Below are 57,671 nucleotides of genomic sequence, written 5' to 3'. Positions count from 1 at the left end.
TCAAAAAATTAGTAGAACCTTTTATTCTCCGGCGCCTGAAAACCGATAAGTCGATTATTCAGGATCTCCCCGACAAAGTTGAGCAAAAGCTATACTGCAATCTCACCCGCGAGCAAGCTTCGCTTTATGAAGCGATTGTCAAAGAGGTAGAACAAGAAATTGACGAGACGGAAGGGATGAAGCGCAAGGGGATGATTTTGGCGACACTGCTGAAGCTGAAGCAAATTTGTAACCATCCGCGCCAGTTTTTGCAAGATGAAAGTGAGTTTACACCAGAGCGATCGCACAAACTGGAACGGCTGATCGAGATGATTGAGGAAGTCAAAGCAGAAGGCGAAAGTTTATTGGTATTTACGCAGTTTACAGAACTGGGAAGCGCGTTGGAAAAATATATTAAACAAACGCTACATTACAACACTTACTACATCCACGGGGGAACCAGTCGCGAAAAACGGGAACGGATGATTTCAGAGTTTCAAGATCCAGAGTCTGAACCTTCGGTATTTATTCTATCACTGAAGGCGGGCGGCGTGGGAATTACGCTGACAAAAGCCAATCACGTGTTCCATTTCGATCGCTGGTGGAATCCGGCGGTGGAAGATCAGGCGACGGATCGGGCGTTTCGGATCGGACAGCAAAAAAATGTGTTTGTGCATAAGTTTGTGGCAATTGGCACTTTGGAAGAGAAGATTGACCAAATGATTGAGGACAAAAAGAAATTGGCAGGTTCAATTATTGGTGCTGATGAATCGTGGTTAACTGAGTTGGATAATGAGGCATTTAAGAAATTAATTAGGCTTAATAAAAATGCGGTTCTAGATTAGGAGAAATCAAAGATGTCACAATTTACTCGGACTTGGTGGGGCAATAAATTTATCGATGCGTTAGAAAGATTTACAGATTCTGGGCGACTTGGGCGGGGACGTTCCTATGCACGAAACGGCAAGGTAAAAAGCTTTGGCATGAATGATGGGTTAGTGATGGCACAGGTGAGAGGCTCGGTTAATCCTTATTTTGGGGTTTATAAGGAGCCTCTGTACACAACTCAAATTGAGTTTGAGCCAATTAGTCAGGAAAAGTGGCAAATGGCGATCGCCCAAATGGCATCAAAAGCGAGCTTCATTTCCCGGCTGCTGCTCAACGAAATGCCCGACAATATTGAAAAGGCTTTTGCACCCCTCGGATTGCACCTTTTACCCAGCAGCCGCGAGGACTTTAAGACTACTTGCTCTTGCCCAGACTATAGCAATCCCTGCAAACATATTGCCGGAGTTTATTATTTGGTGGCGGCTGAATTGGACAAAGATCCATTTTTACTGTTTGAATTACGGGGGCTTTCTAAGGAAGTGCTGCACCGCGAATTGGCAAAAACGCCTTTGGGAATGGCGCTTTCTGCCGAGTTAACAGCGGATGCAGCGGCCCCTGTGGCGGTGGATTCCTATTACACGCAGGCGATCGCCAGTGAGGCGCAAACGGTCAGCCTGAAAGAGTTTTGGCATGGTGCGAAGCGATTGCCGCAGACGATTGAGGTGGCAGCGCCAAGTGGGGTAAGTGCGATCGTGGTGAAGAAACAAGGAGATTTTCCACAGTTTTGGCACAAGGATGGTTCGTTTATTGAGGCGATGGAAGAACTGTATTTGCGGGTGAAGAAGAATAAGTAGTTGGGTGGACAATTTTGCTGCCATACTCGATCGAGCTCTTGCAAAAACTTTAACTTGAAGACTTCATAGATTTGGTACAATAATCGTGCTCATCATATCAGCTTTACCAGCAACTAAAATCATAAGCTCGTTATTTGACGATTTTAGACTATAATTAAGTTAGTGCGACTGTTAAAAAAGTAGACTTTTTAGTTACAGCAAACTTTGGCAATTTCAAATTAGAATCTAAAATTGACTGATGTTACCAAGAGAAGAACTGTTAAAAGGCATTGAAAACCGCGAATGTGTGGCGCGGGCGATCGACCAAGCGGAACAAGCAATTAAAACTTGGGAAATTACTCTGACTGATTTTCTGTCGCCTCCAGAATTGGCGGACACTCTGACGGTATTTAAGCGCTTAACAGACGTGGAATTAGTGGCTTGGGGCGGCTACCCGCAAGCTGAAAGACAAAGAATTGCGATCGCGCGATCGGATATCCCGATCGACTCTGCTAGCGTTAACGTTGCTGCGGTGGAGATTGCTGGCAATTTCTTGTTCGATACAGCTTCTCACCGCGACTTTTTGGGGGCGATGTTGGGTACGGGAATTGTCCGCGAGAAAACGGGCGATGTGATTGTTTTGGGAGAACGCGGCGCGCAGGCCATTGTCATGCCGGAGATGGTAGAGTATTTGGAGATGAGTTTGCAGCAAGTGCGATCGGTTCCTGTACAAACGCGGCGCATTGAGTTAAGCGAACTCAAAATTAGAGAACCCAAAAAGAAAGAAATGACAACCGTTGAAGCATCCATGAGATTGGATGCTGTCGCCTCGGCTGGGTTCGCAATGTCTCGCAGCAAAATGGCCGATTTAATTGATAGTGGCGACGTGCGAGTTAACTGGAAAGACGTTACTCAAGCTAGTTATAATGTCAAGTCGGGAGATTTAATTGCTGTTACGGGCAAGGGAAGATTGGAAATTGGGGAAGTTGCTGTTACTAAAAAGGAACGCTATCGAGTCCAGTTAACTCGATATTTGTAATTCTCGGAATTAGTAATGGGGAAGTGAGAATTAGGAATTAGAAATTATCTTCCTTGTTCCTTTTTGCCGATAGTGGTTAAATGGGTTAAATCTCGTACACAATCTGTTGCCGAACTTCCCGATAAACCACATCGTTAAATCCGTTAAATCCCGTAGACTGCTTCCTTGCCGAACTTCCTTGGTAATACCGTTTCTGGTTGCACCGGAATTATATAGAGGATACCGCAAGCACCTCAGTCCCTACCCGGATTAATTTTAGGGACAGAGGTGCTTGCGGTGTCAAAAGCTGTGGATAATATTAATTCCGATGCAACCAGATTTGATATAATTAGCCTTTATCTCGAAACACCTTTTCTACCGACTTCACCAAAAGTTCTCGCGGCATCAATCGAGGCGTATTGGCGATGATTTGATTGGGAATTCCCCCTGTGACAACATTAGACTCATTTTTGTCTAAAGCTTTGAGAGCATCTCGCACTACTTCCGCTGCGGGAACGAGTTTTTGCCCGCTACTGGATGCCATTGATTTAGGAAATTCAGCTACTGCGAAAAAGTCCGATTCGGTCGGCCCTGGACAAAGGCACAAAACGCGAATTCCTAAATCTTTGTTTTCCGCCCAAAGTGCCTCGCTGAAACTTAAAACAAAAGCTTTAGTCGCTGCATACATCGACAAGTACGGCATCGGTTGAAAAGCTGCTATGGAGGCAACATTGATGATACTTCCTGCTTTTCGCTGCCGCATTCCCTGCAAAAATAAGTGCGATAGTTCCACTAATGCTACAATATTTAGTTGCACCATTGTTAGTTGTTTTGCAAGCGGGCGATCGGCAAAAGCACCGTAATCGCCAAAACCCGCATTATTTACCAACAAATCAACCGTCCAACCTTTTTTAACAACCGCGTCAAATACAGCAGTTCCAGCGGCCGGTGCGGTCAAATCTTGAACGATAATTTCGACTAAAATATTGAATTCCTGTTGCAGTGTAGCAGCTAGCTGTTGCAATTTGTCTTCGGATCGAGCTACCAAGATTAGATTGTGCTGGCGTTTCGCTAATTCGGCGGCAAAGGCTGCACCAATTCCGCCAGAAGCACCGGTGATTAAAGCAGTCGGCATGAAATTAATTCGGATATTTGATGTGGGCTTTATATATTTTAACAATTATTTACACGGGAACCTGTAAAATAATTAAAAGGGAATAGGTGAGTTTTATGGCGCGTCTTACCGATCGAGCTTTTGAAATTTTGCGGGCCGAAGTTGACAAGTGCGCGGCGGCGGATAGTCTAGCCGGTGATGTCTACCGACGGATGGTAATCAAGCGGTTAGAGAAATTACGCTTGCAAAACGGCACTTTCGCCTCAAAAGAAGAAATCCGCGATACCTTGAAAGACGAATTTCCCAACTTCAGCGAACAAGCTCTCAAAGCTGCCGTCAAAGCCAACCGCCCGCCCGGATTGTTCGGTAAAATCATCTTTGCTGGCAGTTTGCTGGGAAGTGCTGCGGGGATAATTTGGCTGCTAAATCTGCCATTTCCGATGATTCGCTGGCCAGTGGCGAAAACAATGCCGATATTGTTGCTGCCGAGTTTTATGAGTATGGATCACAATTACCGGCAGGCGATCGCCCTTGTGGAACAATCCGATCAACTGGTGAATAAAGCCACTGCTGTCGCAGATTTTGACTTGGGCGAAATTAAAGCAAAAGAGGCGCAAAAACACCTCGACGCCTTACCAGTCTGGTTCCTCGGCTATTACCCAAAGAGGTACTGCTCTTTTTTCCGCTGCAGTTGGCAGTTTACACTCGATGAATTTGAAGCCGCCCGCAAAAATGTGGGGCGGATGGAGGCTCAGATTTTCCAGCAAAAAAATGCTTTTACTCAGTTAAATCAAGTCGAACAAACTCTCAAGGCGGCGAAACAGGAGTATCAGCAAGCCAAAACCGCTGCGGATAGACAAAAAGCGACGGTAAATTGGCAAAGTGCGATCGATCAACTCAATCAAATTCCCGCCGAAACCCTCGCAGGAGAAACGGCTAAAAAAACACTCAAAGCAGCAGAAAGAGACTTTCAAGCAATGGGCGGCGTCGCCACCGGTTCTTTGCAGGCTGACAACTTAATTGAAGCTGCTAAAGAATTTGCTCTCTCCGCCGCCCTCGCCTCCCAAAAACCTCCCCATCCCGCCGCACAGTGGGAGCAAATAGCAGAATTGTGGCAAGAAGGAATTAACCGACTAAAATTGATTTCTGTCGATAACCCTGGTTATCTCGACGCTCAAACTAAACTTGCTGAATATCAAAAAAATTTAGGAATTACCCAGATTAGACTGGAAGCAGAAAAAGATTCTGCAAAAGCCTTGCAAGAAGCTAAAAGCTTGTTGGCCAACTTGCAAAAAGATGTGAATTCTCAAAATCCCGGTTACTCCCTCAGCCAGTTGCAACAAATTATCAATCAATTAGAATCTGTCAAACCCGGAACCACTGTTTATCCCGAATCCCAAAAATGGCTGCAATCTGCTCGCAAGAAACAGCAAGAATGGCAAAAAAATTAGTCAGTTTTCAGTTGTCAGTCAACGGTCAACGGTCAACCGTCAACTAACAAATTACCAAGTCGGGTCAACATACAGATTAATTGTCACTTGCTTTTTCCCGTAAGGGATGCCGGAAATACAAGCACAAATCGTATCTCCGCCATCGATTTCTACTTCGCAAGCGTGACAAGAACCCATGAGACAGCCAGTAGGAATAGAAACCCCTGCACGTTTGGCTACATCTAATAAAAGCTCTCCCGGTTCAGCTTCAACTGTCACGTTATCAGGTAAAAAACAAACTTTTGTCATTGAATTTGAACCTCAAATCTAACAAACAATAATCAACAGTCAACAGTCCACAGTCCACAGTCAACTAATTAACCTAAAATATGCCTTATATCTAAGTGCTTTTCCACGGTATCTGCTAGAGAGTCTAACAGAGCTTCTCGGTGTTCTCGGTAATTAGGAATACCTGTAGGCAATGCGCGGAGTCCCCGCTGCTGCCGCAAGTGATTTAACCAAGCTCGCCGCCAAGCTCCGTTGTCAAAGATGCCGTGCAAGTATGTACCCCAAATTGATTGAGAAGTATTGACAATGCCTAAACTAGCATCGTCAAATAGCGGTTGAGTCAAATCTGACTCTAGGATTTGCGTTTTTCCTTGATGAATTTCGTAACCGAAAACTGGCAAACCCGGTTGAGGATAGTTAGATGTTACGATTCGTTGGCGCGCAATTTTGTTCGGTGCCATCGCAGTTTTCAAAGGCAGCAATCCCAATCCTGGGAATTCTCCCTTTTCTCCCTCAATGCCTTCTTTATCGGTGATACTTTGTCCCAGCATCTGAAAGCCACCGCAAACTCCCATGACTGTACCGCCAGCTATTAAATAATTTTGAATAGCTTTTGCCATACCTGTTTGGCGCAGCACCTGCAAATCGGCAATTGTAGTTTTAGAGCCTGGTAAAATCACGGCGTCTGGATGGCCTAACTGGTCTTTTGGGCTGACATATTTGACTGTGACGCTAGTTTCCGACTCTAGGGGGTCAAAGTCGGTAAAATTGGAAATTCGGGGCAGGCGGATGACCGAAATATTGATGTCGGTTTGAGAATTGGGGGAACGCCGATCGAGCAAATCGAGAGAATCTTCTGAGGGAAACACTTCGTCTATCCAAGGAATGACCCCAACTACCGGGATTCCCGTCCTTTCTTCTAGCCAAGTCAGGCCCGGATCTAAGATCGATTTTTGTCCTCGGAACTTATTAATAATAAATCCTTTAATTAAAGCTCGTTCGTCGGGATCGAGCAATTCCAAAGTACCGATGATGTGAGCAAAAGCACCGCCCCGATCGATATCAACTACTAGCAAAGTTCGAGCTTTTAAATATTTAGCTACCCGCATATTTGTTAAATCGCGGTGTTTGAGATTAATCTCAGCAGGGCTACCGGCTCCCTCACACACAATCATGTCAAATTCTTGGCAGAGAAATTCTAAAGATTCCCGAATAGCTTGCCAGCCGAGATCGAAATACTGCTCGTAATATTGAGATGCTCGTACATTAGCGATCGCCCGGCCCTTGACAATCAATTGAGAAGTCATGTCTCCTTGTGGCTTGAGCAAAATCGGATTCATTTCTACCCAAGGTGCGACGCCCGCAGCCCAAGCTTGCACTGCTTGAGCGTAACCAATTTCTCCACCGGCGGCTGTGACATAGGAATTCAGCGCCATATTCTGACCTTTAAACGGAGTTACCCGCCAGCCTCGCCGAGCAAAGATTCGACACAAAGCTGCCACGAGTAAAGATTTCCCTGCGTGAGATGTTGTTCCCACGACCATAATTGCTTTCATAATATTAAGAGAGAAGGAAGTTCGGCAACGAAGCAGTGTAAGGGATTTAATATTTATTCCGGTTACACCGTCCGTGATTGTTGATTGTTGAGTGTTAACTGTTGACGGGCGAGTCTAAAAACTAAATGGTTGAGTGTTAAATGTTGACTCGATTTTATTATTCCGATGCAACCGGAACCGATATAACGGATTTAACGCATTTAACCGATGGATTTTGAAGACTGAAGTCAAGCGTGAAGGAAGGGGGCAGAAGAAAGAAGTAAGAAGTAAAAAGTAAAAAGTAAGAAGGCAGAAGGCAGAATCAAAAAAAATTCTGGTTTCTACCTTTTACTTTCTGCCTCAAGATGACGGCTTATCTTCGCCGGACACCTTCTCCGACTTGGATTCAGCGGCAGGTTTAGCAGTTTCGACTAGATTCGGATCGGGGGGATTCGGGGGACTCAATTCAGTTTGTTCTGCCTCAGAAGAGAGTTCTTCACCTGTTGATTCGATCGAGATCGTTGATACTGAAACCGTTTCCACCTGCACGCTCAACCCAGGTTCTCCCGGTACTTCTATCTCTACAGGCGCTGCAATTTCCACCACAGTCATTTCTATCGATGCTGCAGGGGCTTCTGCTTCCGGTACGCCTGCTGCTGCTTCCGGTTCACCAACCGCAGCCAGCGGTGTCTGGGTTTCCTGAGATACAGCAGGGGCTTCTGCTTCTAGTACGCCTGCTGCTGCTTCCGCTTCACCAACCGCAGCCAGCGGTGTCTCGATTTCAGCGGACGATCGATCTTCGATCGGAGTTTCCCCTATTTTGTCAAAACTCGCGGTGTCTGCCCCCATCAACTCGGCCATTGCTTCAACATCAGTGGGAAACGGCACTCCCAGGCTTGTTTCAACAGCAGTGTTGCTACTTTCGGCTGCCACTTCTGCAGCCGCCTGGGCTAATTCAGATTCGAGAATTTGGTCGATACCCGGTGCAGGAGTTGCCGTTATTTTAGATTCAGGTGCGATCGATTCTGGAGTAGCTGAAGGTTTTGGCGTCTGGGGAGTTGCATCAGACTTGTTTTTACCCGCACCGAGTCCTAACATACCGCCGAGACTATTTTTGAAATTGCCGAACAGACTTCCGAAACCGCCGGATTTTTTAGCTGGTTTAGGAGGAGTAGGAGGAGTTGGGGCCGCCGCCGCTGCCGCTGCAGCCTGCGACTCTTTAACGGCTGTCCTCCATTCTGTTTCCTCGTCAAAATCATCTGCTTCTGGCTGCTGTGGAGGTTCTGGCTGAGCCTCTGCTGGCTCCACACTTGGTGCAACGGCTATTTCTGAAATTTCTAGAGGTAGAGGTGGAGGAGTGAAACTGCTGGCTGCTGATTCTGTTAGGGGTTGTGAAGTCTCAGCAGCAAGAGTTTCGACTGAAAACACTGGTATTTCGGCAATTGCAGGTGGTTTCGAGTCGGGGATTTTCAATTCAGGGGCGATCGCACTTTCAGCCGTCGCAGCGATCGAACTTTCAGCAATACTTTCAGCTATGGGGGGACTCGCCGGCTGTTCCTCTAGCTTTACCTCGCCCTTATCCAGAGTGGGTGCTGGAACCACATCAGTTTTCGGTTTGGGCGATCGAACAAACTTAGGTTTTTTCGCTACGGGTTCTTTTTTCTTGGCAAACAAGCCAGCAAACGGCACGCCTGCAGCAGCCAAATTTGCCGACTGAGGAATCGGCGTTTGCTCAGCAACGGGCGTCACCTGCCGGCGCAAAGTCAAAGTTTCCCAGGCAAACCAGCCCAACATCGCCACGCCCGCCATTTGACCAAGCAGGAGAGCACCAGTAATTCGTCCCGCACAAGCCCATAAAATTAACGCATAAAAAAGCCCTACCCCGCTCCAGGTAAAATCACTTTTGCGGTGCACTTCTGGAAAAAAGAAGGCCGCCATGTAAATACTGAAGCTGCCTAGACCGACCGCCAACGCCAGAATGTATGCAAGCATATTGTCGGTACCTCCGCTGTGTCAAATAACTTCTACGCGCTAATTCTACCTTTGAGAGAGACTCAACGGCTTCTTTCTCTAGGACAATTCTTGATTTGTAGGGAAGTTTGCCAACGAACCAGTGTAAGGAATTTAACACTTTCAAGGGATGTTGACGCCAGAAGTGCGAGGAAAGATTTCCCACTCTCCCCCAGCTCCCTACTGCCCATCACCCCCCATCCCCACACCCCCCATCCCCATCACCCCCTCCTCAGCGGTGATAGATGTCACTTAAACTATGCCAGTGCGATCGCACCAAGCCACTGAGGATGTTTATATGTTGTAGGTGTAAGAGGAATTATGCCCTAGGGCATATGTATTGGAGGCAATGCCATGTTAGAAAAACTATTATTAGCGGCCGGCTTAACCTTATCGCTTCACATATTTCCCGGACTAAGCACTTCCGCGCCGTTACCGAAAAATTTGGTATTGGGATCGAGCGATCGCCCGGCTCAAACCCAGAAACTTCCCATCGTTGCAGTACCTGCTGCACTCAAGCCGAACGTCCAATCGTAATGATAGGTGCAAGATACCTGCAAGTGCGATCGGACTTAGGCAGAGCCTTTCTAATATTTTTTTCGACCTGTTCTCTTTTTTATGTGACTGTTCACAACTCATCAGTTTGTAGTCAGGGCTTTAGTCCTCATTAATATCACCTAATAAAGACTAAAGCCCTGACTACAAACCCTAGGCAAATAATTAGTAGCAGATAGAACATTAATTCCCATAACATACTAAACAAATCTCAACATTAGGTTGTGTCATAGACACATTTAAACCTTAAAAAACTTGGGAAACCTTGAGTAAAGACTCAAAATAGATATATGATGTCAGATTGAGCTTAAAGCTAATAAGCACATTGACTATTAAATCAAGGAAAGTGAAAATGGGACTTAGCGATATTCTCTTGAATGAAAACCACAGAGAAACTTTTGTTGATGACTGTGTAAAGTTGATAGACCAACAAGTTGCTGCAGCGTCAGGATTGGGTGGTATGGCTCTTAAAGCTGCCTACTCTACTGTCAAGGGGATACGGGCTGACTATTGCGCCCAAGTCGTCGATCAACTTCTGCCAGAAATCTCGATCGCACTCGATCCGATGTGGACTGAAGCCGTAAACAATGGCAACCCAGTCGAATATTTTGCTCAAAGAAAAGGTGAAGTAGCAGACGAATTGCTCCAGATAAGTGACAAAAGGGTCGAGAAAAGCACAAGAGGGATGGTTAAAGGCGCCTATGCCAAACTCCGCCCCTCAGCTAAGACTTACGTAGAAAAGGGAGTACCGGATTTAGCCCAAATTATTAATAAACATAGTGCGGCCTGATAAGTGAGCAACGGCTAAAAAACAGGATACCCAGATACCCGGCTTCTTCCAGAAATCGGGTATCTACAATCAGACTTATTCGTAAGTTTGTAGCTAAGAGGGAGAGTCCTAATTTTATGCTTATCCATTGCCAATTACCCACTGATTTGCAGCCAATATTTTCAACATCGCCTGTCCGGTAATTCCCAACCCCAAAAACATTACAAACATCGCACTAATCGCCGGCAGAAATTTGACTGCTGTTATCTGTTTTGGCAGTTTATTAAAACTACGTTTGGCATAAACTAAAATCAATCCGATCGCACTCAGCACCAAAGCCAATCCCAAACTAAAGGCTACCACCAGCGTCATTCCCAAACCAACATTGCCCAAAGCCGACGCGCTCAACAGCATCACCAAAGCGGAAGGACAAGGCAACAAACCGCCGGAAATTCCCAATGCTAATAAGCTTTTCCAAGTAATAGCAGAACCGTCAGCACCGGGAGGCAAATGCGAATGAATCCGGCCGTCTCCGTGATGGTGGTAGTGGTGAGATATATCGGGTTTTACAGGCTTAAATTCTCGCTCCCAACTTCCTCTACTCAAAAGATTTACTGGTTCTTCACATTCGGCAGTAAAGACTTTAGTCCTTAGCAACCAGTTTTTATTATTAAAAATTTTACTTTTGATTTTTTTGACAATTTCATTCCTCACTACCAACCTTGTTTTGATTTTTGATAATAGTAAGTTAAGCCCGATGAAGGCTACTAATAAACCTGAGATTAAACTCAGCCAAAGATCTAATTTTTCTGGATCAATTAAGTTAGAAGCAAACAAAGTAATTCCGCCCACCGCAAACACGCCGGCCGTGTGAGTAATTGTAGTCGTCGCTGCTAGAAATAAAGCGTGTATCGGAGTAGCCCGCGAACCCACTAAATAAGCGCCGACTATAGTTTTTCCGTGTCCGGGCGACATCGCGTGCACGCATCCCCAAGCAAATGCTCCCGCTACTGCGAGCAGCAAACTCCAACCCGAATCCCAGATAGATTCCTTTCCTGCTAACAAAAACTCCCGGTTTTGTGGCGTAAATACAAAGCTTTTTACAGCACCGGCTTGTACAATCGTAGCTTGGCAGCTAGCTGTCGGAACTTCGGGCAAAAACAGATTGTAATTAATACGCAATTTCTCTGGTTGGGAGATGGAAACAGAGTCAGGTAAACGGGGGGTTTTATCTTGAGAAGGTGCGGGCCAGATGTAGTTTAAGATTAAGGTGCTGTGGGTATTCGGCTGCTGGATTAAGCTGGCGGTTTTAGCTGCTATTTCTAGCGGTTTTACTGCTACGGTGCCTTGAATGTTGCTACTGTTGGTGAGGCGGATTTGTTGGCTGAAAAACTTTTCTAGCTGTGTTTTGTGGCTGCGAACTTCAGCAGGTTGTAGCTGGCTGTCTCGATTGTCGTCGGCGAAGTTTGTTAAGCCGGTTGGGAATGTTAATGTTATTTCGGTTTGCAAATCGTTGACTACTATTTCTGCTACGGATAAGTCTGACCAGTGCGAGTAAACTGGTCTGGTTGAGGTTGTTAGTGAGAATGAAAGTGTTAGAAAAAATAGGATGAATAATTTTGATATTCGGTTAAGTTTGTACGGCATAAAGACCTGTTTAGTTAGTATTTTTTGGATGAATTATTTGTTTTTGTTGTGCATTTTCCGGCGCGCTTACCCGCAAGCCCGCCGGGGATTGAAATCCCCGTCTCATAGCGAAAGTCGGTTGAAACCGACTAAAAGATTTTCTACTTTTTATTCAAATCTTTTAGTTCTATGCAAGAGGACTTAAGCTTTTAGCCAGGAGTTTCAACCCCTGGCGGATTGACGGAATAGCGAACTTGGCAGGATGGCTGCTATTAGTTAATCTCAAAATTCATAACTTCCCAAGCCCAATGCTTGGCGGGATCGATCGTCAAAACTCGGGTCAATTTCCTTGGACTTTTGAAAATAAGCGCGAGATTCGGTATCCTTTCCTAAAGTCCGGGCGATCGCACCAGCCCGGTAAAACATCCCCGCATCCCGAATCCCCGATCGTATTATTTCGGCCATCACTCGATCGGCCTTTTGCCATTCCCCAGCACTCGAAAGCGCCCAAGCCAAAGTATCCAGCGTCACCGCATCCCGCCGAATTTTCACCTCCTCCTGCATTAACGCCAACGCTTCCGCAACATCCTGCGATCGACCTTTTTCCAGCAGCAAAGTTGCCAAATCCCTGCGGTGGCCAAAACCGGTAGATCCAGAAACCTGTTCCTGTCGCAGCCCAGCTTCTGCTTTGTCCCGAAGTCGCCGGGATTCGATCGCATCTCCCTCGAACTCTTTAACTCTCGCCATACCGCGATCGACAATGCGATCGAACACAGTCGCAACCCCACCAGAATACGCAGAAACCTTGCTGTAATAGCCTTCCGCCTCGCGATAATTGCCCTGCCGCGTCTCCAAATCCGCCAAATAAATCAGCGCCAGCGGGTATCGCGGCACCAACCGCAGCGCCTCCAAAAACAGCGCTTTCGCCTGCACAAACTGCCCGCGACGCGCGTAAAATCGACCCAAGAGCGATCGGGCCCGCGCCGAACCAGCAACCTCTCCCGGTTCCTCCGCCGCCATTGCTTGGCGGTAATCCTGCAAAACCTCAGCATCTCGGCCCTGAGACTCTCTCACTAAAGCTCTTAAAGTGAGAGAACCCAAGTTAGGAATCCGGTTAACTAAGGCTTCTGCGGCTGCATTTGCCTCGCTCACTTTACCCGTGGCTAAGTGAGATGTAACTGAAAGGGCGATCGCATCTTCATTGTCAGAACCCACCTGTTTAGCAAAGCGCAAAGCAGTAGCAAAATCATGTCTGGCCTCGGCAATTCGAGCTAAAACTAACAGCGCACCTTTGTTGTCAAAAGGCAAATCGGCGATCGACCTTTGAGCCGCTTGTTCTGCCAATAAAAACCAACCTCCCTCCCCAGTAGCGCGAGCCATTTTCAAATAAGATCCCGCCAGCGCCGCCCGGTTCAAACCGCTGCGGGAATCAACAGCCAATCGCTGCTGGTAAAAAGCAATCTCTTGCTCAATTGCTTCCTTTTGATTGGGATTATTTCTCAAACTTTCCGAGAAATGATAGCGGTAATTAGTATCTAGATTTTTGGGGTTTTTGTTAGGAAAATTATCGGAAATAAAACGCAAATTAGGAGATAAATTTACTACTACTATTCCAACTAAAGGAACCACTATCAGCAGCCACCACCCGAAAACATCCGATTTTATTCCTTGTCCTATTTTTGTTTTCATACATCCGCGTTAATCAGCGTTCATCTGCGGTTAAAAAAAGCATCTCCGATCAGTCATTAGCCACTAAGCAATGACTAATGACTAAGGATTAATGACTAATTAGGCAAAGCCAAATAAGGAAAAGTCGGTTCTAAAGGTTTGTGTCCCTGAGCCGGATTTCCCGGAGTTCCGTTATATGAAACGTTATCGCCAACCGGAGAACCCACCAAAGCTCCCAGAGTGATATCAATAACGTCGTCCATCAGCATACGACCTCCGATCAAACTTCCTTGAGCATTTGTAGCGCTAGCGTAGCCGCTGGTTTTTGTGGTATCGATCCGCATGACATCGGGTAAGAAAGCTCCAGCGATCGCATTTGGATCGACGTTATCCTTGCCGTCCAAAAGATCCACAGCATTCAGGGTAGCAACAGCTTCCTGCCGCACCGGAGCAGCAGCAGCGCTCAAATCCGATCTCGGAGGAATATTATTGAATGCTTCCAGATAAGCGGGAGTAACTATCAAACCCTCATTAATTGCAGGTCTCGCCAAACGCTCGAATTGTTTGAAACCGCCAGCTCCATCGCGAATCGAAACTGTTGACCAAACATCAAAAACATTCGCCCCAGTTCCTGCTTGCAAAAACGCTTTCGGAACGCGCACGGCAATTGTATTGACGTTGTAACCTTTAGTAAAGTCGATAGCTTGGTTGGGTTGCTTGAAACCTACTTTCGGCCCCGTTCCTAAAGCCCCAGCGCGGACTCGGAAAAATTGTTCCACATCAAAGAAAAACGGGTCTTCCCGCAAACCGGCAAATACAGTCAAGTTAGAACCGCCCACAGGTACTGTATTCAAAACAGCATTAGAATTCAGCGGAGTTGTGGCAATTAACCCGCCGTTAACTGTAGTCTTAGTAGTTGTCTCCGAGCCACCGCGAACAACCGTTACAGCTACCGCTTGCATACCTTGATTGTTAGGCGGGCTGAAGGCAAACCGCAAGATAATATCAGAGCGTCCAGTAGGTGTAGAATTCACGTCACCTACCTGGGTGATGTGAAATTGGTAGAGGGCTGTAGTGCTGAAATAATATTGATAACGGGCAACAGACCTGGGATTTGAATTCATGGTAAATACTACATCCCCGTCCGCAGCACCGGAGTTTTGGTCTTTTTCGCGATATACGTACAGGTCAGTTAAATTTACAGCGCGACCTTTGATATCTACTTCGCCGTCGTCGTGGTCGGAAGCGACAATTATCCCTGGAGTTAATAGAGCAATTAGAGCTACTTCAATAGCTAGTATGGTTCGGCGAATTTTTTTTGTGAGCTTCACAATTAGCACCTTTATTTCAATGAATTTTTTGCACAAATCAATGGCAAATACCCCGCAGTCGCGGGTTTTACTTTTGTAGCAACAGGTTGAAATCTGTCAACCTGTGGCGTTTTTGCGCTGTTGCTGAGCCTTCTCCTATTGGTGGTATACGAAGGTTTGGCAATTTTGGATCTGTGCTGCCAGACTAATTTATGTAAAAAAGTGTGTTATTGAGGATTTACTCGTTCCCGGACTCTGCTTGGGAATGCCCGATCCGAGACAGAGCCTCATTCGATCTAGTGGAACCAGAGCATCGCTTATATGGGTTCCCAGGCTCTGCTTGGCAGCGAGCATTCCCAAGCTTAGGAACGATTAAATGGCCCTGGTTTGACTGTTCAGGCTGAGCGCATTTCTTCTTTCTGCATCAAGCGGATTGTTAAGTCTCAAAAAAATTACTAATCAGGTGGTAAAATTCAAGATAACTTGGGATTTTAAAAATTCAAAGCACGACAAAATTAGCCTGAAAAGGCATACTCCAGGTTGTACCTCAGACTTCAAACTTACAATTATGTTCTGTAGTGATATACGCCGAAATTTTAATTTTGGATCTGTGCCGTCAAAACAAAAATTTTGGGTACACTGAAATGACAGGCCAGAAGTCAGGCGATGAATCGCTGCTTTTAGTGCAGATTGCCCAGAAAGACCAAACGGCATTAGCTAAACTTTACGATCGCTACGGTCGCCCAAGTTACGCTCTCGCTTACAAAATTCTGGGTTCGGTAGAAGAAGCTGAAGAAGTTGTACTCGATGTTTTTTCCCAAATTTGGCAAAAAGCAGCAACTTACGATCCTTCTCGCAGTCGAGCAGATACCTGGTTGTTCATGCTTACGCGCAGTCGTTCCCTCGATCGCCTGCGAGCGATGCAGCGAACAGTTCGGGCTGCTGAAGCTTGTCTGGAAGATGCGAAAATACCCATCTCTAGCGTTGCAGAACCGATGGAAGATGCAATGTTTAAAGAACGCAGCGAACAAGTCAAAGCAGCCTTAGAAAAACTGCCAAAAGAACAGCAAGAGGCGATCGAACTCGCCTACTACCAAGGGCTGACTTGCACGGCGATCGCAGCTAAAACTGGTATCCCGACAGGTACAATCAAAACCAGAATTCGATTGGGTATTTCCAAATTGCGTCAAGCTTTGAGCGAACAATTTTTTTAGACTGTCAAAAAACTTAAATTTTGTTTTTTAACAATCTAAAATTCTACCATTTCCCATCATCTATCTTGAGTGCGAGGGCAGCCGACCAATCTCAAATTTAAAATCAACTTAGGCTGAATTACAATTAATGGCGGAAAACAGATGGAAATGATGCCAGACGAGGAGTATAAAATCCTTGCAGCCCTTCAAGCTCTCGATACCCTCGACGAGTCAGAACGCGGCGCATTTGCAGAGAAATTGAAAGAGTCCGCAGAACTGACAAGTGAATTAGCAGCTTTTGAAGCGGCAATTGCCGCGATCGCCTACACAGCCCTCCCAGTTCCCGTCCCACCCGACCTCAAAAACCGCCTGTTCCAGCGCATAGCCGAACAGCAGCCAACCCCGACAGAATCAGTCAATTTAAAGCCCATTGTGACCTGCCCAACGGAAAACAATGCTCCCTCTTTAATCGTGCGATCGCACGAGGTCAAATGGCAATCTTATAAAGTTCCGGGAGTTTCGTTCGGCAAGCTTTACATTGACAAAAAAAAGCGCGAACTTACCTGCTTGATGCGACTAGAACCTGGAGTAACATTTCCCCTGCACCGACACGCTGCCTCGGAGGAAGTGCTTGTATTAGAAGGAGACTTAATTGTAGAAGGGGAAATTTGCCATCAAGGCGACTACATTCGATCGGTTCCCGGTTCCACACATTCGCCCCTCACACGAGGGGGATGTTTGCTGTTAATGAAAACTTCCCTAGACAACGAAATGTTCGTCTGATATTATGTCGGTTGATTTCCCTGCAATGATTTCTTTTCGCTTAGTCGGGGCTGGTTTATGTATGCCGATTTTTAGTAGAAATTATAGAGGGTTGCTGAAACTAGCCTTTCCAAGTATTTCGGTTAATTTACCGGACACGCTCTAACTCAATAACGCCATATTGCTCCGCATTATGCGGTTAAAAATTCCCAATATATCACGTAATTCCCATGCTAAAACACTCCTGTTTAACTGCTGTTCTGTCCGCCGTTATTATACAATTTGTACCCAGCAACCAAAGCGCGATCGCCCAAGAACGCGAAGGATGTTTTCTTGTTAATTCAGCGGGCGAAGTAATTAACTTAAATTTGTTGTGTTCGCCTCAAGAATCCGACATTAAGCTGACAGGAAACGATGGGAAATTTCTCGAAGACTACAAACGCTTAGCAAAAAGCTACTCTCCCGAAGCAACGGACAATTTACTGCAAGCAATCCAAAGGGCGCCCGGTCAAAAAATTGCGGCCGCTAAAAGAATGTGTGCGGAAGCAAAATCTGGAGTTTCTCTGCCGGAAGTTAAATTAAAAGCGATCGGGCAAGCTGCCAGTATCGACAATCCAAGTCTCAAAGAAAGTTTTCTCGCCGATGCCGATATTATTACCACCCTTGCCGCCAATCATTATTGCCCGGAATTAGCCAGTAAGTAATATCATGAAATCTGTAGGGACATGGTAAGGCATATTAGTGTCAACTTAAGCTTTTAGTCCGCCATTCCTCCCGTTCACCCGGCATTCCGCCAGGGAATGAATTCCCTGTCTCATAGCTAAAGTCCTCTGAAGAGGACTAATAAGAATAAGTTTAAAAGTATTTTTCTCAGTCCTATGCAAGAGGACTTTCGCTTTGAGGTAGGGGTTTCAAGCGCTGCGAGACTGAGGGTTTAACGTGTTTGTTGACACGCCTTGGGTAAGGCTGCATCTCAGTTTGGATTTTACAGGAGTGCAAGGACGATCGCACTCCTAAAAAACCCTTTTTACAAAACTGAGATTCTCCCACGGTAATACGGCGTCTTCACTTGCAGCTACAATATGAATTGTCCTCTTGTCGCGCAACGATTAATGAAATTACCGGACATGAGATGAAACATTTAAAATCAAGTTCCGCCGACTTGCGGGATTTATTCAAAGATAGCATTACAGTTAAATACCTCGCGGAACCGTTGAAATCTGTCCCAGCTTGCGATGATGCAGCCAAATTGCGATCGTGGATGGAAGCCCGCGATTTTGACGTGATCGGGATCGAAGAAAACGGCACGGTTTGCGGCTATGTAGAACGATCGCACTTAGGTAAAGGCAGGTGCAGCGACTACCAGCAAATTTTTCACCCCTCACAATTAATCGCCGCCGCCACTCCTTTGATGGAATTGCTGCCGCTGTTGCGAGAAAAACCGAGATTATTTGTATTGGAAAGCAACAGGATCAACGGGATTGTTACCTGTGGCGATTTGCAAAAAGCACCGGTTCGGATGCTGCTGTTTGGATTAGTGACGCTTTTGGAAATGAATTTATTGCGGATCGTGCGGATTTATTTTCCCCAAGATTCTTGGCAGAAATTGCTGAAAGCCGATCGCATCTTAGCAGCAAAACACCTTTGGGAATTGGGGCGATCGCGAAATGAAGCAATTGACTTAATCGATTACCTGCAATTCTGCGACAAGCGAGATTTAATCCTGACTTCTGCTGAAATAGTCGATCGGCTGGGGCTCAAATCCAAACGCTATGGGGAGCGTTTTTTAAAGTCAGCAGAAGCATTGAGAAACAAATTAGCTCACGCTCAAGATTTAATTAACGGCTCTTCTTGGCCGGAAGTGATTTTTTTGGCTCAGGAAATAGAAGCGCTTTTGCAGCGTTGCGAAGAAATTGAAATGGCCACACCTCATGAAGCAGAGAGCATTTAATCTTAGTCTCTTAGAGAGAGATTTTGTTTGTTGAGTCCCCATTTTAATTGCCTATTTTGATACAGGAAGGTGCGCCGAAGCGCACCCTACATTTAGTTTTTAATTTTTAGTTTCCTGTTAGTATACTGAGGAACCCAACCTTGAGCAGTGGTGTAATACTGCAAGGCTTTCAAGTACAGAGACGGAGTGAGATAAAACCAATGTTCGGTATTGGCAGGAACTTTAATGTATTCTTCAGCTTGCAGCATTAATTGTACCTGAAAGCCGTTAGAATACACAAACCCAAAAACGCATTCCCCAGCTAAAATGTGAAGAACTTCTGCATCTGTGTGGGTATGAGTGCGATCGCTTTGAGTCATCAGCGCGTAAATCTGCTGCGAACCTGGATGCAGCACTTTTAAGTCGCACCACCGATATCCGCTGGCGCGCTTGAACTGTTCAAACTCGCTATTAAAGGCTGCGAGAATCTGCTGTTTTTCTGTAACATTGAGAATGTCTTGAACGAGCAGTTCTTGAAACGCCGGATTTTCGTTTGTGGGCAGGGAATCGATCTCAATATTTAAAACTGCCAGTTGACTCGCGATCGCCCGGATATCCGTATATGTTCTACCGTCTTCTAGTTGCAGAACAGCCATATTACCACCTAATGTGTTGAGCTTTGAGGGAAATTTAGTTTCCATTTTTAAGCTGCTGTTTTAAGCTTTCGTCAAAAACTAAACTCCTGCTTATTTCCAATAATAGCCGATCGCTAAAATCCTATATCTACCTTCACAATCATCAAAGAATTACCAAACATGAGATGATTTGTTGAGTTATTTAAGTTTTATTTCTAATTCTCAGAGTCTGGCTGGGAATGCAGATCCATAGGATGTGGCTATTTTTTAGGGTTCGATGTTTAAACGGGCGATCGGTAAAACAGCGCCTACAGCATGAAAAGACAGAAACACAGGCTCAATCTATAAAATTCCGGTCAGATTAGCTTACAATACAAGACTAAACCTCAAAATTACGGCGCAGCCTAATTGCTGCTACTTTTATGTCTCTACCTATAGTTGCTATTATTGGACGCCCCAATGTAGGCAAATCGACGATCGTCAACCGTTTAGCCAACACCCAAGACGCGATCGTCCACGACGAACCAGGAATCACGCGCGATCGCACTTACAGACCAGCATACTGGGGCGATCGAGAATATCAAGTCGTAGACACCGGCGGGCTAGTATTCGACGACGAAACAGAATTTCTGCCTTTAATTCGCGAACAAGCAATGGCGGCCCTCGCAGAAGCCAGCGCAGCCATTTTCGTAGTAGACGGAAAAACCGGACTCACCGGTGGCGACGAAGCGATCGCATCTTGGCTGCGACTGCAAAAAGTCCCCGTCATTCTCGCCGTCAACAAGTGCGAATCGGAAAATACAGGACTCACCCAAGCAGCAGACTTTTGGCAATTGGGACTAGGAGAACCTTACCCAATTTCAGGCATTCACGGCAACGGCACCGGCGAATTGCTTGACAAATTAATTACTTACCTTCCCACAGAAGTATTACCAGAAGTTGAGGAAATTAAAGTAGCCATTATCGGTCGTCCCAACGTCGGCAAATCGAGTTTGTTAAACGCATTTCTCGGAGAAAATCGCGCCATAGTCAGCCCGATTTCCGGCACAACCCGCGACGCGATCGACACCTTAGTAGAACGGAACGGTAAAACCTACCGCCTGATCGACACAGCAGGAATCCGCAAAAAGAAAAACGTCGAATACGGCGCAGAATTTTTCGGGATCAACCGCGCTTTCAAAGCCATCCGCCGCGCCAACGTCATACTGTTAGTAATTGACGCAATTGACGGCGTTACGGATCAAGACCAAAAATTAGCCGATCGCATCAGCCAAGAAGGTCGCGCTTGCATCATAGTCGTCAACAAATGGGATGCCGTAGAAAAAGACTCCGACACCATCTACGAGTACGAAAGAGAAGTAAGAACCAGACTTTATTTCCTCGACTGGGCAGAAATGATTTTTGTTAGCGCCATGACTGGACAGCGAGTTGAAAAAATCATTGAATTAGTAGACAAAGCCTCCGACGAACACAAGCGCCGCGTCACTACCGCCGTGATTAACGAAGTCATAGAAGAAGCCACAAGCTGGCACTCAGCCCCAGTTACCCGCCAAGGAAAACAAGGCAAAATCTATTACGGTACTCAAGTGCGATCGCAGCCACCGACAATCGCCCTATTTGTCAACGATCCCAAACGCTTCACCGAAAATTACCGCCGCTACATGGAAAGCCAATTCCGCAAACACCTAGGCTTTACCGGTACACCAATGCGACTACTTTGGAGAGGCAAAAAAGTTCGTGCCACAGAAATGAGTACAACAAACAGAGCACTGCGCGTCAAGTAATTTTAGATTTTAGATTTTAGATTGAAGAAAAAAGGCGGTTATATGATATAATCGCTTGCCAATTACAGCAAATTTTTTAATCTAAAATCTAAATATCCGATGAACGAACAAGAGTTTAAACAAAGAACGAAGCAGCTAGCATTAAGAGTGATTAAGTTAGTAAGTTCACTGCCCAAAAATACCGTTTCTGAGGTAATTGGCAAGCAGTTAATTCGTTGAGGAACTTCTGTCGGGGCTAACTATCGAGCAGCTTGTCGCGCTAGGTCAACAGCAGACTTAATTGCCAAACTCAGAATAGTGGAAGAAGAAGCAGATGAATGTCTTTACTGGATGGAGCTGATAGTTGAAGCTAAATTAGTAGAGGTCGCTAGTTTTAGGAGTATCATGTCAGAAACAAATGAAATTTTAGCGATGACAGTTGCCTCCATCAAAACTTTAATTGCTAAAAACCCAACAGCAAATCGCAAATAAAAAAATCTCAAATTTCCACAAAAATTGCCAAGTTAAAATCAAAGAATCCCAACCCTCAATCAAAGAATCATAAATTAAACAATCAAACAATCCCCAATCAAACAATCAAACAATCAAACAATCCCCAATCTAAAATCTAAAATCTAAAATCTAAAATATCAAGATGGATTTACTTCGATCGCTCCCTATTGGACTTTATCTAGAACAACCCGTAACCTGGCTTCACCGGCTAGACTCCCGCGTAAAACTAGCCTGGTTGATGACATTTCTGATTGCGCCAATACTCGCCAATCCCATCTGGCGCTTGATGCTAGTAGGAATGTTAATCGTACTGACACTAACTGCAGCAATTCCCTTGCGGGTGTGGAAACAGCAAATGGGAATGCTGCTGCTATTCTGCATTTTAGTATTTTGCCTCAGCGCGATCGCCCCCGACGGACTCCCCTCAGAGCACCAGCCCCGCATCCCCGCCGACGAATTAACCTTTTCCCAACAGCCCGCAACTCTTCCACCCCCGCCCCAACCAAAACCCTGGTACAAACCTTTTAATTTAGGCTCAAACTCTCCAATCCCCACTTCCAAAGCCCAAAGCCCAAATCAACTCCCCCAACCCACAAACTACCGTTACGTTTTATTCAAACAAGGTCCGATTAAAATCACCCGCAAATCCCTAGATTTAGCTATCAACGTCAGCACCCTATTTTTTACAGTAATTTACAGCACCAACCTCTACCTTCTCACCACAGCCAGCGAAGAAATCACCGCCGCGATTGAAAACTTAATGCAGCCTCTGCGCCGCTTGAACTGGCCTGTTACCGAAATAGCCTTAACATTAACTTTATCTTTGCGATTCATTCCCCTAGTATTGGAAGAAATACAAAATTTAGTGCGATCGGTCAGCACTAGAGCCATAAACTGGAAAAAACTAGGATTTCGCCGCGCCGCTCAAGTTTGGTTGATGATAGCCGAGCGGCTGTTAGAAAACTTGCTCCTGCGAGCTGAACAAATAGCCAGCGCCATGAAAGTTCGTGGCTTCACCAGTCCCGATCGACACCGTGTAGAATGGCACCAGTTGCAATTGAAAATCCGAGACTGGATCGCCCTCGGCTGCTTGCTCCTCCTCTGGAGCGCGCGCTTGGTTTGGGGTTGGGACAGTTAAGATTTTAGATTTTAGATTGATTGATTGATTAGATTTGAGATTGAAGAATTGGGAAGGACTGATTCGAGCGGGGTTTGGAGTACGGGCCTAAATTTGAGTAAGTTTTGTCTGGTGCGCGACAGTCCTGCTAAAGTAATGGAGAAAAATATTTAGAGAACCAAGACCTTGAACATCTATCTTGGGACAGATATCGTATATGTTCCGCGCATACAAGCCGCATTAGACCGGTTTGGCGATCGCTTCCTCGAAAAAGTTTACACGCCCGCCGAACAAAGGGATTGTAGGTCACTAAATTCTCAACACAGCAGCATTAAAGGTAAAATGAATCGAGTTTCCTGCAACCAACTAGCAGGGCGCTGGGCAGCAAAAGAAGCCGTTGTCAAAGCTCTAGGGACGGGATGGCGGGGAATACGGTATGCAGATGTGGAAATTCGGCGCTCCGAAAACGGTGCTCCCAACGTGCAACTCCACGGAACCGCAGCAGCACAAGCCTCTGTTTGGGGAAATTGCCAGTGGCAATTGAGCCTCAGCCATGACGGAGACTATTGCACGGCTACGGCTATCGCTCTTTGTATCCCGCCGTCAAACAACGCCGTCGGGCGATCGAGCGAAACTAAAATCTAAAATCTAAATCTTTAATCTAAAATTGATCGATTGTGAGCGTGAATGACTACCGAAACTTACCTGAATCATCCAAACTTTGGCCTCCTCTTCAGGGTATCCCAGGTTGAAGACAGCCAAGAATTATTTACCACCCTATACGCCCAGCGCCTGTTTTTTTTGGTGACAAACGGCCCAGGCGGGCTGAGATTTGAACCAATCAGCCGCTCCGACGCTCGCCTCATGGTCGAAATTCGCCTGCGAACCCTGCGTCGCAGCGGTCAATATCAGGAGTACGACCAATTGCAAACCATTCACCAGCGAACATTTCAATAAAGAAAATCAGTAACTTGGTAATAGGTAACTGTCTTAATTTTCCTTCCCTCCAGTTCCCAGCATTGAGTACCCATGACCATTGCCTCTCGAATTCACAGCATTCGCCAACACTTGCCCGAATCAGTGCGGTTAATTGCCGTTACCAAACAGGTACCGACTGATGCTATCCGCGAAGCATACGACGCCGGTATCCGGGATTTTGGCGAGAGTAAGGTTCAAGAGGCTGCCGAAAAACAAAGCCAACTGCAAGATTTACCTGATATCAACTGGCACTTGATCGGCCACTTGCAAGCCAACAAAGCCGCCAAAGCCCTAGAGCACTTCCAGTGGATTCATTCTCTAGACAATTTAAAAATTGCTCAGCGACTTTCGCGCTTGGCGGGCCAACAGTCGAGCTCTCCCCAAGTCTGCCTGCAAGTCAAAATGTTGCCCGACCCGGACAAATACGGCTGGAGCGTTCCAGAACTGCTTGCCGACCTTCCAGAACTCAACAAATGTCAGCATATCAAAATTCAAGGTTTGATGACAATTCCTCCGCTGGGATTAGATGACTCGCAAATCCTAGAATTATTTAACAGCACCCGCGAACTTGCACAGAAAATCCAGCAGCAAAACTTGCCCTGCATTCAAATGCAGCAGCTCTCGATGGGGATGTCGGGAGATTATCATTTGGCAATTCAAGCAGGTGCTACTATGGTACGGCTAGGACAAACCTTATTTGGCTCTAGGAGGGGATAAGTAATTGAAATCTTCTGATAAAGACAATTTGGGTTAAATATAGAATAGTCAGCCACCCGCGACTAACGCGCAACGCGAGTATAGTCGGGGCAGCAAAGTCGTGAAGGAGCGTGAATCATGAATATTTTTTCTAAACTGCGAGATTTTGTAGGCATCAACAATGAGCCTGAGTACGATGACGTGTACGACGAAACGGAAGGGGAGCGCTATCAGAACTTCTACCAAGCGCCTGAACCCAACGCCGCTGCCGTAGCAGCAGCCGAAGAAGAACGTCGTCAAAATCGTAGAATGCGAGAGCGGTCAGTAGTAGGATCGACAGGTATGGATGTCGTTGCACCAACCGGCGGAGTAGGGTCAGTAATGAATAACGTGATAGGAATGCCTGGAGCTATGAACGGGATTTCGGAAGTAGTAGTAATGGAGCCGCGCACTTTTGAAGAGATGCCGGCAGCAATTCGAGCTCTTAAGGAACGGAAGTCTGTGGTTTTGAACCTGACGGTGATGGACCCAGACCAAGCGCAAAGAGCTGTGGACTTTGTGGCGGGCGGTACTTATGCCCTTGACGGTCATCAAGAGCGAATTGGCGAAAGTATTTTCTTGTTTACGCCTAGCTGCGTGCAGGTGAGAACTCAGTCTGGTGTGGTTCACGAAGTGCCTCCTGCTCAAGGACGGCCTCGTGCTGCTGCTCCTGCACCGACAGTCTGGCCGGCCGAACAAGCTCCCATCGCTCAGTAGTTAGTAGTTAGTAGTCAGTTGACAGTGGTGAGCAGTCAGTAGTCAGTAGTCAGTAGTTAGTAATCAGTAGTCAATAGTTAACAACTAATAACTGTGGAATAAACACTGCGGATTAATAACATTAGCTAACAACTAAGTAACCAATGACAACTGACAACTGACAACTGACAACTGATAACTCAAAAGTGACAAGTGACTAATGACTAACATAAAATTTGGTACGATCGGCGGCGGGGTAATGGGAGAAGCTCTTTTATCCCGCTTAATTGCACAAAAAGTTTATTTGCCTTCAGAAATATTGGTGAGCGAGCCAGGGGTAAAGCGCCGCGAGTTTTTGACTAACAAATACGGGATTGGAACAACAGCCAGCAATCTAGAAGTTGCTGCAGCTACAGAAGTGCTGTTTTTGGCGATTAAACCGCAAGTTTTTGATACGGTAGCTTTGGAATTGGCCGTGGCAGGCGATCGCAAACAGGGAAATAATGGAGAAACGGCTAATTCCCAGCCAGAAGCACTGGTAGTGTCGATTTTGGCAGGAGTGCCACTGAGCAAGCTAGAACCAGCTTTTCCCGGGCGGGGAGTGCTGCGGGTGATGCCGAATACTCCGGCGACGGTGGGGGCGGGAATGAGCGCGATCGCTCCGGGAAAACTCGTGCAACCGGCTGATTTAGAATTAGTAAAGCGCATCTTTCAGGCCGTAGGAGAAGTGGTAGAAGTACCTGAGAGTATGCTCGATGCGGTGACTGGGCTTTCGGGTTCCGGGCCTGGTTATGTAGCAATTTTGATAGAGGCCTTGACAGATGGGGGGGTTTGTGCTGGTTTGCCACGGGCGATCGCCTCTCAATTAGCTTTGCAAACAGTATTCGGTACAGCGAAACTGTTGCAAGAAACAGGAATGCACCCTGCAGAATTGAAAGATCGAGTTACGAGTCCCGGTGGCACAACTATTGCCGGAATTGCTAAATTAGAGAGTAACGGCTTTCGTTCGGCACTGATCGAAGCAGTGAAAGCAGCTTCTTTGCGTTCTCAAGAATTAGGGAAATAAGTCAGGAATGACGCACAGAAACAATCAAAAATGAGTTCAATCGCATTTTAAACCTGCCGCTTTTGCTGTCGGATACTTGACGGGAACAAAAGCTACACCGAATTGTTCTTTTCGACACTTGACAATATGCACCAATTCGCTGGGGGGATTTTTGCGATCGCCATTCTTTCCAAACTGAATAGTTCCTGTTCCTCCTTCCACAATAAAATTCGCAAGAGAAAGCGTTTTTTGCATTCCTTCGCGGCTGGGCTGCTGCTGCATTTCCATTGCCTTAATCAGTGCAATAGTTGCATCGTAAGCTAAGGCGGTATCGGTATTTACCGTTCCTCCCCACAACTTTTTAGCTTGTTGAGGAAATTTTTTATTAACACTGCTTAAGGGATGCCAGGGGACAGACACGATTAGTTTTTCAAAAGATTTTAACTGGGATACGGCTTCCAAAGTTCTCCACTTGTAGAGTACCCAAATTCCGGCTATCCAATTGCGATCGCGGTTGGCTTTAACCATTGCGATAGCGTTATTTAATGAATTAGTAATTTGACCGTCTGGAGATAACACGATCGCAGTTTCCCCTGTGCGCTGGATTTGATTTAAAGCTGTTTGGGCGTTGAATTCATTTTTGGATAAATCAAAGTCGCGAATTCTGACTATTTTTGCTTTTTTGTCATCTTGAAACTGCCGTTTGAAAGCTTGTGTAAAATAAGAACCAGACGAACTGCCTGGATTGTATAAAACTGTCGCTTGATATTTGCCTACCGATCGCAGATACTTTGCTAAACTTTGAGCAGCAAACCGACTCGAATAGGATGTGCGAAAGAAAATTTTTCGATCCTTTTCTGTCAGTTCTTCCGTTGTGCTTCCCGGAGAAATCAAAACCAGGTTATTTTGGTCATAAATATCTACTGCTGATAGGGTAATTTCGCTGGCATAGTGACCTACCACTCCTAAAATATCCGGCTGTTTAACCAGTGCATTTGCTGTTTTAATGGCCTCTGTTTTGAGATTCGCATCGTCAGCAATGATGACTCTCAGGCCTTTTTCGTTAATAGCTTTGGCGTCGAGAAAGCTTTGACCGGGAAAGCTGTTATTCCTCTCATTAGCAGCGCTTAATCCTAAATTAACTTGTGTTTGGGCTTGGGCCACGCCGCGCAAAATTTCTTTTGCCGAATCTGCATTAATTATAGAACCATCCTGAGTTCTCAGGATGGGAACCGCAACAGCAATTGTGTAATAATCAGCATTTTTAGCCTTCAGCAAAGCATTGTTCATGTAAATTAAAGTTTCGGGATCGATGCTGTCTTCTTCGTTCCAGGATTTTTTGAATAAATCAAAAGCAGATTGATAATTAGATTGGGCAAATTCCTCAACTCCCTTTTGCTTTAACCGAGGTGAAGAAGTTTTTACTAGGATTTCTTCGCCGCAACTCACAGCATCTCCTTGGATTAAAGGACAAGTTTTAGGTGTAATTGTGCGTAAAAAAATAGGGGCTGCCAGTCCCGCTGTCATTCCCGCAACTGCCAATGGCAACAAGCCAAAGATCGATCGAGAAAACAGCCTGCGTTTCGGTGGTGGTGAATGCAGTCCTGTTAGCGCTCGCAAATCCTGTAACACTTCAGCAGCGGATTGATAGCGATCGTTAAAGTGGTAGCGCACCATCTTATTTAAAACTTTTTTTAGCTTGTCGCTAATTTGTACCATCGGGCGATCGTCAGTGGAGTAATGCCAGACGAGTTCGCCAGTTTTTTGATGGTTGAAAAAATCTGCAATATCTAAACCTGCGATCGCTTGAATCCCGATGATTCCCACAGCATAGATATCGCTGTTAAATCTTGGCTGATTTTTCCACTGTTCCGCCGGCATATAACCCTCAGTACCGATGACGCGAGTTTGAGTTATTTGACCGCCCTGAATCGCCAAATTGCTAATACCTTTGACTGCCCCAAAGTCAATCACGGCAATTTTGCCGGAGCGGTTGCACCGGATTAAGTTTGACGGTTTAATATCGCGGTGAATAATATGTTTTTTGTGGACGCAATCTAAAACTTCTAAAATATCCTGCAATAAATCAATAACTTCTGATTCCCTAAACTGCCTGCCTGAACCGATCTCGTTGTTCAGCGGATTTCCTGCAATATATTCTTGAATTAAGTAAAATCTTCCCTGTTCTTGAAAGTGCTCGATTAACCTGGGAATGCGCGAGCACTGTTCCAGAGATATCAGGGATTCAGCTTCTGTTTCAAATTGCACCTGTGCCCTGTGCAAAACATCGGGATCTTTCGATGGAGGAGGCCCAATTTCCTTGACGACGCACAGGGGATTTTCGGGGTAGCCTAAAGCGTCGTTAGCCGTATAGGTTCTGGCAAATCCTCCCTCACCTAATTGACCGATAATTTGGTAGCGATCGCGCAGAATATCCCCTGGATTCAGACACATAAATTGTTTTATTTTCTCGACTCGCTGCACCCCTTGGTGTTGATTTTACCACAAATATGACTTTTATGAACTCAAAGTTATGACTTTTATGAACTCAAAGCTATGAATTTATGAATTGACTTTGAGAACTGCTTATTTAATCATCTTGACATCTGAGATTTTACGCGGAAATTTTTTATGGCTTTAAAACCCGATCCGTCAGAACAGCTGCGATTAATTGGCGACAATACATCCGAAGTCGTTACTTTGTCGATCGCAGATGCAACTAATTTTCCTTTGGGAGGTTGGATGCTAGGAGGTGACGATCTAGTCACCGGCTCAACAGCTAATGATTTGATATCGGGCAATGAAGGGGAAGATATTATCAGCGGGGAGTTGGGCAACGATTCTTTATTTGGAGGAAAAGGAATAGATCTACTTGAAGGAAATGAGGGAAATGACTCTCTCAGCGGCGGTCAAGATGCAGATTTGCTTACGGGTGATGCGGGAAACGATATTCTCTTGGGCGGTAGAGGCAATGATTTCTTAGCCAGCGGTAACGGAAATGACACTCTGGTGGGAGGTTTGGGTCGCGACTTTTTAGCCGCCTTGAATGAAAATAATTCAATCAAAATCGGGGGCAGCAACTTGTACGTCCTCCAAGCAGAACCCGGAGTTACAGATGTCAATAATGCCGATGCTATTGCCGGTTTCAGAGTAGGTGGCGATCGAATTGGATTGGCAGGCGGTTTGACTGCTAGCGATGTAGACTTGCAATACGTGACAAACGTGACACTCTTATTGGGGTTTGATGCACCAGAAAGTTTCAATCAAGTTTTCGCGCCCGGTGTATTCGATCCTCAACCGATACAGAGTCAAGGCACTCTAATTAAAGTTAGGAATTCCGGCGACATAGTAGGCTTTGTGGCAAATGTAAGTGTGGCTGAGATTCAAGGGAGTATTATCTCTGCTCGGGGATTCTAAGCTGTATAATGCGCTGCAATGCCTCCTGCAAAAGCTTAAATCGAAGATTGGACAGAGAAATGGTCGTCTGCAACCAGCGGTATAACAATACTAATTATCGATCGCTAGCTGCTGTTTCCAATTTTTCTCCAATCCTCGGTTCCGTACCATTCAACAGACGCTGAATATTGCTCCGGTGCCGCACAATTACAAATACGCCGCCAGCCAGTCCAAACAATACATAAGCCAGCGGCTGATGTAAAACAAACATCAATCCAGCCACGCTAATTGCCCCGATAATCGAACTTAAAGAAACAATTCGCGATACCGCAAATACTATCCCGAAAATTCCGAAAGTTCCCAAACCAACTGGCCAGTACAAACCCAGCAAAACTCCCAAACTCGTCGCCACCGATTTACCGCCGGTAAACCCCAGCCAGATTGATTTGCTGTGGCCCAAAACGGCAGAGAAACCCGCCAAAGTTGCCATCCAAGGGAGGACAGTTGCAGTATTTTCTAAACCGGCTGCGGTTGCTAGCTGGCTGGTAAAAGTGAGAGAGTAAATATAGCGGATTAGGACGATCGCACTTACCCCCTTCAACACATCAACCAGCAACACCCCCAACCCCGGCCACTTCCCCAAAGTCCTCAGTACGTTAGTCGCACCCGTCGAACCCGAACCAACCTGTCGAATATCAATTCCCAGCATCCATTTCCCCAAGGCGTACCCCGTCGGAATCGAACCCAGCAGATAAGCTGCTATTAGCAGTGCGCCATTTAAAATTATCCAGCTAGTCATTTTTTACTTTGAGATTTTGTGTACTTTTAAAATTTGCCACCTTTCCCCTAGCATAATTGCTAATTGCTAATTACTAATTAGCAAGCAATTAGCAATTAGCAATTAGCCAATCAAAAATCCTTAGCAGCCATTAAAGTTTGCGGATCGGCAGCAAATGCCAGCCATAACGGAAATTGCAGGATTGACAAACTAATTAAATCCTCAGTTTCATCAATGACAATTAGTGGCAATTTGCCATCTTTCACCAGTCGATCGGCTTTTTGAGCCAAAGCCTCCGCAGACTCAAACATAATAATCCCCCGTTCTGGGCCAAAATCGCTGCGAGTAATGCCCAAACAGTCCTGCAGACCCCGCCGCCACTCTCCCAAACGTTCGGGACTGTTGGCGAGTACCAAAGTCCGCACCCGTCCGCCGTATACACTTCTGAGTACAGAAATAATAGTCGAAGTAATCAAGATATTTTGCAAGCGCGAACCCATAGTCCGCAAAGCACCCCTTCCTCCTTGGGTGAAAAACCAGTTAGAAACTCGTTCCGCGTGGATGGGTTCAAAAGTGCGGCGAAGTTGCCAAGGCGGGCCGTAGTAGTCCGGGAGAGTGCGGTATTGATCGAGGGTGCGGCGAATTTGTTTGGCTTGTTCTTGAAATCCCTGTTCGGCAAATTTGGGATTTACTGGTGCTGAGGATTGAGACTCCTCAGCAGGAATTTGCTTGGGTGTCTCTTGCACTGGTGGCGTCAAATCTAAGAGTTCGGCGGTGGCGGCCAAATCCTGCAAACTGCCTACTAGATAATCTTTAAAACCCTGGACTCGAATGGCCAAATCTTGGGAAACGCCGGCAAAAGTTGTGCGCATTTCCTTTTGAATTCGATCGCGCCGGCGTTCGAGTTTTTCTACTTCGATTTGTAGCGCTTGTTTGCGCTGATCTAATTGAATCAAGCCGTCTTGTACCAAACGCCCGATCGATGCTTGAGCCTGGCCCAACGCTTCTATAGCATTGGCTTTGTCGGCTTCCAAGGCTGCAATTTTTTCAGTCAAATTTTGTTCTTGCTGCTGCAATTCTTTCACTCTCTCTGCCAACTGTTCGGTAACATTTTCTGATAAGCGCGTTACCGTGTCTGCGGTTGCTGCTGGCGGGGAGTCGCTGGGAGGATCGATTTGAGCGATCAGATTTTCTGATTCGCGATCGTCGGTGTTGGGTGGAATTTGGGCGAGTGCGCCTGCTTCGTCCACGAATTGGGCGATTTCGGCATCTTCCTCGCCCAGCGGCAGGTCTGTTTCGCCCGGGAGTTGGGCGGCGGACTCCTGAAGCTCGATCGACAAATCCAGTGAATGAGATGGAAGTTGGTACTCCGTCTCATTCACGGGTAAATCGACTTCGCCGTCACCGCTTGGGGCGGCTGGTTGTGATTGCGGTTCTTGGGTTGGAGATTCGTCTGAATTCATGGGAAATTTTGTTCGGCGTGGGCATGGAAAAGTTAAAAATTTAAAATTAACAACTTTTTTAGTCTTGACGGGGACAGCGCTGTTCTAAGCAGGTCTGTAGCATTTTACGATCGAACAGAACCGGCAGAAAGTGAATGCTGTTAATTTCTTTGAAATAAAACAAAATCGGCACAGCGGGCCAAAATATCCGCCAATTTTGCCATTCTCGGTAAGGAAAGCGGCGGATTAAGTTGGACTTTCGATAAATGTCCAAATCTGTTGGGGTAAATTGCAGCCGGAGGGTGGCGGCTTGGTACATCAGAAACAATCCGAACACAGAAAGCGGCAAACTCACCCACTTCTGAACAAACAGCAGCGGTACGGCCGCCAGTACCAAGACTAGGGGAATCGCATAACTCGGAGCGAGTTCGATCGTACTTGTCGGCGCAGTCGAAGAGGCAGTGGTATTCACGGGTTTAAATCAAGGGTAGTAAACGAATGTTGCCGATTATTCATATTTTATATGTTTCCTAGCTTACAAGCCTTTGAGTACGCTAGAGCCCGTCCCCTGAAACATCAGCCAAGTCAGGAAAAAGTTCACAATAAAAATAGCCAGTAAAGCCGTCACTACCGCCGTAGTAGTCGATTGACCGACGCCTTTTGCCCCGCCGGTGGTGGTCAAACCCCAGCTAGTGCCGATTACAGCAATCAAGCCACCGAATACAAAAGCCTTAATTGCCGCGCTGCAAATATCCCACAGACTCAGGAAATTGCGGACTGATTCTAAAAACACGCTTTGAGAGATGCCGTACATTGTCGTAGCAATCAGCAGTCCGCCGACGATGCCGGTGACGAGACACATGATGGTTAAAATAGGCAGCATCAAGCAGCAAGCAAGGACGCGGGGAATTACTAAATAGTCGATCGGGTCTGTTCTGAGCATCAGCAGGGCATCTATCTGTTCTGTTACCTGCATCGTGCCGATTTCCGCTGCAAAAGCCGAACCTACCCGTCCCGTCACGATGACGGCTGTTAAGACGGGGCCGAGTTCGCGAGTCAAAGACAAAGCCAAAACGCCACCGACGACATTGCCGGCACCGAGGTTAATAAACTCCCTCGCTACCTGAATAGTAAATACCATGCCGACAAAACCCGCAGTCAGCAAAGCAATCAGCAGAGATTCCGGGCCGACTGCTGCCATTTGGTCGAGGGTGTTACGGCGGTGAATTTTGCCCTTCAGCAAGTGCAGCATGACTTGGCCGCCCAATAAAATTGCTGCCAGCAACCGCTGACTCCACAAACTGAGGCTCGATGGTGTAGTTGTGCTCAAGGGATTTCGAGTGTAGAACAACTGCCAAAAATGAAATCTATCTACAAATCTTAAACAACTTTCTTCTCTAAGATTTAAGATTTTTGACATAATTGGCCGCTGAGGGCGATCGCTGCCTATCGTAGAAAAGGACAAGTTTTGTTTGCTTGTACCTTTCGGCAGTTTAGCTGAATTTACTGACTCTTATGAGCATTTTTCCCAATTTTCTTCGCTCTCTACTGCTGACCAGCCTGTTGAGCTTTGTCGCCCCCTTATTGTTAATCGGTGCGGGATTGACTAGCTTTTCGCTGATCGGCTTCGTCCCTGCTCTCCAAGGAGTTGGTCGTTCTGGAGAAGACCTGATTTTGCAGTTCTTAGCTACTTTCGGCAGCGGCTGTCCCCTCCAGGGTTTTTTAGTGATCGGCCTAACTTTTGGTTTGGTGGGTGCTTTGTTTGATACCTACGCTTCTTATCAGCATTCGCGGTGGAGTTAATCGAATCTTCGATTTTAGATTCTTAGATGGGAATTCCTGCCTCGAATCTAAAATCTAAAATTGCTGGGTTCGGGTTGGCTCGGATACCCGCACCGGGGATGATTTTACAATACCGATCGCGAATGTTCGGAAATGCGATCGCCCTTTTTGCGGAAAACCGACTCCCCCTATTTCAGGAGCTGGAATATATTAAATACAGGTTGAGTCAAGTGTTTCTCAACCATCAAAACTTCAGATAGTCGAGGTATTAGTTATGGCACTTATTCGTTGGGAACCTTTGCGGGAAATGGACTCCTTGCAACGAGAAATGAATCGGTTGTTTGATAGCTTGTCACCGGCAACAGATCGCGCATCTAACGGTGTTGCTTTTCTACCCGCCGCCGAACTCGATGAAACTCCCGAAGCCATCCACCTTAAGTTAGAAGTTCCGGGCATGGAAGCTAAGGATTTGGACGTACAAGTAACCGCAGAAGCTGTTGCTATTAGCGGCGAACGCCGTCAAGAAACTAAGAGTGAAGATAAAGGAATGACTCGCTCTGAGTTCCGTTACGGTTCGTTCCGCCGCGTGATTCCCCTACCCGCACGGGTTCAAAATGACAGCGTAGAAGCTGAGTACAAAAATGGAGTTTTGCACCTGAATTTGCCTAAAGCGGAAGCAGAAAAGAACCGCGTCGTGAAAGTTCAAATTGGCGGCTAATAATTGTTTCCTACTTTAGTTAGTTTTAGTTAATTAGTAGGGGGTCCAAGGCCCCCCTATTTGTTTTGGAAATTGATTATTGGTCATTGGGAATTGATAATTGGGCCTTGCGAGTTTGAGGAATGATTCTTCCTTCTTCCTTCCATCCGTTACATCCTCAGAAAGCGAATCCGTTGGCGAACTTCCTTGTTCCGATTCTTCAACCGTGCTAAACTCCAATAAGCAATGGTTGGTGAGGAGACTTGCGTGCCGAGTCAGGGAGTGGGAGAAAATGGAATTGCATCTGAGTTTGGAGACTTAACCGGGATGACTCGCCAAGAAGTCGATGATTTTTTGCGCGGATTGGGTGCAGAAATCAGAACTACTAGAGAGGGTTATGTTGCATATAAATTTTTTGATAAGTCAAAAGTAATGATCCGTCCTAACGGTGAAGTTATTAGAACGCCTGCACCGAAATATGGATCAGATGGAAGAAATATCAACAAAGGTTTGCGTCTCCATAGAAATGGTCATTTATTGCAGACGCGAGACAAATTGGGTAATTTAATTCCAGGTACTCACAATACGGGAAAAAATTAAATGAGTGATTGGAAGGATGACTATAAATTGCTTGGATTGGGTGGTTTTACATCTTTAATCACAAATGTCAAAGTATCTTTATGTGGAAACGAAGTATTAATTGAATGCGTCTACAATCCAGAAGAAAGATTGCCTTATATCCTGGCATTCAAAGGCTGTCGCGATATCAGTTGGACTCTACACGATGAAGAGGCTGTTGGCGAACTGGAAGCTGAATTCTTCGGAATTTCATTGGGCGAGCCGGAACACCGCAAGCCGGCGGTGATTACTACAGACATTTTTGAAATTTCAATTTTGTACGGCAGTTTTAGCATTCAAAAGGGAGAAAACCTAAATGCTGAAGTGGCAGATTCAGAAACAGAGGATTGGGCTATCACAATTGCCAGCAGCAGTATTGTAGAAATTGTCAACCCCCACGCGGTTAAATTGCCAAGCCGTTAGTAATATTATGTCGTGTAAAATAACTATTACAGTCATGGACGCACTCCGACTCCTCGAAACTGGGTTTTTTACCTAATCTGCGGGTTTTAACGAAGTATTTTCGTAAAATACCCGGTTTCTGGCCCCCCATGGGTAAGTCCTATATTATTAGGTTTGTAGTGAGGAGTGAAGTCCTTATCAAAAATGTGAGGATTGAAGTCCTGATTACAAAATAATTACCAATTTTTCAAAAAAGACAGTAGGTATTGTTGTCCGCCTCAGTTTACGATACTTAATAGAACTTTTTTCCCAGATGAGGTAAAACACAATGCCTGATATTGTTGATATTGCCGTAGGTGCGGGTTCGTTCCAAACCCTGGTAACGGCGGTGCAAGTAGCTAATTTAGTAGACGCGCTCAAAAGTCCGGGCCCTTTTACTGTCTTTGCACCCAATGACGATGCTTTTGCGAAATTGCCACCGGGAACTATCACAACCCTAGTGCAGAACGTTCCCCAACTGACTAGGATTTTGATGTTTCATGTCGTCTCCGGTAAGTTTATGAAAGCTGATTTGGCAAAACTCGGCTTTGTTACTTCCTTAGAAGGTTCGCCGATTAAAATTGATTGTTCTGACGGTTTTGAGGTGAAAAATGCTACAGTTGTCGCTGCGGATATCGAAGCTGATAACGGTGTGATCCATGTGATCGATAACGTAATTTTAATGGGATAATTTCGCCGTTTAATCTCGCTGCGGGAGCCAAGGAGGTGCTTTGCGGTGCCGCTTTGCTCCCGATCTCGCCCTTGTTTTTTATCGGTTGAAGGTAATTTCAATATAAAAAAGTTGTCTTTTCGGCGGATGTATTTTAAGATGATTGTTTGAAAAAGTTTAAAAATCAATAATTATAATATAAGCAAACCAGTTTGGTGAGCACTATGCAAATCCTAGCCGCCAGCCTCAAAGCACAAGTCCGCCAGCGTACCTTGGAACTGCAAGTTCTCAACGAACTTACTGCAAAAGTTCAAGCCGCTCTCAGTGTTGAGGAAATTTGGTCTGCGTGTCTAGCACATCTCGATCGCCTGATTCCCACAGAGGCGATCGCCATTTTGACGCTACCGGACGATCGAATATACCTGGAACACTTACAGCCGTTAAGTGCTAGCGCCAAAGCCGAAATAGAAGGGCGCTTGCAAGCTGCTCGCAGTGAATGGCTTGCTGGCAATCGGGACTGGGCGCACAACATCGCTCCGCCACCAATTACTCAGTTTCAGTCTGTCTTGATGGCATCAGCTAACTCGGATGAAACTGAAGAATTGTTGGGAGTATTTTTCATCGGTGCAGAGCGGGAAAACGCTTTTAATTTGGAACATCTTTGTTTGCTCCACACGGTCGCTCAAATTTGTGCAAAACAGTTAATAACTTTAGCACGTAAAACGAGCAGTGTCAAGGATAAAATTCAAAATAATTTTGCTCTGGATTCGGAAAGTCAAGAACTATTGTTGCAGGCTGTAATGGACGATGCCCCGGACGGAGTTTTTGCGAAAAATAGAAACTTTAGATACATTTTTGTAAATAAAAGTTTTGCTGAATATGTGGGGAAAAATGTTGAGGAAATTATCGGCAAAGATGATATTCAATTAGGGTTTTCAGCGGAATTAGTATTTGGCGATCGCAACCGCCAAATTAAGGGCATCCGCGAGGAAGATCGAGCTGTGCTGGCTGGGGAGAGGATTCGCAATCCCTACCAGGCGATCGTCTTTGAAAGTGGCAAACAGCACGTCTTTGATACGCAAAAAGTGCCGCTGTGCGATGCAGAGGGTAATATATTTGGGGTTTTGGGTTTTTCTAGAGAGATTGGTCAATTGCAGGTCACAGATGAAGCGAGAAATCAAAGCCAAGCCAAACTGCAAAAAATTACTGCTAGCGTACCCGGTACGGTATATCAAATTGACTTGCATCCAGACGGCTCGATGGCATTCTCGTTTGTTAGTGCAGGCTGCCGGGAATTGTATGAAATAGAACCAGAGGTGGCTCAGCAGGATTTTAATGTAATTGTTGACATGATTCATCCCGAAGATCGAGATGATTTTCTCAACTCGGTGACGCTTTCTGCTGAAAATTTGCAGCCTTGGCGGTGGGAAGGAAGAATTGTCACTCCGTCAGGAAAACTTAAATGGGTGCAAGGAGCTTCCCAGCCAGAATTGCAAGCATCGGGGAAGATAGTTTACTACGGCTTGTTCACGGATATTAGCGCCCGGAAACAAGCTGAACGGAAGCTGCAACTTTATCAACAAATATTTTTGAAATCCAACGATGCGATCGCGATCTTAGACCCCCAAGGCTATTACTTAGAAACAAATCAAGCTCACACGGCTTTGCTGGGTTACAGTTCGTCCAAATTGTGGGGAAAAACCCCTGCAAATCAGATGGGAGAACAGGTATTTGCGTCGGTAATGCAAAGCTTGGCAGAAACAGGGAGTTACCGCGGCGAAATGACCTGTATTAAGGCTGTGCAAGCAGGAATAGTTGAGGTGGAGCTTTCCGCTTTTGCGGTTCTAAATGATGCTGGGGATGTAGTTTGTTACGTAAGCGTCAAAAGAGACATCACCGAACGCAAGCGAGCTGAAGAAAAACTAAAACTTTACCGAGAAATATTTTTAAACTCCAACGATGCGATCGTCATTATCGATGCTGACGGGTTTTTCCTCGAACAAAATCTTGCTCACCAAACGCTTCTAGAATACACAGACGCGGAATTAGAAGCAGAAGCTTCGCCACTGGTTGCGGGGGAGTGTTTTTCGGCAATTGCCCAAAGTTTAGCGAAAACAGGAAGTTTTCGGGGCGAAATTACTAACTGCACTAAAAAAGGCCAGACGCTGGCGATCGACGTTGCGGCATACTCTGTGATTAACAACGCCAATGATGTAATTTGTCACGTCTGCGTCAAGCGCGACATTACCGAACGCAAAAAAGGAGAAGAAGAACGGCAAAAATTTGTGTCGCTGATTGAAAACAGCAGCGATTTTATCGGTATGGCTACCCTGAAAGGCAAAACGCTGTTTGTCAACGAAGCCGGACGAAAACTGGTGGGTGTAGAGAATCTTTCGGCAGTGCTTTATACGGAGATATGGCATTATATTGGGCCCTATTTTCAACATAAATTCGGTCAAGAAATTTTACCAACAATTATCAGTCACGGCCAGTGGCAAGGCGAAGGTCAAATGCAGCACTTGGGCAACGGACAACCAATTGATGTTGTGATGAATGCTTTTCTGGTCAAGCACCCTCAAACCACCGAACCCCTGTGCTTTGCTGCGGTAATTCGCGATGTCACCGAACGCAAGAAAGCTGAGAGAATGCTACGGGAACAAGCAGAACAAGAACGCTTGGTTTCGGCGATCGCCCAGCGAGTCCGGCAGTCTCTCAACCTCACTCAAACTCTGAGTACAGCAGTACAAGAAGTGCGGCATTTGCTGGCAACTGACCGCACGATAATTTATCATTTTGATTCCGAGGAAACAGCGGTTGTTCTTGTGGAATCAGTAGGGGATGATTGGATGCCCCTGCGGGGCAGAAAAGTTCAAAGAACATCCTTTGGGGAAAGCTATGTATGGCTGTACAGTGCAGGAACAATTCAAGCAATGGCAGATATTGATACGGCCAATTTGAGCGAGGAACACCGAGATTTACTTGCTAGTTTGCAGGTAAGGGCTAATTTAGTTGTACCAATTTTTATAGGCGATGAAAGTCAGGAGTTGGCAACAGAATATTCGCCCGAAACTCGAATTGAACCGCCGGGAAGGAGTTTGGAAACGAGTAAAAATCGGTTGTGGGGGTTGCTGATTGCCCATCAGTGCAGTGCTCCGCGTGTTTGGACTGATTCTGAGATGGATTTGCTGGGAAGGTTGAGCGTGCAGTTGGCGATCGCCATTCAGCAATCTACTCTTTTTGAACAAGCGCAGCAGGCCCGAGAAGCAGCCCTAGAAGCGTCTCGAATGAAGTCGTTATTTTTAGCAAATATGAGTCACGAAATCCGTACTCCGATGAATGGAGTGATGGGGATGACGGATTTGCTGCTGAAAACGAATCTTACTCCCGAACAGCTTGACTTTGTACAGACGCTGAAACTCAGCGGTCAAAATTTACTCTCGATCATTAACGATATTCTCGATCTCTCCAAACTGGAAGCTGGAGAAATGCGCTTAGAAATACTAGAATTTAACCTGAGTATCTGTATGAATGAAGTGCTGGATTTGTTGGCAACTCCCGCACAAGAAAAAGGTATAGAAGTGGTGGCACTCATTGACAGCGACGTGCCGCTGCAAATTAAAGGCGATGCAGCACGGTTGCGGCAAATACTCACTAATTTGATCAACAATGCTATTAAGTTTACAGAAGCAGGAGAAGTGGTAATTGAGGTTGCTAATGCTAGAAATCCTGGGTTATTGGCAGCCAGCGATACTCAGCAAATTTTAGAGAATATAGAACCGTTACAAATAGAAAATAATGACTCGATGCTCCTGCTGTTTAAAGTGACAGATACAGGAATTGGGATTGCTCCAGAAAACAAAAAAAAGCTGTTTCAATCTTTTACTCAAGTTGATGCCTCTACAACAAGAAAATATGGTGGCACAGGTTTGGGGCTGGCTATTTCTAAGGAGTTGGTGGAGTTAATGGGTGGGCAAATCGGTGTAGAAAGTACGCCGGGCAAAGGCTCGACTTTTTGGTTTACTGTGCCGACAGTTAAGGAAAATTTAACTGCTGTAGGGACAGCGTGCGAAGTGAATTTGGAAACGGTGCTGGCGGGGCGAAAAATGTTAATTTCTAGCGACAAGGCGACAGTGCGAAAAGTGTTAGTGAGAATGGCTGTTGTGTGGGGAATGGAGGTTGAGGAGGTTGAGAACGGTTGGATGACGATCGCATCTCTGTACAAAGCTGTCAGCGTTAATTCCCCTTACGATATTGTTTTGGTTGATATTCAGTTGCCGGAAATGGTGGCGGGAAGTCTCGAACGCTTGAGGATTTCTGAGCCTGCAATGCAGCAGACAAAGTGGGTGGTGCTGACTTCAATGACTCAGGTTGCAGAGGCGAAACGCTTGGTTGATAGCGGTTTTAGCGGGTATTTAACTAAACCTGTGAAAGCTCACCGACTATTTGATTGCTTGGCGAACGCGATCGCCCCGATGACGCTGATTGATGAGCCGCGAGCAAATCCAACGTCCAATCGAGCTTCAGCTATTGACAACCGGGACTTAGCAAGTTTAAAGATTTTGTTAGTTGAAGATACTCCAATCAATCAAAAAGTTGGTCTCAATCAACTCAGAGTTTTGGGATGCGCGGCGGATGTGGCCAATAATGGTGCAGAGGCACTATCTATGGTTGCTCTGAAAAAGTATGACATTGTGTTGATGGACTGTCAGATGCCGATTTTGGACGGTTACGAAGCAACGCTGCAATTGCGCCGCCTAGAAGCGGCAGATGTTGCTGCTGGAAAAATGCAGCCGCATCAAAAGACGGTGGTGATTGCAATGACTGCGAATGCTTTGAAGGGCGATCGCGAAAAGTGTCTGGCCGCGGGCATGGACGATTATATTAGCAAACCTATTGCGATTGACAAGTTAAAATCGGTACTAGAAAATTGGTCCGCCAAGCTAAAAATTGAAACTCCCAAGTTTAAGGGCGAGGAACTTCAAAATTCTGAGCCAGATATCGAATCGGTAGTCGATATGGCACGTCTGCACGAAATTTCTGGCGCTGATTTAGAGTTTGAGCGGGAAATATTGCAAACTTTTGTCGTGGATACTGCTAGTTATTTAGAAGCTGCTAAGGAGGCGATTGCTTCGGGAGATATGGAGACACTGGCCCGCCACGCTCATCAAATTAAAGGTGTCAGCGCTACGGCGGCGGTGCGGTTAATGCCCGATATGGCAGATCGGCTTCAAAGTCGGGCCGAATCAAATGATTTGGAGGGGGCTACAAAAATCATCGCTGAATTAAAAATAATTCTGGCGGGGGTTGAAAAGTTGGTGGCTCGTGAGTAATCAATTTTGTTTTGAACCGGGCTCTCCAGTCGGATCCCCGACAGCTCTTGGCAGCCCCCGCGAGCGAGCGCGTGTAAAGATTTTTAATTTTTTATCAAGATATTTATCTCAATGTGAAGGAATTGGGAACTCTTATAACATCTTGTGTGTTGTAACTTATGACACTACTGTATTAAGTTATTGTGGTCAAATATAAAATAATCATTAAGCCGATAGCTTTGAGGCTACTTTTCGTCTATCGGCTTGAGACACCAAGACTAGCTTTTCGCTAGGCCCGCCCATTAAGTGCGTATTTACGCTCAACGAGGTTTTATGACTCCAGTCATGTTACGCCAACTCTGGTCATTAATTGAGACCACCCAAGCTACTTTGTTAGTCAATTTGGATGATGCGACCTTGGTACAGTGGCTGCTAAAGCAGTTAAAGACGAACTCTGCGCTTAATGGCAAAGAAGCAGATGTGTTGGACGAATACATCCAGTCTCGGCTTTCCCTAATCCGCGATTTAGCTGAGCAGCGGCTAGCACCAGAGCTACTGTGAGCCAATTCAATCAAAATCGTATAAATGTTCCAGGGAAGGGCGATGAGCCCTCGCGCTGGGCAGAAATAGCAGAAAAGAAACCGGGTTTCAAGGATAAATCTTAGGTTTGACGACCAGACCTCCAGCCGGAAACCGGGTTTCCAACTCTGGGCTGCCAGTTTGCTCAAAAAAACAGGCGGGTAGTCGGTGCAGTGGCCGCAGTGCAGCAGCGGATGCAGAATGGCTAATTTGAAGCCGGAGGTAGTTGTAGTTCGCAGATCATCGCCACAGTTCTCGACAGCTACAAGGTAGGATTGTCAGGAAAGCGTTCTACTAAAATCTATGCGTAAATGGGGATTTCTGCTACTAGCAAGCGTGTTATTTGTGGCACCGTTGGCATCTTGTAGGGATCGATCGGCACAAATCGGACAAACAACAGCAACAACTACTGCAGGTGGCAACTCGCAACAAGGTTCCAGCCGGATAGATACAATTGTCAGCCGCGGCAAACTGATTTGTGGCGTCAGTGGCGAACTGCCGGGTTTTAGCTTTGTAGACGAAAAGGGCAAATATTCGGGACTGGATGTCGATGTGTGCAGGGCGGTAGCGGCGGCAATATTTGACGATCCCGAAAAAGTCGAGTACCGAAAACTCAACGCTAAAGATAGATTTACAGTTTTGCAGGCGGGAGAAATCGACATTCTCAGTCGCAATACCACCTACACTGCGAGTCGGGACAGCACTACCGGACTGGAATTTGCCCCGGTGATCTTTTATGACTCTCAAAGCATCATGGTCAAAAAAGACAGCGGCATCAAAAGTTTAAAAGATTTTGCGGGCAAATCTATCTGCGTGCAGACAGGTACGAGCACCGAACAAAATTTGTCCGACCAAATGCGAAAATTAGGAGTTAAATACACTCCTGTGGTGTTTGAAGATGTGAATGCTGTCTTTGCTACTTATCAAGAAGGTCGCTGTCAAGGTGTTACTGCCGATCGATCGCAGCTAGTCTCGAAGCGGACAACTCTGCCGAATTCCGAAAATAATGTTGTTTTGCCGATCGTGATGTCAAAAGAACCGTTAGCCCCAGCGGTGAAAAGCGGCGATCCTAAATGGGCTGACGCGGTGAGATGGATCGTTTTTGCTGCGATTGAAGCTGAAGATTTGGGAATTAATTCGGGAAATGTAGACCAACTTGTTGCAAGCACTACTGACCCGAACGTCAAACGTTTGCTAGGAACAGAAGGAGATTTAGGTAAAGGTTTGGGACTCCCGAACGACTACGCAGTCCGCGTTGTGAAGAAAGTCGGGAATTACGGGGAAATGTACGATCGCAACCTCGGCCCCAAAAGTACACTCAAGTTAGAACGGGGTCAAAACAGACTCTGGAAAGATGGCGGTTTGCTTTACTCGCCGCCGTTCCGTTAATTTTAGTTAACTGTTGACGGTTAACTGTTGACTGTTAACTGTTAACAGTTAACCAACAAAATATTTTAGACAGCAAGGTAATCCGCGCTTACACGACTTTTAAGGTGCTTTCTAGGTGTACCCTACAAGATATTTTAGGCAGGCTAAAGTTAGGTATAGTGCGCTCTACATTAAACATTTATGAACCCCAAACCTCAACCGGACAAATCGCAGAAATTGCCCAAATTTAAAGATATATCAAAACTGCTGCGGGACGATCGCTTCTGGAAAATTGCCGGACAGGCGATCGCCCTAATTTTAGTAATAGTTGTTATTGCCATTCTCTGGGACAATCTCAGTGCTAATTACTCGCAACTGGGGATTGCGTTTGGATTTGATTTTCTCAATTCCCAAGCATCTTTTGATATCGGTGAAAGTGTAATCCCCTACAGTCCCGCCAACAGTTACAGGCAAGCTTATTTTGTCGGTTTAATCAACTCGCTGCGGGTGATTGGTATCGGCATTATTTCCGCAACAGTTGCGGGTTTGACGGTAGGAATTGCGCGCCTGTCCGACAATTGGCTGGTGCGGAATTTGGCTGGTTTGTACGTAGAAATTTTGCGGAATACGCCGTTATTGCTGCAATTATTTTTCTGGTATTTTGCAGTTTTCATTTCTCTGCCAAAAGTCGAAGACAATCAGCAGATGAGGGGGCCGATTTACTTGACAAATCGCGGCATTGCTGTACCAACGCCGGTGGCTTTGCCGGGTTTTGAGATTTGGTTGATTTTGGTAACAGTCGGAGTTTTGGCGGCGGCGGGGCTGTGGATGTGGCGGGCGCGGGTGATGTTGGAAGAAGCTAAGCCGGGAAGACAGTTGTTTTGGGCTCTAGGTGCGATCGGGCTGAGTGCAATCTTAGCTTTTATTATCACTAAAAATCTGCCTTTTCGGCTAGATTTCCCCCGCCTGACACCAGAATTGCAACTCGAAGGAGGATTAAAATTAACTCCAGAATTTGCCGCCTTGGTGACAGGACTCAGCCTGTATACTGGCAGTTACATTGCAGAAATTGTCCGGGCCGGAATTCAGTCAGTATCGAAAGGCCAGTGGGAAGCGGGAAAGTCTTTAGGGCTGAAGTCTGGAACAATGATGCGGATGGTAATTTTGCCGCAAGCTTTGCGGGTGATTGTGCCGCCTTTAACCAGTCAGTATCTGAATTTAGCTAAGAATTCGAGTTTAGCGGTTGCGGTTGCTTATCCCGACGTTTATTTTGTTGTGGGGTCTCCGACGTTGAATCAGACCGGTAGGGCGATCGAAGCAATGTTAATTATCATGGTAACATATCTAACAATTAGTTTGATAGTTTCTCTGTTCATGAATTGGTACAATAAAACTGTACAAATCAAGGAAAGGTAAATAGTTGAGATTTAATCTATTTTAATGGGAATAAAAGTAGAGCGCGTTAAATGGCATACAGTGACTTTAGCTTAGACCGAGTAACTAAAACTTTTGATTTAACGATTTCCGATAAGATTGATATGTTCGCTAATGTATCAGAATTAGAGTCGAGTACCTTACTTGCAGAAATTCTCAAAGATAATGTACCGTTAGCCTTGAGCAGCAACACTGAAAAAGCTCGCTCTGAAATGATTATCGCACCGATTTTGATCGATTTTAGAAAACAGTTAAACTTGGAAATTAGTTTATTTTCGGGAATAGACTTTACAGTAGATGTTGAAAAAGGATTAAATGGAAGTTGCGATTTTCTGATAAGCCATTCCCCAGAATTACTAATTGTTAGAGCGCCAATAATTATCATTGTAGAAGCCAAAAAGGAAAATCTCAATGGCGGATTGGGACAGTGCGTAGCAGAAATGTTGGCTGCTAGAATATTTAATGAACGTGAAGGCAACGAAATTCCTGCGATTTATGGGACTGTTACTACAGGTACTGTTTGGAAATTCCTGAAGTTGCAAGAACAAATTATTGAAATTGATTTAGGTGAATATTATTTGAGAGATGTGAATAAAATTTTAGGAATCTTAGCGAACAGTATTAGAAATTAATAACAACTCACAATCTATGGAAACCATACCGATATTACCGCCCCCAGCCACCGAATCGCCCACTCCTTGGAATTGGGCGCGCAAAAACCTATTTAGTACCTGGTACAACAGCATTCTGACAGTAGTTTGCCTAATTATCGCCTTCCAAACTATTAGAGGAATTATCGTTTGGGCAACAACAAAAGCTCAGTGGCACGTGTTAGAAGCCAACTTGCCGCTATTTTTCGCCGGCAGATTTCCCCGCGAATCCTACTGGCGGCTGTGGATAGTAACGGCCATAATAGCCTTGTTGGGAGGATTAACTTGGGGAAATATTCAGCGGCAAGAACGTCTTTGGAATCCGCCTTTACTAATTATACTAGGTGCTGCGGTTGTGGGTGCGGTCATTTCGCCGATCGACCTAACCTCTCGCCTCTACCTCTTAGGAATTATTATCGCAGCCGCCGCCAGCTATGCCATCGGCAGGCAAATTCACCCAAAAATCATGGGCTGGATGCCTGCAATTTGGGTTCTTTCCTTCCCAATAGTTTTGTGGTTAATTAAAGGCGGGTTAGGTTTGACAGAAGTGTCAACAAATGATTGGGGCGGTTTAGTACTGACGCTGTTTTTAGCAGTTATTAGTATTGTGCTTTCCTTTCCTTTAGGGGTATTGCTAGCACTCGGCAGACAAAGTTCTTTGCCAGTTGTAAGACTGTTATCAACCTTATACATTGAAATTATTCGCGGTTTACCATTAATTGGCATTTTGTTTTTAGGTCAAGTGATGCTGCAATTATTTCTGCCGCCCGAATATCCGAAATTGGATAGAGTGATTAGAGCCATTGCTGGATTAACGTTATTTAGTGCGGCATACTTGGCAGAAAACGTGCGCGGTGGCTTGCAGGCCGTGCCCAGGGGACAAATAGAAGCAGCTAGGTCTATCGGACTCAATACACCCCTGCTTACAATTCTCATTGTACTGCCTCAAGCACTGCGAATAGTCATTCCGGCGATCGGCGGTCAATTCATCGGATTATTCATGGATACATCCCTGCTATCTCTATTCGGAATGTTAGAATTAATCGGAATATCCCGCGCAGTTTTAGCAAATCCATCCTATATTGGCAGGTACGCCGAAGTTTACATATTCGTAGGCATCATTTATTGGATATTTTGCTACTCAATGTCCCTAGCCAGCCGCAAAATAGAGCGAACATTAGGAGTAGGCCAGCGCTAAAAACTCATCAACTTTCATCTGCGTTCATCTGCGGTTAAAAAATAAAAAAAATATTATGGAAACTCAACTAACAGCCCCAGAACAAGTAATCGTAGCAGAAAACGTCCACAAATGGTACGGACAATTTCACGTACTGCGAGGTGTCAGCATGACCGTAAACCGAGGTGAAGTCGTTGTCGTGATGGGGCCTTCGGGTTCGGGAAAATCGACGTTTATTCGCACATTCAACGCCTTAGAAGAATACCAGCAAGGTAAAATTACGATCGACGGAATAGAACTTTCCCACGACTTACGCAACATTGAGACAATTCGCCGCGAAGTAGGAATGGTGTTTCAGCAATTTAACCTGTTTCCCCACTTATCAGTTTTGCAAAACGTCATGCTAGCGCCGGTGTGGGTGCGCCGCTGGTCGAAGAAAAAAGCTGAAGAAGTGGCGATGCAACTGTTAGAAAGAGTGGGAATTTTGGAACAAGCAAAAAAATATCCCGGACAGTTGTCTGGGGGACAGCAGCAGCGCGTCGCTATTGCACGTTCTCTAGCCATGCAGCCTAAAATCATGCTGTTTGATGAACCGACATCAGCATTAGACCCGGAAATGGTGCGGGAAGTTTTAGATGTAATGCGAAATTTGGCTCAAACAGGAATTACAATGGTAGTGGTGACTCACGAAGTCGGGTTTGCGCGCGAAGTTGCCGATCGCATTGTATTGATGGATGGCGGTGTTTTGGTGGAAGAAGCCCAACCAGAAGAGTTTTTTCAGAACCCGAAGGAAGAACGCACTCGCAAGTTTTTATCTCAGATATTGTAACTGATTTTAAAGTTTAATCGGTGGGTTTTGCGACGGTAGCACCAGTAAAAATCGCACAATTAAGGTAAAATAAAAGAGTGTACAATCAGTCTCTATTTTGCTGAGATAGCTTGCAATGCCATCCACAAAAACTCTGCCGTTAGTTAAAGACTCGGAACGCCTAGAAAGTCGCCTCAAAGAAATTCCGGCGGTTCCTGGTGTATATTTAATGCGCGATGAGAGCGATCGCATCCTTTACATCGGTAAATCCAAAAAACTCCGAAACCGCGTCCGTTCCTACTTCCGCGAAAGCCAAAATCTCACTCCCCGCATCGCGATGATGGTGCAGCAAGTGCGCGAAATTGAATTCATCGCCACCGACACAGAAGCAGAAGCTTTAGCATTAGAAGCAAACCTCGTAAAACAGCACCAACCTTACTTTAATGTCCTCCTCAAAGATGATAAAAAATATCCTTATTTGTGCATAACTTGGTCGGAGGAATACCCGCGCATTTTTATCACCCGCAAGCGCCGCGCAGGTAGTGCCAAAGACCGCTATTACGGCCCCTACGTCGATACAGGGGCGCTGCGGAGTACGCTGCATTTAATTAAGCGGATTTTCCCGCTGCGGCAGCGCCCTCAACCGCTGTTTAAAGACCGTCCCTGTCTGAACTACGACATCGGGCGCTGCGTTGGCGTTTGTCAAGGGTTAACTTCGCCGGAGGAATACCGAAAAATTATCCAAAAAGTAGCGATGATTTTCCAGGGAAGAACTCAGGAATTACTCGATATTTTAGAACCCCAAATGGAAGAAGCAGCCGAAGATTTAAACTTTGAAACGGCGGCGCGCATTCGCGATCAAATTAAAGGTTTGCAGTCTTTGAGTGCGGGTCAAAAAGTGTCTTTGCCCGACGATACGGTTTCCAGAGATGCGATCGCACTTGCGGCAGACACCCAGCACGCTTGCGTCCAATTGTTCCAAATTCGGGCCGGTCAATTGGTCGGAAGATTGGGATTTATGGCGGAAATACCCTCCCAACCCAGGGCGGGCACGGGGGCACCGCCCCTACAATCGGGGGGGGAAGAGTTATCTCAATCTCTTGTAAAAGATGGGCAAGAGTTATCTCAACTTTCTCTTTCCTCCCCTCCTTGGCAAGGGGGGGAACGAGGGGGGGTAGAGGCCGGAGCGATTTTACAGCGGGTGTTGGAAGAACACTATCAAAATGTCGAATCCGTAGAAATTCCCAGCGAAATTTCAGTGCAGTACGAATTGCCAGAAGCGGAAATATTGGCAGATTGGTTGAGCAACCGTAAGGGGCGAAAAGTTACGATTTTGACCCCGCAACGGCAAACTAAGGCAGAATTGATTGAGATGGTGGAACGGAATGCTGAGTATGAATTGGCGAGAATGCAAAGATTGAGCGATCGCAATTCTCAAGCAATGGAAGATTTAGCAGAAATTCTCGATTTGCCAGAAGTTCCTCGCCGCATTGAAGGTTACGATATTTCTCACATTCAAGGTTCTGACGCAGTAGCTTCCCGCGTCGTATTTATTGACGGTTTGCCCGCCAACCAGCACTACCGCCATTACAAAATTAAAAACCCTGAAATTAAATCGGGTCATTCTGATGATTTTGCTAGTTTAGCAGAAGTTATCGGTCGCCGATTCCGAGGATTGAAGGAAGAAGAAGCAGGCAAGATGGAAGATGGATTTAGCGATTTAGAAGAATCGGCAGAAATTAGCAATTTATCCTCGGTTTCTCATACTATTTCCGACAAACCAGACTTAATTATGATAGATGGCGGCAAAGGTCAACTATCAGCCGTTGTGGCTGTTTTGCGGGAAATGAATTTGCTAGAAGAGTTGCGCGTTGTCAGTTTGGCCAAGCAGCGAGAGGAGATATTTTTGCCGGGGGAATCTTTGCCGCTGCCAACTAATTCTGAGCAACCGGGTGTACAATTATTGCGCCGGGTGCGGGATGAGGCGCACAGATTTGCTGTGAGTTTTCACCGCGATCGAAGAAGCGAGAGAATGAAGCGATCGCGCCTTGATGAAATTCCCGGATTGGGACACCACCGACAAAAACAATTGTTGGCACATTTTCGGTCGATCGACTATCTCCGTTTAGCGACTCCCGAACAGTTGGCAGAAGTTTCTGGGATTGGCCCGCGTCTGGCGCAGCAAATTTACGATTATTTCCACCCGTAAAGTCTTACGCAGCATAGGAGACGGGGAGTTTTGGGGCGAGGGGGCGATCGGCGCGCAAGTCCCGATTCAGCCAGTGTGAGGAAGCTCTTCAAAATTTTTGAACAGATCTCTTGCAATTCCCAGAGGCTTGTGGTATGTTTAGTTTCTGTGCGCGGGCATAGTTTAGTGGTAAAACTTTAGCCTTCCAAGCTAACTATGCGGGTTCGATTCCCGCTGCCCGCTTGCGCCTACAAAAACCTCAAACCAACCAGAAATCAAGGGTTTGAGGTTTTTTATTGCTGCTTTTTTCGCTTGTCGAGGGGTCGGATTGACTAGAAATTGGATACAAAATGACTACGATTTGACTACGGAACGACCAAACTGAGTATCAAGTGAATATCCAATGACTACCCGATTGCCATTTTTGGAGACAATTTGGAGACAAATGAATACAAATTGAATACAAAGCATAACTGTATTCAGTTTGAGCCGTTTAGCTTGGCAAGTATTTCTCAAAACGCCTCCACCTCTCAGCTTGCGGTGAGCTGGGTACAAGAATAATTAGTTAACATAGAGTGCCCTGGTTTGGCAAGATTGCCGATCGAACTCAGCTTGAGTTATGACTGATTCGGAGTCGCATCAGTCACAAGGAGAGCCCGTGAAATATTTTTCAGTAGTAATGTATTTGCTGCGGGAACGGCAACAATTTCTTGAAGAAATTCGCCAAGGTGTAAAGCTCAAATCTAAAATTTTCGGTTTGTTGATTTCTAGTACCGTATTTTTTGGCATTTACGGAGCGATATTAGGTGCATCTAGTACGTGGATGCAATGTCTGGTTTCAGCAATTAAGTTGCCAGCACTTTACTTGCTGACGCTGATTATCTGCTTTCCCACACTTTACTTTTTTAATGTGATGTTTGGTTCAAAACGAACTTTTGAGCAGTATTTGACATTGTTGATGACAGCGATGGCAATGATTAGCGTTTTGCTGTTTGGATTTGCACCTGTTAGTTTGTTTTTCCTCATAAGCAGTACCAATTACAATTTTTATCTGTTGCTGAATGTTGCTATCATGGCAATCACAGGATTTTTGGGAGTAAGTTTCATTTATCAAGGAATGCACTTTCTGTCAGAACAAGATGCGGAAGGCAAAGACATCAGGCTAAATATTTTGCGCTTTTGGTTGGGACTTTATGCGTTTGTTGGGACTCAGTTGGGATGGACGCTGAGACCGTTTTTGGGGTCGCCGGGAATGGCTTTTCAACTGTTCCGAGACCGAGAAAGCAATTTTTATATGAGTCTGTGGCAATCAATTATGTCTCTGGGAGGATCGTAATTAATCCCAATTAAAGGAGATTTTGAAGAGTGATAGAAGCGGATTTGGAACAGTTAAAAATTTCTGAGAAGGAGTTGGAGGATTTGAGTGGAATAGCTTTGATCGACGGTTTTGCAGCGGATTTTTACCGACCTGCTGCGCTCCGGGACGGCAAAAAGCTGTTTTCTCTTTTGGTGAATGAGTTGCTGATATTTTGCGTGACATTAGTTGTTTCGCTGCCTGTTGCTTTACTGGCTAATAAACATAATGTTGGTTTATTTAGCGATTCAGAGATATTTGTCCGGGTTTTACAAATAACTTTGGGTTTGTCGCTGGCGATTACTGTTGCTTGGAATGTCTATAAATGGGTTAAGGCAAAGCCTCTTGCAACGCTGGCGGGTCTGCTGGATGAAGTTGAGAAGTATCATGAGGTAATTCAGGCTTTAGATATTATCGATCGCCTAACGGATGCTGGTAATTTACAAGCCAATTTAATTAACCGAGGAGATGCAATTGAAGCATTAAAAATTACTAGAGAAAGTTTAGTCTGTGCTTTGAAAACAGAAAGAATTCTCAGGGAGAATCAGCAATTTATAGGTCGCCGTTACGAGCTATTTGCTAATATTGAAAGTAATTTAGCTGCTTTGATGGCGCTGGATGTGAGCGATCGGGCGACTGAATACGGGCGGTTGCTAAATGAGGCTTTGGAAATTGGGATGAGCGTACACAAAGAGGTAAGAAAGTTGCAAAATGGACGTTAGATTTGTTGCAGCGTTCCTGGTTTGTTGTAAAAGTAGTAACTGAGATCTTGCACCATGCTCGAGAACAGGCAGGATGCCTGTGCCACAAAAATTAAATTTTCTTGTGGGGTGGGTATCCTGCCCGCCCCTGAAAAGCTGATTGAAAATGGTGCAATATAGAAGTTACTACAACTTTTTTACCACCGTAAATTTTAATCATCAAAAATATCCAACTGTTCGCCCTCCGACTGTTTTTTGCCATCTTTTTTAACACCTTTCCGCAGCCCGATCGCAATTTTGCTATGTTTCTCAATCTGCTTCATCACCTGTCTCGCCCTGTCAATCACCGACGACGGTAAACCAGCTAATCTGCCCGCTTCAATTCCGTAAGATTTGTCAGCACCTCCCGGCTGAACTTGGTGCAAAAATACAATTTGATCCGGCAATTCTTTCACTGTCACCTGATAATTTGCGACATTATCCAAAATAGAAGCTAACTCATTCAATTCGTGATAGTGAGTCGCAAAAATTGTCCGCGCCCGAATCTCGCTTGCTAAATATTCTGCCACAGACCAAGCAATCGACAGTCCGTCAAAAGTCGCCGTTCCCCTGCCAATTTCATCTAACAAAACTAATGATTGCGGCGTCGCGTGATTGAGAATATTTGCAGTTTCGTTCATTTCCACCATAAACGTAGACTGACCGGTTGCCAAATCATCGACGGCGCCGACGCGGGTAAAAATACGATCGCAAATTCCCAAACTCGCAGCTTTCGCAGGCACATAACTGCCCATCTGCGCCATTAACTGGATCAAACCCACCTGCCGCAAGTAGCAGCTTTTCCCGCTAGCATTCGGCCCGGTTAAAATAATTAAATCTGGGCGGTTTAGCGATTCTTCCCGACCCAAAAAAGCAGAATTAGGTACAAAAAATCCGGGCGGCAAAGACTTTTCCACCACCGGGTGACAACCTTCAATAATTTTAATTTCCCGACTTTCTGTCATAGTCGGGCGGCAGTAATTCTGGTAAACTGCTACTTCTGCCAAACCGCACAAAACATCCGCCGCCGCCACGGCGCGGGAAACGTTGCGAATAATTTCGGCGTGTTCTCCTACCTCCGATCGCACTTTAGCAAAAATATCGTATTCCAATTGATTTAAATCTTCCCGCGCTGTCAGAATTCGCACTTCCCTTTCTTTTAATTCTTCAGTGCTGTAGCGTTCTTCATTGGTGAGAGTTTGCTTGCGGGTGTAGTCCTTCGGCACTTGGTCTACTTTTGATTTGGTAATGCTGATGTAATAGCCGAAAGCTTTATTGTAGCCTACTTTTAGATTAGAAATTCCCGTGCGCTTTCTCTCGGTTGCTTCTAAATTTGCAATCCATTCTTGGTCGGCTGATGCAGTGTGGCGCATTTCATCTAGCATGGGATTGATTCCCGCTCGAATCAAGCCTCCTTCTTTTAAATGAATCGGCGGTTCGTCAACTAAGTGATCGTGAATTTTACTTGCTAATTCTTCTAAAATTGGCGGTACATTTTGCAGCGCTTTCAAATATGGCGATCGTCCTTGGGCTGCGATCGAGGCTAATTCTGGCAGTTTTCCCAGAGAATCAGCTAAAGCGACCAAATCCCGCGCGCTAGCTGTTCCAGAACCCGCGCGGCCTGTCAGTCTTTCGATGTCGTAAATTTGGCGAAGCAACTGCTGAAAATCTTGGCGCAAGCCGTTATTTTCTACTAATTCTTGAATCGTGTCATGTCGGGCGCAAATGCCTTTAATGTTGAGCAAAGGTTGCAGCACCCAGCGGCGCAAAGCGCGGCCTCCCATTGCGGTGCTGGTTTTGTCTATAGCCCACAGCAGCGAACCGTGAAAAACCCCATCTCTCACCGTTTGAGTAATTTCGAGATTGCGACGGGTTTGGTAGTCGAGTATGAGAAAATCCGTGAGAGTGTAAGTATGCAATCTTTGCAAAGAAACTGCTTTTTCCTTTTGAGTTTCTTCGAGATATTGCAACAAACCCCCGGCGGCGCGCACTGCGAGGGGCAAATGGCCGCATCCCATACCTTCAAGCGATCGCACTTTGAATTTTTGCAGGATTCTCTGTTTTGCTTCGGGCAAAGTAAACGGAATTTGCGATCGCAAAGAATAGCAAAACGAATTCGGCAAACAATCGGGCAAATGCTCGGATTTCTCTCCGGGTCTCAACATAGTCACCAAATCCGGCGCATTAGTCGGTACCAAGACTTCCGAAGGCTGCAAGCGCAGCAATTCTAGGGTTAATTGTTCTAAAGTGTCGGCTTGGGTAGTGACGAATTCTCCGGTAGAAATATCTGTATAAGCCAATCCCCAATGTTCCCCCGCTATCACAATTGCGGCTAAAAAATTATTTTGCCTGGGTTTGAGCATTCCGTCATCAGTCAAGGTTCCGGGAGTGAGAATGCGGGTAATTTCTCGCTTGACTTGGCGGCCTTCTTTCGCAGCAATTGAGGCATCTTCTACTTGGTCGCAAACTACCACAGCATAGCCTTTTTCTACTAACATTGAAGTGTAGCGGTCGAGGGCGTGGTGCGGCACTCCTGTCATCGGCACTCTGCCAATTTCCTTGCCGCTTTCTTTGCTAGTACAAACAAGTTCTAATTCCTGCGAAATAGTAACTGCATCTTGGAAAAAACACTCAAAAAAATCTCCGACTCGAAACAATAAAAGTGCGTGGGGATACTGTTCTTTCACTTCCACATACCGCTGCATCATCGGCGTCAGCTTGGTGAATTCTAGTAGGCGGTGGTCGGCATTGCGGATGTTGGGTTGAGTGGGGTCTGTTGGGGTAGATGCAGTGTAAGGCATAAAAGGCGATCGATAAATTTTAATCTTTAACAACTTTAGCGCAAGCTCGGCTTTTAGCTATAAATAATATACAATATTTGACGATTAATCCTCCTTAAGCAGGGTGCGTGATTCTCCATATTGGGGAACAGTGTTGAGCTATACAAAAGTCACGCACCCTACTTAATAATCGATAAACCCGCTTGTAGTTGAGAATTTTTGGGTCGCTTTTTATCTAATGTGAGCTTAAGCCTCCGCCCTAGTGAGATCAAGTGCGAAATTATTATTTATTGTGAGAGGAGAGCGATCGGCGATCGACAAAAACAATCTCAGCTATGTAGTTGTTAGCTGTTATAGCAGATGTTGAAGGAAGAAAGAAGAAGGAAAAAGGAAAAAGGAAGAAGGCTTTAGTTATCTAGAGAGAAGGAAGAAAGCTTTAGTTATCTATGAGAGAAGTAAAAAGCAATCTTAGGCAACGGTTTCAGCAATTAAGAACGTTCTAACCGTCGGGTGCGGTTGCTATAACTTTTGGGGCTTAACAGAAGAATGTGAAATCTCCCGCACTTTAGCTAGAGGAGAAACTTTACATTTTTCTTATTTAAAACAGCCGGAAGATAGATTTATAAATTATACCTCGGATAGAGAGACTAAATATTTTATATGCTTAAGATTAACAACATCCAAGCGAATAATTTATCGGCTTAGTAAAGGTAAGATTTAGAATCAAAAATCTGTTCGCTAGTAGTTAACTAGAGGAGAACGAAATAATGAAAGCTCTTTGCTGGCACGGAGCAAATGACGTGCGGGTTGATAATGTACCAGACCCAACAATTATCAATCCGCGCGATGCGATAGTTAAAATCACGTCTACAGCAATCTGCGGCTCAGATTTGCACCTCTACAATGGCTTCATCCCGACAATGCAATCGGGCGACATTCTGGGTCACGAATTCATGGGGGAAGTAGTCGAACTCGGCAGCGAAGTCAAGAACTTAAAAAAGGGCGATCGCGTCATCATTCCTTTTACTATTTCTTGCGGCAGTTGCTTTTTTTGCAACCGCGATTTGTGGTCGCTGTGCGACAACTCCAACCCCAATGCTGGGCTGGCTGAAAAAATGTTCGGTCATTCGCCTGCAGGACTGTTTGGCTACTCGCATTTAACGGGCGGTTATGCAGGAGGTCAAGCAGAATACGCGCGGGTTCCGTTTGCAGATGTCGGCCCTTTAAAAATTCCCGACGGACTTTCTGACGAACAAGTATTGTTCCTCACCGATATCTTTCCTACCGGTTACATGGCGGCTGAAAACTGCGACATTCAGCCGGGGGATACTGTAGCAGTTTGGGGATGCGGGCCAGTCGGACAATTTGCAATCAGAAGCGCGTTTATGCTGGGGGCCGATCGAGTAATTGCGATCGACCGCATACCGGAACGCTTGCAAATGGCGGCCGCGGCCAAAGCAGAAATCATCAACTACGAAGAAATAGACGCCGGGGAAGCCGTCACCGAAATGACGGGGGGACGCGGGCCCGACTCTTGCATCGACGCGGTGGGGATGGAAGCCCACGGTACCGGTCTCGACGCTTTGTACGACAAAGCCAAGCAAGCCGTGCGGTTGGAGAGCGATCGACCTACGGCCCTGCGACAAGTAATCCTCGCGTGTCGCAAGGGTGGCACAGTGTCAATTCCCGGCGTTTACGGTGGCTTCGTTGACAAAGTGCCATTAGGTGCAGCTTTCAACAAAGGCTTGACCATGAAAATGGGACAGACGCACGTTCAGCGCTATTTGCGGCCTTTGCTCGATCGCGTTCAAAAAGGCGAAATTGACCCGTCATTCGTAATTACGCACCGAATGAAATTGGATGAAGCGCCCCACGGCTACGACATTTTCAAAAACAAAAAAGACAACTGCATCAAAGTTGTCCTCAAACCCTAACTCGCATTTACCCTTCACGGAAAAACTATGCTTTTACAAGAAAAAGAATCAGGCGACTTGATAGAAATCCTCGATGTAGATGCTTTAATCAGCCCTACAAAACAAGAAGTTCCGGGAAAAAATCAAGCTGGTCAAGAAGAGCAAGAGAAAGCAACTTTTCCAAAAAGTAATTTAGTCTTTCCTTCCGGTGAAGCTCTGCCGCGCTGCTGGACTGAGGAAAATTATCAAACTCATTGATTCCACTGATTCTCCCCATCCCCTTTAACAAGGGGGGAGGGGAAGCTAGGGGTAGGAACAGGGCACATAGGTGTCAACTTAACCCCCGAAAAATCGCTGTGAGACTGAAGTCCCTGTCTAAAGGTTCGTAGTGGGGACTTCCGTCTCCGATTGACTAATTAAATAATTGTGGACTAAAGTTTTTACTACAAAATAGTTTTTTGGAATAAGTCTAATAACTAACAACAAATAAGTTATGCAATTGCAAGCAGTAATTCTCGATATAGACGGTACTCTCACGCTCAGCAATGACGCCCACGCTCAAGCTTGGGTAGAGTCATTTGCGGCTTACGGCTACGAGGTGCCGTTCGAGAAAGTTCGCCCGCTAATTGGTATGGGAGGCGACAAAGTTATACCCAAAATGGTATCAGAACTTTCCGACGAAGCAGGCGACGGGAAAAAGATTGCACAGCGGCGCAAAGAACTGATTATTAACCGCTTTGCTCCCGAACTTTCTCCAACCCCCGGTTCGCGGGATTTGCTGTTAAAAATGCAGCAAGAAGGATTGCGGCTAATTATTGCGACTTCAGCTACCACTGAAGAACTTTCCGGTTTGCTGAAAGCTGCACAAGTTGACGATTTATTGGATCAAGCGACGACATCGAGTGACGCGGAAGCTTCTAAACCGGAACCGGATATTGTGGAAGCTGCTTTGAGCAAATTGCAGATGGAAGCGAGTCAGACTGTGATGTTAGCTGATACTCCTTACGATATCGAAGCTGCGGGCAAGTGCGGGGTGCCAGTAATTGCTTTTCGGTGCGGAGGTTTCGATGATGCTTCGCTGGCAAATGCTGCGGCAATTTACGATCACCCTGCTGATTTGTTGGCGCATTATGACGATTCTAAGTAGGTCGGGCTGAAAAGACTGAAGTATGTAAAGATAGGTAAACGAGGCAACAGTTATAGCTAGGTAATGAGTC

At 45.7% G+C, this 57,671-nt stretch carries 51 protein-coding genes, 1 tRNA gene and 1 pseudogene (1 of these 53 running past the window's edge); 39 read left to right on the top strand and 14 right to left on the bottom strand.

Annotated features, from left to right (window positions below):
- The 3 genes from QUA45_RS06445 to QUA45_RS06435 all read left to right on the top strand — a co-directional run.
- Positions 1-824 carry the 3' end of a DEAD/DEAH box helicase gene (locus QUA45_RS06445; RefSeq protein ID WP_333219994.1) on the top strand. 2,467 nt of this gene lie to the left of the window's left edge, so the window shows 824 of its 3,291 coding nt (coding positions 2,468-3,291); its start codon lies beyond the left edge, outside the window; its stop codon occupies positions 822-824.
- A gap of 12 nt (positions 825-836) precedes the next feature.
- Complete coding sequence (locus QUA45_RS06440; RefSeq protein WP_333219992.1) at positions 837-1,661, top strand: SWIM zinc finger family protein; 825 nt, start codon at positions 837-839, stop codon at positions 1,659-1,661.
- A 238-nt stretch (positions 1,662-1,899) separates the two neighbouring features.
- The gene (locus tag QUA45_RS06435; RefSeq protein ID WP_333219990.1) at positions 1,900-2,679 is read left to right on the top strand and encodes a photosystem II S4 domain protein; all 780 of its coding nucleotides are present in this window, start codon (positions 1,900-1,902) and stop codon (positions 2,677-2,679) included.
- Positions 2,680-3,007: 328 nt separating this feature from the next.
- On the opposite strand, the gene QUA45_RS06430 is transcribed toward QUA45_RS06435, so the two are convergent.
- The gene (locus tag QUA45_RS06430; protein WP_333219988.1) at positions 3,008-3,793 is read right to left on the bottom strand and encodes an SDR family oxidoreductase; all 786 of its coding nucleotides are present in this window, start codon (positions 3,791-3,793) and stop codon (positions 3,008-3,010) included.
- Positions 3,794-3,888: 95 nt separating this feature from the next.
- Between QUA45_RS06430 and QUA45_RS06425 the strand changes: the two genes are divergently transcribed.
- A complete protein-coding gene (locus QUA45_RS06425) occupies positions 3,889-5,223 on the top strand; it encodes a hypothetical protein (protein WP_333098508.1) in 1,335 nt (444 codons plus the stop codon).
- A gap of 51 nt (positions 5,224-5,274) precedes the next feature.
- Here QUA45_RS06425 and QUA45_RS06420 read toward each other — a convergent pair whose 3' ends face one another.
- The 3 genes from QUA45_RS06420 to QUA45_RS06410 all read right to left on the bottom strand — a co-directional run bounded on the left by QUA45_RS06420 (position 5,275) and on the right by QUA45_RS06410 (position 9,017).
- Entirely contained in the window at positions 5,275-5,511 is a 237-nt protein-coding gene (locus QUA45_RS06420) for a 2Fe-2S iron-sulfur cluster binding domain-containing protein (RefSeq protein WP_333098507.1), read from the bottom strand.
- A gap of 68 nt (positions 5,512-5,579) precedes the next feature.
- On the bottom strand, positions 5,580-7,046 hold the full coding sequence (cobQ, locus tag QUA45_RS06415) for a cobyric acid synthase CobQ (RefSeq protein ID WP_333098506.1): 1,467 nt from the start codon (positions 7,044-7,046) through the stop codon (positions 5,580-5,582).
- Between the two features lie 339 nt (positions 7,047-7,385).
- A complete protein-coding gene (locus QUA45_RS06410; protein WP_333219986.1) occupies positions 7,386-9,017 on the bottom strand; it encodes a Ycf66 family protein in 1,632 nt (543 codons plus the stop codon).
- Positions 9,018-9,389: 372 nt separating this feature from the next.
- On the opposite strand from QUA45_RS06410, the gene QUA45_RS06405 reads away from it, so the two are divergent.
- Both QUA45_RS06405 and QUA45_RS06400 read left to right on the top strand, forming a co-directional pair.
- Complete coding sequence (locus QUA45_RS06405; protein WP_333098504.1) at positions 9,390-9,572, top strand: hypothetical protein; 183 nt, start codon at positions 9,390-9,392, stop codon at positions 9,570-9,572.
- A gap of 370 nt (positions 9,573-9,942) precedes the next feature.
- Positions 9,943-10,380: a DUF6918 family protein gene (locus QUA45_RS06400; RefSeq protein WP_333040283.1), complete on the top strand. Its 438-nt coding sequence runs from the start codon at positions 9,943-9,945 to the stop codon at positions 10,378-10,380.
- Between the two features lie 120 nt (positions 10,381-10,500).
- Here QUA45_RS06400 and QUA45_RS06395 read toward each other — a convergent pair whose 3' ends face one another.
- From QUA45_RS06395 to QUA45_RS06385, 3 genes are all read right to left on the bottom strand, one after another.
- The gene (locus tag QUA45_RS06395; protein ID WP_333219984.1) at positions 10,501-12,006 is read right to left on the bottom strand and encodes a HoxN/HupN/NixA family nickel/cobalt transporter; all 1,506 of its coding nucleotides are present in this window, start codon (positions 12,004-12,006) and stop codon (positions 10,501-10,503) included.
- Between the two features lie 261 nt (positions 12,007-12,267).
- Positions 12,268-13,674, bottom strand: a complete 1,407-nt coding sequence (locus QUA45_RS06390; protein WP_333219983.1) for a hypothetical protein — start codon at positions 13,672-13,674, stop codon at positions 12,268-12,270.
- Positions 13,675-13,769: 95 nt separating this feature from the next.
- Positions 13,770-14,984, bottom strand: a complete 1,215-nt coding sequence (locus QUA45_RS06385; protein WP_333219981.1) for a DUF4331 domain-containing protein — start codon at positions 14,982-14,984, stop codon at positions 13,770-13,772.
- 623 nt (positions 14,985-15,607) lie between these two features.
- On the opposite strand from QUA45_RS06385, the gene QUA45_RS06380 reads away from it, so the two are divergent.
- From QUA45_RS06380 to QUA45_RS06365, 4 genes are all read left to right on the top strand, one after another.
- On the top strand, positions 15,608-16,177 hold the full coding sequence (locus tag QUA45_RS06380; RefSeq protein WP_333098499.1) for a sigma-70 family RNA polymerase sigma factor: 570 nt from the start codon (positions 15,608-15,610) through the stop codon (positions 16,175-16,177).
- Between the two features lie 147 nt (positions 16,178-16,324).
- Positions 16,325-16,939: a cupin domain-containing protein gene (locus QUA45_RS06375; RefSeq protein WP_333171961.1), complete on the top strand. Its 615-nt coding sequence runs from the start codon at positions 16,325-16,327 to the stop codon at positions 16,937-16,939.
- Positions 16,940-17,148: 209 nt separating this feature from the next.
- Positions 17,149-17,622, top strand: a complete 474-nt coding sequence (locus tag QUA45_RS06370; RefSeq protein ID WP_333171963.1) for a DUF732 domain-containing protein — start codon at positions 17,149-17,151, stop codon at positions 17,620-17,622.
- Between the two features lie 428 nt (positions 17,623-18,050).
- On the top strand, positions 18,051-18,869 hold the full coding sequence (locus QUA45_RS06365; RefSeq protein WP_333171965.1) for a hypothetical protein: 819 nt from the start codon (positions 18,051-18,053) through the stop codon (positions 18,867-18,869).
- Between the two features lie 92 nt (positions 18,870-18,961).
- Here QUA45_RS06365 and QUA45_RS06360 read toward each other — a convergent pair whose 3' ends face one another.
- The gene (locus tag QUA45_RS06360; protein ID WP_333171966.1) at positions 18,962-19,549 is read right to left on the bottom strand and encodes an acireductone dioxygenase; all 588 of its coding nucleotides are present in this window, start codon (positions 19,547-19,549) and stop codon (positions 18,962-18,964) included.
- 356 nt (positions 19,550-19,905) lie between these two features.
- On the opposite strand from QUA45_RS06360, the gene der reads away from it, so the two are divergent.
- The 8 genes and pseudogenes from der to proC all read left to right on the top strand — a co-directional run bounded on the left by der (position 19,906) and on the right by proC (position 26,351).
- Entirely contained in the window at positions 19,906-21,267 is a 1,362-nt protein-coding gene (gene der / locus QUA45_RS06355; RefSeq protein ID WP_333219979.1) for a ribosome biogenesis GTPase Der, read from the top strand.
- Between the two features lie 231 nt (positions 21,268-21,498).
- A pseudogene (locus QUA45_RS06350) lies at positions 21,499-21,738 on the top strand (four helix bundle protein); the annotation flags it as partial.
- A gap of 163 nt (positions 21,739-21,901) precedes the next feature.
- Positions 21,902-22,897 (top strand): CbiQ family ECF transporter T component, encoded by a 996-nt coding sequence (locus tag QUA45_RS06345; protein WP_333098491.1) that lies wholly within the window; start codon positions 21,902-21,904, stop codon positions 22,895-22,897.
- 165 nt (positions 22,898-23,062) lie between these two features.
- Positions 23,063-23,521, top strand: a complete 459-nt coding sequence (gene acpS, locus QUA45_RS06340) for a holo-ACP synthase (protein WP_333163097.1) — start codon at positions 23,063-23,065, stop codon at positions 23,519-23,521.
- A 42-nt stretch (positions 23,522-23,563) separates the two neighbouring features.
- Complete coding sequence (pipX, locus tag QUA45_RS06335; RefSeq protein WP_006634205.1) at positions 23,564-23,833, top strand: transcriptional coactivator PipX; 270 nt, start codon at positions 23,564-23,566, stop codon at positions 23,831-23,833.
- A gap of 72 nt (positions 23,834-23,905) precedes the next feature.
- Positions 23,906-24,571 carry a YggS family pyridoxal phosphate-dependent enzyme gene (locus tag QUA45_RS06330; protein ID WP_333219977.1) on the top strand — a complete coding sequence of 222 codons (666 nt, stop codon included), beginning with the start codon at positions 23,906-23,908 and terminating at the stop codon, positions 24,569-24,571.
- 117 nt (positions 24,572-24,688) lie between these two features.
- Positions 24,689-25,306 (top strand): cell division protein SepF, encoded by a 618-nt coding sequence (locus QUA45_RS06325; protein WP_333065646.1) that lies wholly within the window; start codon positions 24,689-24,691, stop codon positions 25,304-25,306.
- A 199-nt stretch (positions 25,307-25,505) separates the two neighbouring features.
- Positions 25,506-26,351, top strand: coding sequence for a pyrroline-5-carboxylate reductase (proC, locus tag QUA45_RS06320; protein ID WP_333073056.1), 846 nt, complete (start codon positions 25,506-25,508; stop codon positions 26,349-26,351).
- 36 nt (positions 26,352-26,387) lie between these two features.
- Here proC and QUA45_RS06315 read toward each other — a convergent pair whose 3' ends face one another.
- On the bottom strand, positions 26,388-28,784 hold the full coding sequence (locus QUA45_RS06315) for a bifunctional serine/threonine-protein kinase/ABC transporter substrate-binding protein (RefSeq protein ID WP_333219975.1): 2,397 nt from the start codon (positions 28,782-28,784) through the stop codon (positions 26,388-26,390).
- Between the two features lie 177 nt (positions 28,785-28,961).
- Between QUA45_RS06315 and QUA45_RS06310 the strand changes: the two genes are divergently transcribed.
- Complete coding sequence (locus tag QUA45_RS06310; protein WP_333219974.1) at positions 28,962-29,747, top strand: calcium-binding protein; 786 nt, start codon at positions 28,962-28,964, stop codon at positions 29,745-29,747.
- Between the two features lie 94 nt (positions 29,748-29,841).
- Here the strand turns inward: QUA45_RS06310 and plsY are convergent, their stop codons facing one another.
- The 4 genes from plsY to QUA45_RS06290 all read right to left on the bottom strand — a co-directional run bounded on the left by plsY (position 29,842) and on the right by QUA45_RS06290 (position 33,276).
- Entirely contained in the window at positions 29,842-30,525 is a 684-nt protein-coding gene (gene plsY, locus QUA45_RS06305) for a glycerol-3-phosphate 1-O-acyltransferase PlsY (protein WP_333219971.1), read from the bottom strand.
- Positions 30,526-30,635: 110 nt separating this feature from the next.
- Positions 30,636-31,967, bottom strand: coding sequence for a DUF3086 domain-containing protein (locus tag QUA45_RS06300; RefSeq protein WP_333219969.1), 1,332 nt, complete (start codon positions 31,965-31,967; stop codon positions 30,636-30,638).
- Positions 31,968-32,025: 58 nt separating this feature from the next.
- Complete coding sequence (locus QUA45_RS06295) at positions 32,026-32,418, bottom strand: DUF3119 family protein (protein ID WP_333098475.1); 393 nt, start codon at positions 32,416-32,418, stop codon at positions 32,026-32,028.
- 63 nt (positions 32,419-32,481) lie between these two features.
- Complete coding sequence (locus QUA45_RS06290; protein ID WP_333098473.1) at positions 32,482-33,276, bottom strand: MlaE family lipid ABC transporter permease subunit; 795 nt, start codon at positions 33,274-33,276, stop codon at positions 32,482-32,484.
- 185 nt (positions 33,277-33,461) lie between these two features.
- Between QUA45_RS06290 and QUA45_RS06285 the strand changes: the two genes are divergently transcribed.
- The 17 genes from QUA45_RS06285 (at position 33,462) to QUA45_RS06205 (ending at position 51,743) form a co-directional block, all read left to right on the top strand.
- A complete protein-coding gene (locus tag QUA45_RS06285) occupies positions 33,462-33,749 on the top strand; it encodes a hypothetical protein (RefSeq protein WP_333098472.1) in 288 nt (95 codons plus the stop codon).
- A 26-nt stretch (positions 33,750-33,775) separates the two neighbouring features.
- Positions 33,776-33,988 (top strand): hypothetical protein, encoded by a 213-nt coding sequence (locus QUA45_RS06280; protein ID WP_333098471.1) that lies wholly within the window; start codon positions 33,776-33,778, stop codon positions 33,986-33,988.
- Between the two features lie 14 nt (positions 33,989-34,002).
- Complete coding sequence (locus QUA45_RS06275; RefSeq protein ID WP_333098469.1) at positions 34,003-34,446, top strand: Hsp20/alpha crystallin family protein; 444 nt, start codon at positions 34,003-34,005, stop codon at positions 34,444-34,446.
- A gap of 261 nt (positions 34,447-34,707) precedes the next feature.
- Complete coding sequence (locus tag QUA45_RS06270) at positions 34,708-35,025, top strand: hypothetical protein (protein ID WP_333219968.1); 318 nt, start codon at positions 34,708-34,710, stop codon at positions 35,023-35,025.
- Positions 35,026-35,466 (top strand): hypothetical protein, encoded by a 441-nt coding sequence (locus QUA45_RS06265; RefSeq protein ID WP_333219967.1) that lies wholly within the window; start codon positions 35,026-35,028, stop codon positions 35,464-35,466. It begins immediately after the preceding gene.
- Positions 35,467-35,773: 307 nt separating this feature from the next.
- Entirely contained in the window at positions 35,774-36,175 is a 402-nt protein-coding gene (locus tag QUA45_RS06260; protein ID WP_015178455.1) for a fasciclin domain-containing protein, read from the top strand.
- A gap of 203 nt (positions 36,176-36,378) precedes the next feature.
- Positions 36,379-41,484: a PAS domain S-box protein gene (locus tag QUA45_RS06255; RefSeq protein ID WP_333219965.1), complete on the top strand. Its 5,106-nt coding sequence runs from the start codon at positions 36,379-36,381 to the stop codon at positions 41,482-41,484.
- Between the two features lie 312 nt (positions 41,485-41,796).
- Positions 41,797-42,024 (top strand): hypothetical protein, encoded by a 228-nt coding sequence (locus tag QUA45_RS06250; RefSeq protein ID WP_190656515.1) that lies wholly within the window; start codon positions 41,797-41,799, stop codon positions 42,022-42,024.
- A gap of 321 nt (positions 42,025-42,345) precedes the next feature.
- Complete coding sequence (locus QUA45_RS06245; RefSeq protein WP_333098459.1) at positions 42,346-43,431, top strand: amino acid ABC transporter substrate-binding protein; 1,086 nt, start codon at positions 42,346-42,348, stop codon at positions 43,429-43,431.
- A 180-nt stretch (positions 43,432-43,611) separates the two neighbouring features.
- Positions 43,612-44,826 (top strand): ABC transporter permease subunit, encoded by a 1,215-nt coding sequence (locus QUA45_RS06240; RefSeq protein WP_333219963.1) that lies wholly within the window; start codon positions 43,612-43,614, stop codon positions 44,824-44,826.
- 50 nt (positions 44,827-44,876) lie between these two features.
- Positions 44,877-45,476, top strand: a complete 600-nt coding sequence (locus QUA45_RS06235; RefSeq protein ID WP_333219961.1) for a hypothetical protein — start codon at positions 44,877-44,879, stop codon at positions 45,474-45,476.
- Between the two features lie 16 nt (positions 45,477-45,492).
- Positions 45,493-46,692, top strand: coding sequence for an amino acid ABC transporter permease (locus QUA45_RS06230; protein ID WP_333098453.1), 1,200 nt, complete (start codon positions 45,493-45,495; stop codon positions 46,690-46,692).
- A gap of 55 nt (positions 46,693-46,747) precedes the next feature.
- Complete coding sequence (locus QUA45_RS06225) at positions 46,748-47,500, top strand: amino acid ABC transporter ATP-binding protein (protein WP_333149450.1); 753 nt, start codon at positions 46,748-46,750, stop codon at positions 47,498-47,500.
- Positions 47,501-47,615: 115 nt separating this feature from the next.
- Positions 47,616-49,688, top strand: coding sequence for an excinuclease ABC subunit UvrC (uvrC, locus tag QUA45_RS06220; protein WP_333098452.1), 2,073 nt, complete (start codon positions 47,616-47,618; stop codon positions 49,686-49,688).
- Positions 49,689-49,839: 151 nt separating this feature from the next.
- A tRNA-Gly gene (locus QUA45_RS06215) sits at positions 49,840-49,910 on the top strand.
- A 415-nt stretch (positions 49,911-50,325) separates the two neighbouring features.
- Entirely contained in the window at positions 50,326-51,003 is a 678-nt protein-coding gene (locus tag QUA45_RS06210; protein ID WP_333065673.1) for an actin-binding WH2 domain-containing protein, read from the top strand.
- A 29-nt stretch (positions 51,004-51,032) separates the two neighbouring features.
- Positions 51,033-51,743, top strand: coding sequence for a hypothetical protein (locus QUA45_RS06205; RefSeq protein WP_333219959.1), 711 nt, complete (start codon positions 51,033-51,035; stop codon positions 51,741-51,743).
- A 191-nt stretch (positions 51,744-51,934) separates the two neighbouring features.
- Here the strand turns inward: QUA45_RS06205 and mutS are convergent, their stop codons facing one another.
- Positions 51,935-54,562, bottom strand: a complete 2,628-nt coding sequence (gene mutS / locus QUA45_RS06200) for a DNA mismatch repair protein MutS (RefSeq protein WP_333094803.1) — start codon at positions 54,560-54,562, stop codon at positions 51,935-51,937.
- Positions 54,563-55,308: 746 nt separating this feature from the next.
- On the opposite strand from mutS, the gene QUA45_RS06195 reads away from it, so the two are divergent.
- From QUA45_RS06195 to QUA45_RS06185, 3 genes are all read left to right on the top strand, one after another.
- The gene (locus QUA45_RS06195; RefSeq protein WP_333219957.1) at positions 55,309-56,475 is read left to right on the top strand and encodes a zinc-dependent alcohol dehydrogenase; all 1,167 of its coding nucleotides are present in this window, start codon (positions 55,309-55,311) and stop codon (positions 56,473-56,475) included.
- A gap of 27 nt (positions 56,476-56,502) precedes the next feature.
- Complete coding sequence (locus QUA45_RS06190) at positions 56,503-56,712, top strand: acetyltransferase (protein ID WP_333094800.1); 210 nt, start codon at positions 56,503-56,505, stop codon at positions 56,710-56,712.
- A gap of 235 nt (positions 56,713-56,947) precedes the next feature.
- Positions 56,948-57,601 carry an HAD family hydrolase gene (locus tag QUA45_RS06185; protein WP_333219956.1) on the top strand — a complete coding sequence of 218 codons (654 nt, stop codon included), beginning with the start codon at positions 56,948-56,950 and terminating at the stop codon, positions 57,599-57,601.
- Positions 57,602-57,671 lie beyond the last annotated feature (70 nt).

The organism is Microcoleus sp. Pol12A5 (genome assembly GCF_036701435.1).
In the GTDB taxonomy this organism is placed as follows: Bacteria; Cyanobacteriota; Cyanobacteriia; order Cyanobacteriales; family Microcoleaceae; genus Microcoleus.
This window is presented reverse-complemented; position numbering and strand designations above follow the sequence as displayed.

Excerpts from the sequence above, each read along its gene's own strand:
- QUA45_RS06345 (WP_333098491.1), top strand. The coding sequence starts at position 21,902 with ATGGATTTACTTCGATCGCTCCCTATTGGACTTTATCTAGAACAACCC.
- QUA45_RS06430 (WP_333219988.1), bottom strand. The coding sequence starts at position 3,793 with ATGCCGACTGCTTTAATCACCGGTGCTTCTGGCGGAATTGGTGCAGCC.
- QUA45_RS06280 (WP_333098471.1), top strand. The coding sequence starts at position 33,776 with ATGGGAATTCCTGCCTCGAATCTAAAATCTAAAATTGCTGGGTTCGGG.
- QUA45_RS06250 (WP_190656515.1), top strand. The coding sequence starts at position 41,797 with ATGACTCCAGTCATGTTACGCCAACTCTGGTCATTAATTGAGACCACC.
- QUA45_RS06240 (WP_333219963.1), top strand. The coding sequence starts at position 43,612 with ATGAACCCCAAACCTCAACCGGACAAATCGCAGAAATTGCCCAAATTT.
- QUA45_RS06255 (WP_333219965.1), top strand. The coding sequence starts at position 36,379 with ATGCAAATCCTAGCCGCCAGCCTCAAAGCACAAGTCCGCCAGCGTACC.
- pipX (WP_006634205.1), top strand. The coding sequence starts at position 23,564 with ATGACTACCGAAACTTACCTGAATCATCCAAACTTTGGCCTCCTCTTC.
- QUA45_RS06300 (WP_333219969.1), bottom strand. The coding sequence starts at position 31,967 with ATGAATTCAGACGAATCTCCAACCCAAGAACCGCAATCACAACCAGCC.
- QUA45_RS06425 (WP_333098508.1), top strand. The coding sequence starts at position 3,889 with ATGGCGCGTCTTACCGATCGAGCTTTTGAAATTTTGCGGGCCGAAGTT.
- QUA45_RS06365 (WP_333171965.1), top strand. The coding sequence starts at position 18,051 with ATGAAACATTTAAAATCAAGTTCCGCCGACTTGCGGGATTTATTCAAA.
- QUA45_RS06265 (WP_333219967.1), top strand. The coding sequence starts at position 35,026 with ATGAGTGATTGGAAGGATGACTATAAATTGCTTGGATTGGGTGGTTTT.
- QUA45_RS06190 (WP_333094800.1), top strand. The coding sequence starts at position 56,503 with ATGCTTTTACAAGAAAAAGAATCAGGCGACTTGATAGAAATCCTCGAT.
- QUA45_RS06360 (WP_333171966.1), bottom strand. The coding sequence starts at position 19,549 with ATGGAAACTAAATTTCCCTCAAAGCTCAACACATTAGGTGGTAATATG.
- uvrC (WP_333098452.1), top strand. The coding sequence starts at position 47,616 with ATGCCATCCACAAAAACTCTGCCGTTAGTTAAAGACTCGGAACGCCTA.
- QUA45_RS06260 (WP_015178455.1), top strand. The coding sequence starts at position 35,774 with ATGCCTGATATTGTTGATATTGCCGTAGGTGCGGGTTCGTTCCAAACC.
- QUA45_RS06420 (WP_333098507.1), bottom strand. The coding sequence starts at position 5,511 with ATGACAAAAGTTTGTTTTTTACCTGATAACGTGACAGTTGAAGCTGAA.
- mutS (WP_333094803.1), bottom strand. The coding sequence starts at position 54,562 with ATGCCTTACACTGCATCTACCCCAACAGACCCCACTCAACCCAACATC.
- der (WP_333219979.1), top strand. The coding sequence starts at position 19,906 with ATGTCTCTACCTATAGTTGCTATTATTGGACGCCCCAATGTAGGCAAA.
- QUA45_RS06185 (WP_333219956.1), top strand. The coding sequence starts at position 56,948 with ATGCAATTGCAAGCAGTAATTCTCGATATAGACGGTACTCTCACGCTC.
- QUA45_RS06440 (WP_333219992.1), top strand. The coding sequence starts at position 837 with ATGTCACAATTTACTCGGACTTGGTGGGGCAATAAATTTATCGATGCG.
- QUA45_RS06395 (WP_333219984.1), bottom strand. The coding sequence starts at position 12,006 with ATGCCGTACAAACTTAACCGAATATCAAAATTATTCATCCTATTTTTT.
- QUA45_RS06230 (WP_333098453.1), top strand. The coding sequence starts at position 45,493 with ATGGAAACCATACCGATATTACCGCCCCCAGCCACCGAATCGCCCACT.
- QUA45_RS06370 (WP_333171963.1), top strand. The coding sequence starts at position 17,149 with ATGCTAAAACACTCCTGTTTAACTGCTGTTCTGTCCGCCGTTATTATA.
- QUA45_RS06400 (WP_333040283.1), top strand. The coding sequence starts at position 9,943 with ATGGGACTTAGCGATATTCTCTTGAATGAAAACCACAGAGAAACTTTT.
- QUA45_RS06195 (WP_333219957.1), top strand. The coding sequence starts at position 55,309 with ATGAAAGCTCTTTGCTGGCACGGAGCAAATGACGTGCGGGTTGATAAT.
- cobQ (WP_333098506.1), bottom strand. The coding sequence starts at position 7,046 with ATGAAAGCAATTATGGTCGTGGGAACAACATCTCACGCAGGGAAATCT.
- QUA45_RS06275 (WP_333098469.1), top strand. The coding sequence starts at position 34,003 with ATGGCACTTATTCGTTGGGAACCTTTGCGGGAAATGGACTCCTTGCAA.
- QUA45_RS06235 (WP_333219961.1), top strand. The coding sequence starts at position 44,877 with ATGGCATACAGTGACTTTAGCTTAGACCGAGTAACTAAAACTTTTGAT.
- QUA45_RS06390 (WP_333219983.1), bottom strand. The coding sequence starts at position 13,674 with ATGAAAACAAAAATAGGACAAGGAATAAAATCGGATGTTTTCGGGTGG.
- QUA45_RS06380 (WP_333098499.1), top strand. The coding sequence starts at position 15,608 with ATGACAGGCCAGAAGTCAGGCGATGAATCGCTGCTTTTAGTGCAGATT.
- QUA45_RS06435 (WP_333219990.1), top strand. The coding sequence starts at position 1,900 with ATGTTACCAAGAGAAGAACTGTTAAAAGGCATTGAAAACCGCGAATGT.
- QUA45_RS06330 (WP_333219977.1), top strand. The coding sequence starts at position 23,906 with ATGACCATTGCCTCTCGAATTCACAGCATTCGCCAACACTTGCCCGAA.
- QUA45_RS06310 (WP_333219974.1), top strand. The coding sequence starts at position 28,962 with ATGGCTTTAAAACCCGATCCGTCAGAACAGCTGCGATTAATTGGCGAC.
- QUA45_RS06405 (WP_333098504.1), top strand. The coding sequence starts at position 9,390 with ATGTTAGAAAAACTATTATTAGCGGCCGGCTTAACCTTATCGCTTCAC.
- QUA45_RS06315 (WP_333219975.1), bottom strand. The coding sequence starts at position 28,784 with ATGTGTCTGAATCCAGGGGATATTCTGCGCGATCGCTACCAAATTATC.
- QUA45_RS06375 (WP_333171961.1), top strand. The coding sequence starts at position 16,325 with ATGATGCCAGACGAGGAGTATAAAATCCTTGCAGCCCTTCAAGCTCTC.
- QUA45_RS06325 (WP_333065646.1), top strand. The coding sequence starts at position 24,689 with ATGAATATTTTTTCTAAACTGCGAGATTTTGTAGGCATCAACAATGAG.
- QUA45_RS06225 (WP_333149450.1), top strand. The coding sequence starts at position 46,748 with ATGGAAACTCAACTAACAGCCCCAGAACAAGTAATCGTAGCAGAAAAC.
- proC (WP_333073056.1), top strand. The coding sequence starts at position 25,506 with ATGACTAACATAAAATTTGGTACGATCGGCGGCGGGGTAATGGGAGAA.
- QUA45_RS06245 (WP_333098459.1), top strand. The coding sequence starts at position 42,346 with ATGCGTAAATGGGGATTTCTGCTACTAGCAAGCGTGTTATTTGTGGCA.
- plsY (WP_333219971.1), bottom strand. The coding sequence starts at position 30,525 with ATGACTAGCTGGATAATTTTAAATGGCGCACTGCTAATAGCAGCTTAT.
- QUA45_RS06285 (WP_333098472.1), top strand. The coding sequence starts at position 33,462 with ATGAGCATTTTTCCCAATTTTCTTCGCTCTCTACTGCTGACCAGCCTG.
- QUA45_RS06410 (WP_333219986.1), bottom strand. The coding sequence starts at position 9,017 with ATGCTTGCATACATTCTGGCGTTGGCGGTCGGTCTAGGCAGCTTCAGT.